36 protein-coding genes are annotated in these 44,460 nt (G+C 39.3%); 21 read left to right on the top strand and 15 right to left on the bottom strand.

All coding sequences use genetic code 11. From position 1 onward, the window contains the following. Positions 1 to 198 precede the first annotated feature (198 nt). The 5 genes from glyQ to V6C71_02420 all read left to right on the top strand — a co-directional run bounded on the left by glyQ (position 199) and on the right by V6C71_02420 (position 6,842). Positions 199 to 1,077, top strand: coding sequence for a glycine--tRNA ligase subunit alpha (glyQ, locus tag V6C71_02440; protein HEY9767350.1), 879 nt, complete (start codon positions 199 to 201; stop codon positions 1,075 to 1,077). Positions 1,078 to 1,249: 172 nt separating this feature from the next. Beyond that, a complete protein-coding gene (locus V6C71_02435; protein ID HEY9767349.1) occupies positions 1,250 to 2,320 on the top strand; it encodes a Fe(3+) ABC transporter substrate-binding protein in 1,071 nt (356 codons plus the stop codon). A 20-nt stretch (positions 2,321 to 2,340) separates the two neighbouring features. Next, the gene (locus V6C71_02430) at positions 2,341 to 4,173 is read left to right on the top strand and encodes an N-acetylmuramoyl-L-alanine amidase (protein ID HEY9767348.1); all 1,833 of its coding nucleotides are present in this window, start codon (positions 2,341 to 2,343) and stop codon (positions 4,171 to 4,173) included. A 146-nt stretch (positions 4,174 to 4,319) separates the two neighbouring features. After that, a complete protein-coding gene (locus V6C71_02425) occupies positions 4,320 to 5,906 on the top strand; it encodes a glucose-6-phosphate isomerase (GenBank protein ID HEY9767347.1) in 1,587 nt (528 codons plus the stop codon). A gap of 246 nt (positions 5,907 to 6,152) precedes the next feature. Beyond that, on the top strand, positions 6,153 to 6,842 hold the full coding sequence (locus V6C71_02420) for a DNA-binding response regulator (protein ID HEY9767346.1): 690 nt from the start codon (positions 6,153 to 6,155) through the stop codon (positions 6,840 to 6,842). A gap of 18 nt (positions 6,843 to 6,860) precedes the next feature. On the opposite strand, the gene pyk is transcribed toward V6C71_02420, so the two are convergent. The 4 genes from pyk to V6C71_02400 form a co-directional block, all read right to left on the bottom strand. Further along, positions 6,861 to 8,618 carry a pyruvate kinase gene (pyk, locus tag V6C71_02415; protein ID HEY9767345.1) on the bottom strand — a complete coding sequence of 586 codons (1,758 nt, stop codon included), beginning with the start codon at positions 8,616 to 8,618 and terminating at the stop codon, positions 6,861 to 6,863. Positions 8,619 to 9,135: 517 nt separating this feature from the next. Next, the gene (locus tag V6C71_02410) at positions 9,136 to 9,696 is read right to left on the bottom strand and encodes a biopolymer transporter (protein ID HEY9767344.1); all 561 of its coding nucleotides are present in this window, start codon (positions 9,694 to 9,696) and stop codon (positions 9,136 to 9,138) included. Further along, positions 9,680 to 9,970, bottom strand: a complete 291-nt coding sequence (locus V6C71_02405; protein ID HEY9767343.1) for a LuxR C-terminal-related transcriptional regulator — start codon at positions 9,968 to 9,970, stop codon at positions 9,680 to 9,682. Before V6C71_02405 ends, V6C71_02410 begins: the two co-directional genes overlap by 17 nt. Before the next feature lie 457 nt (positions 9,971 to 10,427). Further along, complete coding sequence (locus V6C71_02400) at positions 10,428 to 10,595, bottom strand: NblA/ycf18 family protein (GenBank protein ID HEY9767342.1); 168 nt, start codon at positions 10,593 to 10,595, stop codon at positions 10,428 to 10,430. 293 nt (positions 10,596 to 10,888) lie between these two features. Here V6C71_02400 and V6C71_02395 point away from each other — a divergent pair, with 293 nt between their 5' ends. From V6C71_02395 to V6C71_02380, 4 genes are all read left to right on the top strand, one after another. Further along, positions 10,889 to 11,488, top strand: a complete 600-nt coding sequence (locus V6C71_02395) for a phycobiliprotein lyase (GenBank protein ID HEY9767341.1) — start codon at positions 10,889 to 10,891, stop codon at positions 11,486 to 11,488. A 152-nt stretch (positions 11,489 to 11,640) separates the two neighbouring features. Next, positions 11,641 to 12,399 (top strand): phycobilisome rod-core linker polypeptide, encoded by a 759-nt coding sequence (locus V6C71_02390; protein ID HEY9767340.1) that lies wholly within the window; start codon positions 11,641 to 11,643, stop codon positions 12,397 to 12,399. Between the two features lie 769 nt (positions 12,400 to 13,168). After that, a complete protein-coding gene (locus V6C71_02385; GenBank protein HEY9767339.1) occupies positions 13,169 to 15,439 on the top strand; it encodes a response regulator in 2,271 nt (756 codons plus the stop codon). Positions 15,440 to 15,507: 68 nt separating this feature from the next. Then, positions 15,508 to 17,349 carry an EAL domain-containing protein gene (locus V6C71_02380; protein HEY9767338.1) on the top strand — a complete coding sequence of 614 codons (1,842 nt, stop codon included), beginning with the start codon at positions 15,508 to 15,510 and terminating at the stop codon, positions 17,347 to 17,349. Between the two features lie 20 nt (positions 17,350 to 17,369). Here V6C71_02380 and V6C71_02375 read toward each other — a convergent pair whose 3' ends face one another. Beyond that, positions 17,370 to 18,284 carry an RluA family pseudouridine synthase gene (locus tag V6C71_02375; GenBank protein HEY9767337.1) on the bottom strand — a complete coding sequence of 305 codons (915 nt, stop codon included), beginning with the start codon at positions 18,282 to 18,284 and terminating at the stop codon, positions 17,370 to 17,372. A 680-nt stretch (positions 18,285 to 18,964) separates the two neighbouring features. On the opposite strand from V6C71_02375, the gene V6C71_02370 reads away from it, so the two are divergent. The 3 genes from V6C71_02370 (at position 18,965) to V6C71_02360 (ending at position 21,515) form a co-directional block, all read left to right on the top strand. Further along, positions 18,965 to 19,669, top strand: coding sequence for a Mo-dependent nitrogenase C-terminal domain-containing protein (locus tag V6C71_02370; GenBank protein HEY9767336.1), 705 nt, complete (start codon positions 18,965 to 18,967; stop codon positions 19,667 to 19,669). 114 nt (positions 19,670 to 19,783) lie between these two features. Then, complete coding sequence (gene obgE, locus V6C71_02365; protein ID HEY9767335.1) at positions 19,784 to 20,794, top strand: GTPase ObgE; 1,011 nt, start codon at positions 19,784 to 19,786, stop codon at positions 20,792 to 20,794. Positions 20,795 to 20,972: 178 nt separating this feature from the next. Continuing rightward, on the top strand, positions 20,973 to 21,515 hold the full coding sequence (locus V6C71_02360) for a hypothetical protein (GenBank protein HEY9767334.1): 543 nt from the start codon (positions 20,973 to 20,975) through the stop codon (positions 21,513 to 21,515). A 186-nt stretch (positions 21,516 to 21,701) separates the two neighbouring features. On the opposite strand, the gene V6C71_02355 is transcribed toward V6C71_02360, so the two are convergent. From V6C71_02355 to V6C71_02345, 3 genes are all read right to left on the bottom strand, one after another. Then, positions 21,702 to 23,525, bottom strand: a complete 1,824-nt coding sequence (locus V6C71_02355; GenBank protein HEY9767333.1) for a ribonuclease J — start codon at positions 23,523 to 23,525, stop codon at positions 21,702 to 21,704. Between the two features lie 329 nt (positions 23,526 to 23,854). After that, complete coding sequence (dapA, locus tag V6C71_02350) at positions 23,855 to 24,745, bottom strand: 4-hydroxy-tetrahydrodipicolinate synthase (GenBank protein ID HEY9767332.1); 891 nt, start codon at positions 24,743 to 24,745, stop codon at positions 23,855 to 23,857. A gap of 48 nt (positions 24,746 to 24,793) precedes the next feature. Continuing rightward, the gene (locus V6C71_02345; protein HEY9767331.1) at positions 24,794 to 25,837 is read right to left on the bottom strand and encodes an aspartate-semialdehyde dehydrogenase; all 1,044 of its coding nucleotides are present in this window, start codon (positions 25,835 to 25,837) and stop codon (positions 24,794 to 24,796) included. A gap of 332 nt (positions 25,838 to 26,169) precedes the next feature. Here V6C71_02345 and tig point away from each other — a divergent pair, with 332 nt between their 5' ends. From tig to clpX, 3 genes are all read left to right on the top strand, one after another. Continuing rightward, entirely contained in the window at positions 26,170 to 27,612 is a 1,443-nt protein-coding gene (gene tig / locus V6C71_02340; protein ID HEY9767330.1) for a trigger factor, read from the top strand. A gap of 171 nt (positions 27,613 to 27,783) precedes the next feature. Further along, positions 27,784 to 28,488: an ATP-dependent Clp endopeptidase proteolytic subunit ClpP gene (gene clpP / locus V6C71_02335; protein HEY9767329.1), complete on the top strand. Its 705-nt coding sequence runs from the start codon at positions 27,784 to 27,786 to the stop codon at positions 28,486 to 28,488. 27 nt (positions 28,489 to 28,515) lie between these two features. Further along, positions 28,516 to 29,859: an ATP-dependent protease ATP-binding subunit ClpX gene (clpX, locus tag V6C71_02330; protein ID HEY9767328.1), complete on the top strand. Its 1,344-nt coding sequence runs from the start codon at positions 28,516 to 28,518 to the stop codon at positions 29,857 to 29,859. Positions 29,860 to 29,941: 82 nt separating this feature from the next. Here clpX and V6C71_02325 read toward each other — a convergent pair whose 3' ends face one another. Next, positions 29,942 to 30,904, bottom strand: coding sequence for an alpha/beta hydrolase (locus V6C71_02325; protein HEY9767327.1), 963 nt, complete (start codon positions 30,902 to 30,904; stop codon positions 29,942 to 29,944). 82 nt (positions 30,905 to 30,986) lie between these two features. Continuing rightward, positions 30,987 to 32,027, bottom strand: a complete 1,041-nt coding sequence (locus V6C71_02320; protein ID HEY9767326.1) for a diguanylate cyclase — start codon at positions 32,025 to 32,027, stop codon at positions 30,987 to 30,989. Positions 32,028 to 32,405: 378 nt separating this feature from the next. Here V6C71_02320 and holA point away from each other — a divergent pair, with 378 nt between their 5' ends. Together holA and V6C71_02310 are read left to right on the top strand one after the other, a co-directional pair. Further along, positions 32,406 to 33,395: a DNA polymerase III subunit delta gene (holA, locus tag V6C71_02315; GenBank protein ID HEY9767325.1), complete on the top strand. Its 990-nt coding sequence runs from the start codon at positions 32,406 to 32,408 to the stop codon at positions 33,393 to 33,395. A gap of 294 nt (positions 33,396 to 33,689) precedes the next feature. After that, positions 33,690 to 35,009 (top strand): hypothetical protein, encoded by a 1,320-nt coding sequence (locus tag V6C71_02310; GenBank protein ID HEY9767324.1) that lies wholly within the window; start codon positions 33,690 to 33,692, stop codon positions 35,007 to 35,009. 242 nt (positions 35,010 to 35,251) lie between these two features. Here the strand turns inward: V6C71_02310 and V6C71_02305 are convergent, their stop codons facing one another. From V6C71_02305 to V6C71_02290, 4 genes are all read right to left on the bottom strand, one after another. Continuing rightward, positions 35,252 to 35,527: a GlsB/YeaQ/YmgE family stress response membrane protein gene (locus V6C71_02305; GenBank protein HEY9767323.1), complete on the bottom strand. Its 276-nt coding sequence runs from the start codon at positions 35,525 to 35,527 to the stop codon at positions 35,252 to 35,254. Positions 35,528 to 35,741: 214 nt separating this feature from the next. Next, entirely contained in the window at positions 35,742 to 36,698 is a 957-nt protein-coding gene (locus V6C71_02300) for a YegS/Rv2252/BmrU family lipid kinase (protein ID HEY9767322.1), read from the bottom strand. A gap of 176 nt (positions 36,699 to 36,874) precedes the next feature. Next, entirely contained in the window at positions 36,875 to 38,731 is a 1,857-nt protein-coding gene (locus V6C71_02295; protein HEY9767321.1) for a CheR family methyltransferase, read from the bottom strand. Positions 38,732 to 38,856: 125 nt separating this feature from the next. Further along, positions 38,857 to 39,471 (bottom strand): chemotaxis protein CheB, encoded by a 615-nt coding sequence (locus V6C71_02290; protein ID HEY9767320.1) that lies wholly within the window; start codon positions 39,469 to 39,471, stop codon positions 38,857 to 38,859. Positions 39,472 to 40,086: 615 nt separating this feature from the next. Here V6C71_02290 and V6C71_02285 point away from each other — a divergent pair. The 4 genes from V6C71_02285 (at position 40,087) to arsS (ending at position 44,086) form a co-directional block, all read left to right on the top strand. Then, positions 40,087 to 41,382 (top strand): PAS domain-containing protein, encoded by a 1,296-nt coding sequence (locus tag V6C71_02285; protein HEY9767319.1) that lies wholly within the window; start codon positions 40,087 to 40,089, stop codon positions 41,380 to 41,382. Positions 41,383 to 41,508: 126 nt separating this feature from the next. Beyond that, positions 41,509 to 42,720, top strand: coding sequence for a methyltransferase domain-containing protein (locus V6C71_02280; GenBank protein HEY9767318.1), 1,212 nt, complete (start codon positions 41,509 to 41,511; stop codon positions 42,718 to 42,720). Between the two features lie 7 nt (positions 42,721 to 42,727). Further along, on the top strand, positions 42,728 to 42,955 hold the full coding sequence (locus tag V6C71_02275; GenBank protein HEY9767317.1) for an inorganic phosphate transporter: 228 nt from the start codon (positions 42,728 to 42,730) through the stop codon (positions 42,953 to 42,955). A gap of 138 nt (positions 42,956 to 43,093) precedes the next feature. Beyond that, the gene (arsS, locus tag V6C71_02270; GenBank protein HEY9767316.1) at positions 43,094 to 44,086 is read left to right on the top strand and encodes an arsenosugar biosynthesis radical SAM (seleno)protein ArsS; all 993 of its coding nucleotides are present in this window, start codon (positions 43,094 to 43,096) and stop codon (positions 44,084 to 44,086) included. A 45-nt stretch (positions 44,087 to 44,131) separates the two neighbouring features. On the opposite strand, the gene V6C71_02265 is transcribed toward arsS, so the two are convergent. Beyond that, a partial coding sequence (locus V6C71_02265; protein HEY9767315.1) for a zinc ribbon domain-containing protein occupies positions 44,132 to 44,460 on the bottom strand: 329 nt, incomplete at its 5' end.

Here is a 44,460-nt window from a genome sequence, read left to right as displayed (position 1 = left end):
CCGTCAAACTATTGTATTGTCTAGGTTCTGTCCGCTTGTTGTTCGGGGTTACCTCTCAACCGCGCATTTACCAATATAGGGAATATATTTATCCTTGTCAACCCTTTGGCCAAATTATTTGGGAATCTAGGTAGATATTTTTTCTCAAAGCTAATCATGGTATGGTGTTTGGACAGATATTTAATTTAGATGTTTTTTATGTCTTTATCCTTTCAACAAGTCATCGCTGCTTTGAATAGTTTTTGGAGCGATCGCGGTTGTTTAATTGCTCAACCTTATGATACGGAAAAAGGTGCAGCTACAATGAATCATCATACTTTTTTGCGAGCAATCGGTTCAGAACCTTGGTCAGTTGCTTATATAGAACCTTGCAGAAGACCGACTGATGGCAGATATGGAGAAAATCCCAATCGAAATCAGCACTATTTCCAATATCAGGTTGTAATTAAGCCTTCGCTCGACAATATTCAAGAGGTTTATTTGGATTCATTGAAGGTTTTGGGTATTCATCCAGAAGCTCATGATATTCGTTTTGTTGAAGATAATTGGGAGTCTCCTACATTAGGTGCTTGGGGTGTAGGGTGGGAAGTCTGGTTAGATGGAATGGAAATCTCCCAATTTACCTATTTTCAACAATGTGGGGGTATTAATTGTTGTCCTGTCCCCATTGAAATTACTTATGGTTTAGAAAGATTGACGATGTATCTTCAAGACGTGGATACGATTATGCAAATCAAATGGAACGATCGCCTCAACTATGGAGATATTTTCTTGCAGGCTGAAATTGAGCAATGTACCTACAATTTTGAAGCATCTGACCCTGATTTGTTGTTTAATTTATTTAGTTTATATGAGCAAGAAGCTAAACAGTTAATTGAGCGTGGTTTGGTAGTTCCCAGTTTAGACTATGTTCTCAAGTGCTCCCATAGTTTTAATCTGTTAGATGCCAGAGGTGTGATTGCCGTTACAGAAAGGACGCGTTATATAGGAAGAATTCGCAGCATGGCACGGCAAGTTGCACAACTTTATTTGGAACAGAGAGAAAGTTTGGGCTTTCCTTTGCAAAAAGCCAGTTAAAAAGACTTAATCATTTAATTCAGTTCTATTAATTCTTGTTTTTCACCCAGTCAAAATTATTTAATTTCGATTAACTATCAAAGCAATAAACAAGCTTATTAAGAATTAATAGCAAAAACTGTATGATGGAAATTCTTAAATATTTTTAATGGTATAGTTGCCAGAAATTTTTATGACTAATCAGATAAGTAAATTTTCCCGACGTTTTTTTCTTAGTATCAGCACCGCAGCCTTAATTGTTGCCTGTAATCAAACACCAGGAAATCAATCTCAAGAAGAGCAGCCATCCGAAGCAGCTACCCAAAGCGGACAGGTAAATATTTATTCTTCTCGCCATTACAATACTGACGAACAGCTTTATGACGGTTTTACCGAACAAACAGGGATTAAAGTCAACTTAATTGAAGGAAAGGATGATGAGTTAATCGAAAGAATTAGAAGTGAAGGTACGAATAGCCCCGCAGACATTTTGATAACCGTAGATGCAGGACGTTTATGGCGTGCTGCTCAAGCAGGAATTTTTGCTCCTGTAGAGTCGACAATATTAGAAGAAAAAATACCTACTAATTTGCAAGATCCGAATAACCTTTGGTTTGGTTACAGTAAACGAGCGCGGGTAATTGTTTATAACAAAGACAAGGTAGATCCGAGTCAGCTTTCTACTTATGAAGATTTAGCCGATCCAAAATGGAAGGGAAAGTTCATTATTCGTTCTTCGGACAATATCTACAATCAATCTTTAGTAGCAGGAATGATTGAGGAAAAAGGAGAGGAGGCAACAGCAGAGTGGATAAATGGTTTAGTAAGTAATTTTGCCCGTTCTCCTCAAGGTAACGACACTTCTCAAATTGAAGATGTTGCAGCAGGAGTAGCAGACCTTACCTTAGCCAACACTTATTATCTTGCCAGATACGAAGACAATCCTGAAGTATTTGAACAAGTTGGCATCTTTTTCCCTAACCAAGAAGATCGAGGAGCGCACGTTAACATTAGTGGCGCAGGTTTACTCAAAAATGCTCCTAACAAAGAGAATGCGATCGCATTTTTAGAATATCTTGCTAGTCCTGAAGCCCAAGAATTTTTTGCTTTAGGGAATAACGAATATCCTGTGGTCGAAGGCACTCCTTTAAACCCTGTGGTAGAAAGTTTTGGCGAATTCAAAAACGATACTACTAACGTTTCTGCTTACGGTAAAAATAATGCTGCTGCGGTTAAAATTATGGATCGCTCAGGATGGAAATAATCTGATTTTTAAGTAAACATATGAAATTTCTCGGTCTGGCAGCTTTAGCTAGTATTTTGCTAGTAGGTGGGATGATGGCAACCTCCTTATCTGCACAAACGCAGTCGCCTTTATTAATTGTTTATCCACCTTCAGAACACCAAACTGTCGCCGAGAAAATTTTTTTTATCGGTACGGCATCGCCTCAAGAGCCAGTTTTAATCAACGGCAAGCCGATCAAAAATCGCAGCACTTCAGGGCATTTTGCTCCTAGTCTTGCTTTAAAAATGGGAGAAAATATTTTTGTAATCCGTCACCAGGATCGAGTACGAAAAGTTAAGGTTACTCGGATTATTAATCAGCCAGAAGTTCCTGATAGATTGGTTTTTGCGCCAGATTCCTTAACCCCAGCCGTAGATATTGCTCGTTTACCTAACGAACCACTCTGCTTTGGCGCGGTAGCTCGCCCAAATGCTAAAGTTTCAGCGCGCATAGGTAAAAATGAGATTTTACTTTTGCCTTTAGTAAAATCTGTTGAACTACCTCCCAATTCTGCGGTGCTAACATCAGAAGCTATAGGCGATCGCCAGATAATTAAAGGTCAGTATCAAGGATGCACTACACTCGATCTTCCTCTTAACTATGGCAAGCCTATTTTTGAGCTAGAACAAGATAATCAAACCATAACTAAAGTAGGAACAGGAGAAATTGAAATTCTCTCACCTAAAGATATTCAAGTAGTGGAAGTTATTGCTGATGAAGGGGTAGCGAGGACGGGAGCAAGTACCGATCATTCTCGTTTAACTCCTCTACCCAAAGGTACAAAAGCTAGAGTTACAGGAAAAGAGGGTGACTGGTTTAGGCTTGATTACGGTGCATGGATTAAAATAGAAGAAACTAAACCGTTACTAGACAATATTCCGCCTCAGTCCATAATTCGGGGAATTGCTTCTAGACAACTAGAATCGGCTACGGAGATTATCTTTCCCCTACAGATGCCTGTGCCTGTAGAGGTAAAACAAAAAGACGATAGTATTACTTTGACTCTGCATAACACCACAGCTCAAACTGATATCATTCGTTTAGATACCGATCCCATGATTAAACGTCTTGATTGGCAACAAGTGTCATCAACCCAGATTGACTATACTTTTGAACTTCATCATCAACAACAGTGGGGCTACAATTTGCGCTATGAAAATACCAATTTAATTTTTTCTCTGCGCCATCCTCCTAATATATGGTCGCTTACTAACGCTGCGTCGGAAAATGATTTGATTGAATTTGATAATCTTAATGAAGATCGACCTTTGAGTAACGTCAAAATACTGTTAGATCCTGGACATGGGGGTGAAGAATCAGGCTCAAAAGGACCAACTGGGTATCCTGAAAAAGAGATTAATTTACTAATCTCAAAATTGGTCAAAGCAGAATTAACCGAATTAGGAGCAAAAGTCTATTTAACTAGAGAAGAAGATATAGATGTGTCTCTTGAAAAAAGAGTGACAATGATCGACAAAATTGAGCCAGATTTAGCTATTTCGATTCACTATAATGCTTTACCAGATAGTGGAGATGCTGAAAACACTCAAGGAATAAGTACTTTTTGGTACAATACTCAGGCTCATGCACCCGCAATGTTTTTACACAACTATTTAGTGTCAAAGCTAGATCGTCCTGACGCAGGTATTTTTTGGAATAATTTAGCTTTAACTCGTCCCCATACTGCACCGTCTATTTTATTAGAGTTGGGGTTTATGATTAATCCTGAAGAGTTTGAATGGATTACTAATGAACAAGAACAACAAAAGCTAGCAGAAACTTTAGCCCAAGGAATTGAAGAATGGTTTACCACCAGCAATCAAAACTTATAAGAAACTCATGGGAATTCAAGTCCAACTATTCGATCATCTCAACTCAAACTCAGATCGACTGACATAGAGAAAATCTAAAACGCGGTTTAAAGCGCAGAGGGTTCTACTACACTTACAGGTAGAATTCGCGCTGACATAAAAAACTTATGGACAATCTTACACTTTGGCAACGCTATCAAGACTGGCTTTATTACACCGAAGATTTAGGAATTTACTTAGATATTAGTCGTATCAGCTTTAGTGATGCTCAGATAGAACAGCTAAAACCAAAATTTGACAAAGCATTTAAAGATATTGAAGCTTTGGAAGCTGGAGCGATCGCCAATCCCGATGAAAATCGCATGGTAGGTCATTACTGGCTGCGCGATCCCGATCTTGCTCCAACTGCCGAACTCAGACAGGATATTATCGACACTAACAACAGCGTAATTGACTTTCAGCAAAAAATACATAGTGGCGAAATTCATCCTCCCAATGGTAGCAAGTTTACTGATATTCTCTCGATTGGGATTGGTGGATCGGCTTTGGGTCCTCAATTTGTGGCTCAGGCTTTAGCACCTAACCAACCTCCTCTCAAAATTCATTTTATTGATAATACTGACCCGGCGGGGATTGATAAAATTATTGCCAGGATTGGCGATCGCTTGGCAACAACTCTCGTCTCGGTTATTTCTAAGTCGGGTGGTACGCCAGAAACTCGTAACGGAATGCTAGAGGTCAAAAAAGTATATCAGGATCATCATCTAGATTTTGCGTCTCATGCCTTTGCCATCACAGGGAAAAGCAGTAAGTTAGAGGCGATCGCTGAACGAGAAGGCTGGCTGGCTATTTTTCCGATGCGAGATTGGGTTGGAGGACGCACTTCCGAATTATCTCCTGTAGGATTAGTGGCTGCTGCACTTCAGGGAATAGACATCAAGGCAATGCTCGAAGGCGCAAAAGCGATGGATGCCTTAACTCGCAAGCATAGTCTTAAAGAGAATCCTGCTGCACTCCTGGCAATGGCTTGGTATTGTGCAGGACATGGTAGAGGCGAAAAGGATATGGTAATTTTACCCTACAAAGATAGTCTGTTGCTGTTTAGTCGTTATCTCCAGCAGCTGATTATGGAATCTTTGGGCAAGGAAAAAGATCTCGATGGTAATGTGGTTAGTCAGGGTATTGCTGTTTATGGTAATAAAGGCTCTACGGATCAACACGCCTACGTCCAACAGTTAAGAGAAGGGGTTAATAATTTCTTTTTGACCTTTATTGAAGTACTAGAGGATCGAACAGGGGAATATGTGGAAATTGAGCCTGACACAACTTCTGGTGACTACCTCAAAGGATTTTTATTAGGCACTCGTACTGCACTAAATGATAAACAGCGAGATTCTATTACGATTACCATTCCTAAGGTTAATGAGCGTATAGTAGGTGCTTTGATTGCTCTTTATGAACGAGGAGTTAGCATTTATGCGTCTTTAGTTAATATCAACGCTTATCACCAGCCAGGGGTAGAAGCAGGGAAAAAAGCAGCAGCTTCAGTTCTAGAGATTCAAAAAAAGGTAGTGAATACTTTAAGAGAAACTTCTTATCCCATATCTCTGGCAGAATTGGCAGATCGAGCTAAGGTAAACAATGAGATAGAAACCATTTACCAAATTGTGCGACACCTCTACGCCAACGAGCGCGGTATTGTGGTTCAGGGCAATATTGGCAAGCCAGATACGATTAGGGTTTCTTGGCAGTAAATAAGCCTGAAAAACATCCATCAATGTAGGACAGGGAAATATTTAGTAGGTTTATCTAATACTTACTCCAAGAACTATCACTGTCATTGTGGTTTTTCTTTCCCTTTCCTACTGGTTTAAATAAATAATAGACTCTTGACATAAGACAAAAATTTTCCTTAGAGTCAAATCTAAAGATAATATTAATATGCAAGGAAATAAAAGATAAAATAAAAATAAATAGGCAGAAAATAACGCTTAAAGCCAATGTCTTTATTAATTTTGGTTGCTGAAGACGATCCAGCAATTCGCTTGTTTGTTAGGGATCATTTAGAATTAAATGGATATTCGGTTATTGTCGCAGAGAATGGTCAACAAGCTCTATCAATGGTAGGAAAATACCATCCTCATCTGCTAATTTCTGATATCAAAATGCCTCATAAAGATGGCTATGAATTGATTAAAAGTATTCGTAAATTGCCTCAATATCGTTTGTTGCCAGTGATTCTGTTAAGCGAGCGTAGTGCGACCACAGAGCGCATTCGTGGGTATCAGGCTGGATGCGATATGTATTTACCTAAACCTTTTGAAATGAGGGAATTGGAGGCAATTATTCGCAATTTGTTAGAGCGATCGCAAATGATCCACTCCGAACTAAGATTTTCGCAAAGCGATCGCCTTGAGCAGACCGAAACTACGCCCCACGAGTCCTTAGAATCATGGAATGCAGCAGTTGATATTAGTCAGCAAGAATTGTCTAACAAGCTGGAACTAACTCAGCGAGAACAAGAAGTCCTCGAACTATTAATGAAAGGACGTTCCAATATAGAAATTGGTCACCGGCTGCATCTGTCCCACCGTACTATCGAGAAATATGTCAGCAGCTTATTACGCAAGTCAGAGCGAAACAATCGTATTGAGCTAATTCGCTATGCGATGGAATACCATTTAGTTTAGCTTAGTTTAGCTTAAGGCTTATCTGTGACTAACTGTACCAGAATAAACTACTCCGCGTTTGGCATCTACGGTTAAAATTGCTCCTTCTCGAATTATCTCAGTCGCGTTTTTAAAGCCAACGATTACAGGAATACCGAGACGCAAACCAATAACCGCGGCATGGCTAGTCAGGTTGTCTTCTTCAGTAATAATGCCTGATGCTTGGCGAATAATATCCACAAATTGAGCATTAGTCGAAGGAGTGACTAAAATTTCCCCAGGGTTAAAGTCATGAATATCTTTAGCAGTATTGGCTACTCTTGCTCTACCGCTAATAGCTCCCTGTCCGATTCCTGAACCTTCGCCTAAAACCGCCTTGACTAATTCAACTTTAATCAGATCGGTTGAACCAGCTACACCCTGAAGTGTCCCCGCGGTCATCACAACTAGATCTCCTGCTGACAGCCAATTTTTTTCTTGTGCCACATTGATTGCTGCTTGGAAGGTTTGAGTTGCTGAAGAGAGATCCAAAACCAGCAGAGGCTTTACTCCCCAAACTAGCTGTAACCTACGGGACACATAAACGTGAGGCGTAATCGCTAAAATTGGCGTTTTAGGTCTAAATTTAGAGACGTTGCGAGCCGTCGCCCCAGTCTTAGTCAAGGTCATAATTGCTGCTGCGTCTAGCTGAGAGGCAATTTGACCCACCGCAGCAGATATTGCGTGGGTAATCGAACGTTTAGTTCGTTTGAAATTATTAGTTTGCTGTTCCTGCTCGATCCGACAGGCGATCGTCGCCATAATTTCTACTGCTTCTACAGGATAATTACCAACCGCAGTTTCATTAGATAGCATTACCGCATCTGTACCATCCAAAATAGCGTTAGCAACATCAGAGACTTCGGCGCGAGTTGGTCGAGGGTTATTAACCATACTGTCTAGCATTTGAGTTGCTGTGATAATTGGTATGCCCAATCGATTAGCCGTAGCAATTAGGCGTTTTTGTAAAATTGGTACGTCTTCGGCAGGCAGCTCTACTCCTAGATCCCCTCTCGCTACCATTACTCCATCACAAAGAGAAAGAATAGCATCCATCTGTTCGATCGCCTCATGCTTTTCAATCTTCGCGATTATGGGAATGGATTTACCAGCACTAGAAATTAAGTCTTTAATTTCTAAAATATCTTGTGGATTGCGTACAAAACTCAGAGCAATCCAGTCGACACCTTGGTCTAAACCAAACATTAGATCTTCGCGATCTTTTTGCGTTAGTGCTTTGACCGATAGACAAACACCAGGAAAGTTGACTCCTTTATTGCTAGAAAGATCTCCGCCAACCACGACTCTACAGTGAAGATCTTGATTAGCTCGATCTATTCTTTCTACCTTCATTTCTACCTTGCCATCATCTAGCAAGATCGTCGCTTTTTCTGGCACTTCTTGAGCCAGCTTGGTGTAGCTGATATAACCGATGTCTTGGTTACATTCAACTTGGCGACTAGTAAGAATATAAGGATCGCCTTTTTCCAGCCTAATTTTTCCTTCGGCAAACTTGCCCAAGCGAATTTTTGGTCCTTGCAAATCCTGCAAAATACCAACTGGCTGATCTAATTCAAAAGCAGTCTGTCTAATTAAACGAATCGCCTTTTGATGGTCTTGTTGCGTACCATGAGAAAAATTTATCCTCAAGGTAGTTGCTCCAGCCTTGATCAATTGGCGTAGAGTATCGGGTTTCAGTGTAGCTGGCCCTACTGTGGCAACAATTTTTGTCCGACGCGGGTTATTTGGCGATGGCATTACTATTTCTGCTCTTGATTATACTGGATTTGTTTCAGATAGCGGCATCTTAGCGACTCAGAAAAAAAATAATAACAGGAATTTTGGTCGCCAGCCTAGTTTACAACACAATAATTCTTAAAAGCACGTTTTTGCTTTTCTTTAGTTAACCAACTCAAATATTAAATCGACTCATCAATTCAAATAATCTTTTTGGATAGTTAATTGAGCTAATTTGTTGGTGAAAAAATTGGTTGATTAATGTTAGATACTTTGAAAACTAAATTATTTAGCAATATAAAGTTTTGATTAAAAGTTAAATATAAACTACCAAATAAACCGAATTCAACACTTATTTTAACGGATTAAATTAATAGACGATTAGTCAATAACGAATCAATGGTGTTGAATAAAAAGCAGTAAGTAATAAGTAATAAGTTTTTTTCTATTGCAACCAACTTTCTTTTTCAACCAATTGTCCGTACTTGATATCATTAGCACATTTATTTAGTTCTACTGGTTATAGTTAAAATCAAATTTATGGTTGCTGGGGATTAAGAAAATTTTGAGGTGTAGAAAGATCAATTCCTAAACCTCGATCATAAATTTCAATATCCCATTGCCCTGAGCGATTTCCTTCAAACGAAATAAAGCGTCCATTCCCGCTAATACTTGGTTGACGAACTTCTCCAATAAAATTTCTAGTCAGATTTTGGCTTTTGGCCGTCAAGCGCTCATATAAAAAAATATCAGATTTACCCAATTGCTCCGACACATAAACTATATAGCGTCCATCAGCACTTATATCTGCCTGAGACTGCATACTGCCTGGTTGATTCAATCCAGGAAGCGTAATTAAACGTCGGCGTTGCAAATCGTAGAGATATACGCTTCGCTTAGATTGGCGATCGCTAGTGTATATTAGATAACGACCATCATAAGAAAAATGCGAGTCTGCTTCGGCTGCAATAGAATTTAACGTGGCGTTAATATTTTGTGTCGGCGGAGTAATGTATCTAGAAGTTTGACAACTACCTAGACCAAAAGCGATCGCCATCAAAATTAACTTAAGGAAATGCAGTTTAGGACAGCACTTCATTGTGATTTACAGTCTGACTGCTATTTGGTAAATAACAGCAGTTAACATTATCCAAACAGGCTTTACCCCATTGCAAAGACCAGCGCACTAATTCAACGCGATTGATTGCCCCAGTTTTTTTCAAAATATTGCTGATGTGATTATCAACAGTTCTTTTACTGATCTCTAGTCGATGAGCAATTTTATGATTACTCAAGCCAGTTACTACCAGTTCAACAATTTCTAACTCTCGCGTTGACAACAGTGCTTCATGACTAAGTTGCTCAGCTTCCATCAATATCACCTAGTACAATTACTTACTACTTTACCTATTTTAAAAGGTAATGTTTCTAAATTACTGCTAGTAAACTAATAAATGAATTATTCTTTAACAATTGCTCTGGATTTTGTAAGCTATTGCTAATTATAGTTGCGAATTATCAATAATTCCTTACTAATATACATATTGAACTTTAGGAGCGAAACCTGGTTTTGGCTATCGAAATATCTATCAATTTGATAATGAAATTGCTGGTGAGCTTTCAACTCCTGGCTTTAATTTAAAGATCGTAGCTAAATCGCTGTAAGTGCGAAGCTTTGAAGTAAATTGATTCGTGACGTTCCCAAGTACTAGAATCCTTCAATCATCAACAAGTTATTCTGTTTGGATAACTTCTGTGTTTGAGCTAAATAACTTCGCACTACATATATAATTAAGCTTAATTACATTGATAACATATAGTCTGTAAGTCTTAGGCGTTTTTGAGCAGATGTTTGACTAAGTTATCTTTTACCATCATTTGGCGAAACATTTCTAATAAATATTCTTGAGCTTGTTCCTTGCTTAAGCTTTGTACTTGTTCTTGAAGTACTTTTAACTTAAATTGCTGCTCCATGCTTAATTGGCTTGATGAATTCATTGGCACCACTCCTTAATCTAATAATTACTCAGCCTCTGAAAATGCAATTTTTTGAGCTGACATAAGTGTTAATTTGCAATTAATCTAACACTGGCACTATAAAAAGTCTATAATGTCAAGGATTAATTAATTAAAGTAACAAAAAGTTATAAAATACTTATCGAAGAGTCCTAATTTTGGTGTATTTTGATGCGGAAATAAAATATAAATCGGCTATAGAGAGATAACCACAAATTACCGATATAGTAGTAATTAAGGCGATAAATAAAATTTATATGGCAATTTATATGACTATGAATTCAATCAAAGACGCAAAAGAATTTTTTCAACAGAGTGCAGGAAGATGGCGATCGCAACGCACCACGCACCACTTACCTTTTAGAAGAGCAGAAAGCGGGAGTTCAGATATCAATGTCGAATTTCTCGATGCTAATGATGAGAAAATAGCTGCAATCTGCCAAATGCACGATGTCGAGCCTCAAAAAGCGATCGGCGGCGCATTCGTTAGCTGGGATGGCTCAATGGCGTGGGATAAAGAAAATGAGGATCATAAAGGAACAACCGTATTTGCTTTAATTCCTGACTCGGAAGACCCCCGCAAAGGTAAACTACTCAGAGAAAGAGGCTATGCAGAGATTGTTCCTGTGGCCGGAGAATATCACCTGGATCGAGAAGACGGACTAGTCTTAATTACTGAATATGAAACGATGAGTATCATTGAACGCTTTTGGTTCGTTAGTCCTGATTTACGCTTACGAAGCAGCACCGTTAAAAGATTTGGCGGATTTAATACCGCTACCTTCTGTGCAGAATCTCGTGTGAGCGAAGCAACCGTACCAGATGCAACCGTCGAAAATACCGAGGCTAAATCATTTGCTATTTCAGGATGGTAATTGATAGCCAGTAACTCAAATTAAGTGAAGCAAACCGAAACTAACTAATTACTCTGTAATATTTTGTTACCGTTGTTCATTTGTATCCCCTAACTACCGTATGATTGGGACTAAGATTTTTAACATAACTCACGATAGACGGAGGTTTTGACTTGTCTATTCCCTTACTAGAATATAAGCCTAGTTCCCAAAATCCTCGTGTCGCAGGATACGATGTTGGGAGTGATGACCAACCCAGAATTTATTCAGCAGAGAGTACATTCTCTTTGACTGAAATGAATGAATTGATTGATGCAGCATATCGTCAAATCTTTTTCTATGCTTTTCGTTCCGATCGCGAAATTTACTTAGAATCTCAATTGCGTAACCGTCAAATTACCGTTCGAGATTTTATTCGTGGACTTTTGCTTTCGGAAACTTTTAGAAGTAGCTTTTACGAAAAAAATAGCAACTATCGTTTTGTCGAACAGTGCATCCAAAGAGTTTTAGGGCGCGATCCTTATAACGAAAGAGAGAAAATTGCTTGGTCAATTAAAATAGGTACTAAAGGTAGAGAAGGATTTATTGACGCGTTGCTAGACAGTGACGAATACATAGAAAACTTCGGCTACGATATTGTACCTTATCAACGCCGTCGAGTACTTGCTGGTCGCCAAACAGGAGAGCGTCCTTTTAATATCAAGTCTCCTCGCTATAACGAATATTATCGTTCCATTTTGGGCTTTCCTCAAATTATTTGGCAAACCGAAGTACGTCGTTATACTCCTCAAGAAAAGCAAGCAAAAGCAGGAAGTCCCGCTTTATATTTAAATATGGCTCGTAGTCTACCTAATAGAGCAAATACTCCTACCACAAACTCAGCAACCAATCTTGACTACCTGAGTAAAGTTCCTTATCGTAAAGTTACTTAATTTCAGGTTAAGTATTTGCAGTTAGTAGCTTAGTAAATTGACTTGACCGTATCTAAGAGGGAAAGTTATGAATTAGCTCCATAGTTTCAAAAAATTATGTTGTTAATTGGTAACCTCCCTCTTTTTAATTGCTTGTTAAAAAAGCCGACGTACTCTGCACGGAGTAATCTTTGACCTTCATTATAGGCAAACCTGCGGAAATTAATGGGAATGACGATAAATTCTCGCTTTTGTCTTTAATTTTCAAAATGATATCGAACGTACCAGTTAGACGTAATCGAGTTTTTTACATTTTTGTAGTAGATATGTAGAAAAATCAATTAGATTTAGACAGTTAAAATGGATGATTTTCTGTGTGAATCCTAATTAATTCGTATGTTACAGAATTGCTAATCTCGAGACAGCAAGGCAATTGCGCCACAAGCTCTCAGGCTCGATCCTCTTATATGCTTTTTGCCAAATCCACAAAGGCATTATTAACTAGGTATAACCGTTACAATGGAAAATCATTGCAGTTAACGAAAATTCAGCTCAAGCATTAGCATAATGATGCTATTGAATTTTCAAATCAAGATTAATTAATTACCAATAGAATCTCCTAAACTTCAGCTTTAGCGTTTAATAACCATTAATTACCAGCGTTTTATTATCTAATATTTAGTTTGTTGAAGTATTTATGAAGCTCAAAAACCGAATTAAACAGCTAATAAAGAGCATACATAAGCCACGTTTGGGAATTAATAATATATCATTGTATTTGATAATTTTAATGCCAATCATCGCCAATCCCTTAGCTACTGACTGGTTGACACAATATTTTTCGATTCAACAAAACTCAAAAAATATTAATAAAAACGTTGGTAATCATGCAGACAATATAAGCGATCGGCTGCTTTTTTATTTAAATAATTCACCACAAATAAAAGACATCAGTGCTGATAATCGTCAAAATCAACTTTTATCTCAAATACTTAACAAATACTTAACCCAGGCAGATCTAGATTTTTCAGCCAAAGTTATTGTCATCAACGAAGATGGTTTAATTATTGCTAGCAACTTTCGAGAAATAAACAACAAATCATCTTTTGCTAGTCAAGATGTTTTAATATATCTCCAACAAAAGTTCGACTCATTTTCTAAGATAAATAAGGCTCAACAATTTGATTTTAAGATTAAGCAGAATTTTCTTTTCGGACAAGTAACTCCCTGGCAAAGTAAAGCATTGGGGTTAAATGGTTTAATAGTGGCGATCATTCCTAAAACAGAATTAATGATTGACCAATCAGATGAACAAAGAAGTTTGAGATTAAGATATTTAACCTATTTGTCGTCAACTGTTTTTCTGGGAATATTGACCTGCATCTGGATAACTAGATTAATTAAATTAAATCAATCGCCGATGCCGATGGAACTTTCCCACAATCATTCTGATAATCAACAGATTGCCAAAGGCGATCGACTTAATGAGCGAGACGATACTTCATCACCCAGCCGCGAACATTACCCTGCTTTGAATCAAGAAGACTTATTTTTACAAGGGGCTGACTCTGAAGAAAACCTCAACCTTGACCCTCCGCTTAGTCAGACTGATTTACCGATCGCCCAAACGGAAAAAACAGTTCATAATGAACCATATGAATTATTAGCAGATATGAGCCATGAATTGCGATCGCCTTTGAACGCGATATTAGGGTTCGTTCAGATTATGGAGCAAGAATTATCAATAACTCCCACAAGTCGAGAAAATATTGCAATTATTAATCGTAGTGGCGAACGTTTATTAGGGATTATTAATGACGTAGTTGACCTGGCTAAAATTGAAACGAATCGACTGACTTTAGAGCATAATAACGTTGATTTTTATTCCTGGTTAGACACGATAGAACAAAGCATCAAGCTCCAAGCTTACGATCGGGGATGGGAATTTTCTTTAATTAGAGAGGAAAACTTGCCTCAATATATCTGTATTGATGAGCGCAGACTACGCCAGATTCTGCGAAATTTGATTGATTATTGTTTTAAATCCACACCTACTTCAACAATAACCCTTCGAGTTGCTTATGGTAATGCTCGCCAAAAGACGACAGTTGTGGCAAACCAGCAAAGCTCTTCTAAAAACCTTAATGTTTATTTTGAGGTAGAAAATGCTAATCTTCAAGTCACGGCTACAGAATTAGCTACCCTATTCAATCCTACGGTTAGAGTGCGACAAGAACAACAGTCTCAATCTGCTAGAGGTAGTTCTTTAAATCTGCCAATTAGCCGTCGGCTTGCTCAATTAATGGGAGGAGACATTACCGTAAGCAACAACAGCAATTTAGGACAAGGCATAATCTTTAATCTAGAGATTCAGACCGAAAGTATTGTGGCTCAAAAATTGCAGGTTCAATCTGGCTTGAGAAGAATTATCCGTCTAGAATCAGACCAGATTGAATATCGAATTTTGATTGTCGATGACTCTAAAACCAATCGTAAAATTATGTCGCTGCTATTGGAACCAGTAGGTTTTAAAATCAAAGAGGCAGTTAATGGTAAAGAAGCAGTAGATATATGGTTGCAGTGGCAACCTCATATGATCTGGATGGATTTAAGAATGCCCGTAATGAATGGTTGTGAGGCAACAGAGCGAATTAGATCTTATCCTCATCTATACACGCCGATTGTAGCACTGACTGCTAGTACCTTAGAAGAAGAAAAATTGCTATTTAAAGCAGCGGGATGTGATGATTTTGTCGGGAAACCCTTTTCAGAAAACGTTATTTTTGACAAAATTGCACAACACTTAGGAATACGCTACGTCTATGAACCAATTATTCCTGTGACCCCTAGTAATTTTAAATTGACGGCAGAGACATTAAATGTAATGTCCGACCGATGGTTAAACCAAGTAGAGCAGGCAGCGATAGTGTTAGATCGAGACTTACTGACTCAACTATTAGCAGAAATCCCCCTAGAACATACTGATTTAAAACATGCCCTGCAAAAGCAGGTTAACGATTTTGATTTCGATAACATTCTCAATTTAATAAAAAAGAGCTAGAGCGGTTAACCAGTTGACATTACGCCATCATTCATGCGGACAAGTCCATCTTCACCCAAACAAGAAAAATGACGATCTCTATTCCAGACAAGACAATTAGTATTTTAGTGGTCGATGATGTTGCTGATAATTTGCAAATTCTCGCGACTACTCTCAGCAAACAAGGATATCGGGTGCGCTGTGCCAAAAATGGATTCACAGCAATACGGGGGGCAAGTACAATTCTTCCCGATCTAATTTTATTGGATATTAAAATGCCCGATCTTGATGGTTATCAAGTTTGTCAAAAGTTAAAAGCCAATAAACAAACCCGCGATATCCCAGTCATTTTTCTCAGTGCTTTAGATGATGTTTTGGATAAAGTTAAAGCTTTTGAAGCGGGTGGAGTAGACTATATTAGTAAACCTATCCAAGTCAAAGAAGTCTTAGTTCGGGTTAAAAACCAAATTTCTCTGCAATTAGCCAATGCTAAGATTAATGAATTAAATCAGAATCTCGAAAAAAAAGTTTATCAACGTACTATTGAACTAAAAACTGCGGTTCAAAAACTGCGCCAAGAAATTAACGAACGTCAGCGAGTACAACAGCAGTTAATATATGATGCACTGCACGATAGCTTAACGGGATTAGCGAACCGAGCCTTATTGATGGAAAGAATTGAATTTACCATCGCCCATGCCAGACGAAATCCTGGTTATATGTATGCACTATTATTTATCGACCTCGATCGCTTTAAAATTATCAACGATAGTCTAGGGCATTTAATTGGCGATCGATTATTAGTTGCCGTGTCTAACTTACTCCAAGGATGCGTGAGAGAAAACGATATTGTGGGTCGGCTCGGAGGTGACGAATTTGTCATTTTGTTAGACGGCATTAAACAGCTTCAGGATGCAACTTTAATTGGCGATCGCATTCAAAAAAAATTGCGATCGCCATTTGAATTACAGGGTCAAAGTATTTTTACTAGTGCCAGTATTGGCATTGTATTTAGCTCAATAGAATATAGCAACGCGACTGATTTAATGCGCGATGCTGATATTGCGATGTATCGTGCCAAAGACAATGGAAAAGCGCGCTACACCATTTTTGACCAGACAATGTATGATGAAACTCTTCGCTTAGTTGAATTAGAAAACAATTTGCGTCTGGCTCTTGAACGTAATGAGTTTGTCATGCACTACCAACCAATTATGTCTTTGGATCACAATAGCTTGGTTGGTTTTGAAGCGCTGATTCGTTGGCAACATCCTGAAAGAGGTTTTATTTCTCCTGTCGAATTTATTCCCATTGCCGAAGATACAGGATTGATCTTGAGCATTGGTGAATGGTTACTCACAGAAGCTTGTCAACAATTACAAACCTGGAGACAACAATTTAGTTCCATATCTCAGATTGACTCTTTGAAGATGAGTATCAATTTAGCTAGTCAACAGCTACAACAGCCTGAGTTTATTGATAAGTTAGATCGAATTCTCTTAGAAACTGGGTTGAACGGTAGCTCTTTGAGATTAGAGATTACTGAAAGTGCTTTAATTGAACCCGAAGGAAATGTCCAAAACACTTTAAGGCAAATTAGAAGCAGAAACATCAAGCTAAGTATTGATGATTTTGGTACGGGTTATTCTTCTTTGAGCTATTTGCGCCGTTTTCCCATTGATAATCTGAAAATTGACCGCTCTTTTATCGAACAAATGAACTTTGATTCAGAGAATTTTGAGATTGTTCGATTGATTATTACCTTAGCAAAAACCTTGGGAATGGATACTATTTCTGAGGGAGTAGAAACACCTCAACAACTTAGTCAGTTAAAATTTTTGGGATGTGAGTTTGGTCAAGGATATTTATTTTCTAAACCGCTAACTCCTCAAGCAGTTGAGTTAATGTTAGCCGAGTATCCTCAGTTTTGAAAACAGCAGACACTTGACAACTAGTTTCGACGACGCAAAACTTGCAAGAGTTTGGTAAATTCTGCTGGTAGAGCTGCGATCGCCTGAATGGGTTCTCCTGATATTGGATGTAATAAAGATAATTGTCTGGCGTGGAGAGCTTGACCCGATAAATTGACTTTTAAAGCACGATTTGAGCCGTAGGTGGTGTCTCCAAGTAGAGGGTGTCCTTGATGAGCGCAATGAACTCTGATTTGATGAGTCCGCCCCGTTTCTAACACAAATTGCATCAAGCTATAATTACCAATTCGTTCCAAAATTTTCCAGTGGGTGACGGCTTCTCTGCCTCCTTGGGCTACAGGAATAACCGCCATCTTTTGGCGATCGCCTTTGTGACGACCAATCGGTAAGTCAATTTTTCCTGTTTCGGTGGCAAAAGAACCGTAGACTATCCCCCAGTATTCTCTTCTGGTCGTTTTAGCTTTAATTTGTGCCTGTAAGTTTTGATGAGCGCGATCGCTTTTGGCGATCACAATTGCTCCCGTAGTATCTTTATCGAGTCGATGGACAATTCCTGGTCGTTCCACCCCGCCAATTCCTGCTAAAGTGTCGCAATGATGCAGTAAAGCGTGAACTAGCGTCCCCGTATAATGTCCTGGTGCTGGATGCACCACCATACCCGCTGGTTTATTAACAATAATCAACTGTTCGTCTTCATAAAGAATATCCAGAGGAATATTTTCAGGAGTTAAATTGAGTTTTTCGGGTTCAGGAATAGTTATGTCAAGAGTATCACCAGGGCTAACTTTAACCTTTTTACTGTTGCAAACCTGATGATTTAACCTGACATTGCCGTCTTCAATCAGCTTTTGGATACGAGAACGAGAAAGATCGCTTAAATTGGTCGATAGCCAAAGATCTAGGCGATCGCTTTTTTCGGTTACCTGTAATGTAATTTCTTGAATAATAATTGCGTTTTTAAGATTACAGTCTTTAGTTTTAATTTTAAACAGTTATGATACAAATTTAGGAGAAAGACTGATGCAGCTATTAACTATCACACTTCAAAACTTGGCTGTTCTCCTCCCCAAGTAGGCAGTCAGCTTTTGTTTGTTTTAGTCGCGATCGCTTTTTGCCACAACAATTGTGCCAGAAGACGAGAAACTGAATCGTTTATTGAATCTCTGTCATACTAAGCTCTGCTTTTGGGCTTGAGTCGCTTTCAATTTTTGGTATAGCAAAGGGCTCTTTTCTTTGCAGGACTGCTGTAGCCGCTGAAATTCGGTTTCACCCTCTTGCAAATAATTATCATCAATCGATTAGCAAAATAGAAAGCGATCGCTCCATAAACTTCCAGTCAGAGCAACGGAATTGGGCAATGCTTTTAGGTGATTCTCTTAGAAATGAATATTTAATAATTCAGTTTAAAGACAGCTATAAACCTGTTTAATATTTGATTTAGTTTACAGCTAAAAGCCTACAGCTTAGCGCTAATTTAATTTTAGAAAGTTTTATAAGTAGTTTTCGCTATCATTTATATGGCATAAAATTATTATCTTTGTAGATCTTATGTGCCGCGTTGCCTCGTATATTCAAAATTACAAGTTTATTTTCAACACCTAAAACATAAATTCTGATGACTGGTATTACTAAATCTGCTTATAGCGATCGCCAGATTGTGGCTTGGCTTAGAGGTCTATACACTATTGCCCTGGTAGACGGACATTATCACCCGCAAGAACAAGAATTAATTACTCAATTGACTCAAGATTTAGCTGACATTAATGATGTTGACAATCTAGAGGCGATCGCTCCCGAAGAGCTTGCTGAAAGTTTGGGCAAAGAATCAGAAACTGCTGAAAACTTTTTGCGTACCTGCGTATTAGTAGCTGTAGCCGATGGAGTCTATTCTAAGTCTGAATATGATTTGTTATATAAATTTAGCAATGCTTTAGAAATTGAAGTTGAAGCTCTCAAGTCTTTAAAAAATACTCTATATAAGCCAGAGGAATTACCCACAGAAACTAGTGCAGGTGCTGCCTCTTCTCTAACTCCACCTGCCGAAAAAGGTAAATCTTGTGTAGATGTGCTGCATCCTGTGAAAGATTGGCTGGAAGATATGGAAGTCAAAGATCCCCGTTTGGCTAAATTTGTCTGTAAAGTAATCCCGCCACAATGTCCTTTTGAGCGGGATATTAATTTATTTGGACGCAAAATTGCTCATATTCCTCCTCTTTGCAAGTTAAATCCTTTATATGAGCAGTTTACAATGCTGCGCTTTCGTTCACTTTCATACCTAGCCGATGAATGTGGCGAAGATGTGACTAAGTACGTACAGTGATTTGATTGATGCTTTTAATTATCTGGTTTATAGCTATTAGCCTTAGTTACCAAATAGCAAAACCTCAAGTGATAAACTATACAAAGTTTTACCGAATTGTGCCGTAATTTATCTATGCAGTTTATCGATCTAGCCGAAGTAGAAGTAGTAGCGGGCAAGGGTGGTGATGGAATGGTGGCATTCCGTCGGGAAAAATATGTCCCCGCTGGGGGCCCTGCTGGGGGCAATGGTGGTTGGGGAGGGTCAGTAATATTAGTAGCGTCAAGTCGACTGCAAACTTTACTGGATTTTCGCTATGCCAGAATTTTTCAAGCCGAAGATGGCAAAAAAGGAGGACCGAATAATTGTACGGGAGCAAAGGGAAGCGATCGCCTAATTGAAATTCCCTGTGGTACTCTAATTACTGATGCCGATACGGGAGAGTATATCGGTGACTTAACTATTGATGGTGAAACTCTTTGTGTTGCCGCAGGTGGCAAAGGCGGTCTAGGTAACAAGCATTTTTTGAGTAATCGCAATCGGGCTCCAGAACACGCTTTGCCAGGGTTAGAGGGAGAAACCAGACGTTTACGCCTTGAATTAAAGCTGATCGCCGAAGTCGGAATTATTGGTTTGCCCAATGCCGGAAAATCTACGCTTATTTCTTCGTTATCTTCAGCGAAACCCAAAGTCGCTGACTACCCTTTTACGACTCTAGTTCCTAACTTAGGAGTGGTACGTAAACCGACGGGAGACGGTACGGTGTTTGCTGATATTCCTGGATTGATTTCAGGTGCTTCTGAAGGTATTGGCTTGGGTCATGACTTTTTACGCCATATTGAGCGAACCCGCATCTTACTACATCTAATTGACGCTACGGCAGATGATCCAATAGTTGACTACCAGACCATTCAACAGGAACTAGAAGCCTATGGACATGGTTTACCCGAACGTCCGCAAATTATTGCTTTTAATAAGATAGACGCAGTAGATTCAGAAATCTTAGACCAAATTACTTCTGAATTACAGGAACTTACTTCTGTGTCAATTTTTCATGTCTCCGCGGTAACTCGCCAGGGATTAGATACTTTGATGCAAAAAGTTTGGTCGATTTTGGATGCAGAAGAAGTTTCAACAGCAATTTAATTTAATCAAAGATGGATACGTAGCAAATCTACGGTTTAACAGCGATCGCCTTCTTTATTTTTCTTTTCTATAAACTATGACAGCATCAGCATTTTAGTTTGATGATGCATAAATTTATTGTTCTCAACCTACTAAATAGTAATTAGTTCACTAAATTTAAGTAAGTGAGAACCGAAAAATGAACAGCTCTATTCGTCAGTTTAACCCAGGATTAATAATAATCGCTTTAACCGCTACAATAGCTACTGTTGCTCAACCTCAACCAGCATCAGCCCAAATTTTAGAAGTAGTTTCTGGAGCATTAAATGCTTTGGTTAGAAGCAAACAACCACAACCACAGGTAATTCAGCAACCAGTACCTGTTCCAACCCCTGTAACACCGGGAAGACCTGAGTTTAATGTTGGTACAAACAACGCTAATGGCAACAGTCTTAACCTATGTCTATCCAATTGTTTGCCTGCTGGTTCTGCTCCCGCACCTGCTCCTGTTTTGGCCCCACAACCAATTGTGACTCAAATTCCTCAAGTTGTTCCACAGTCGCCTATTGCTCAACAGCAAACCTCTAGCACTGTAGTCAATCACAATGGTGTTGTAAACGGCACAGCAACAGCTCAAACAGATCAACAGTCTTCATCTCAATCTGCCACAGTTCAAAATATTCCTAATTATCCGACAACAAACATTTCTCCCGTAAACCTGCCAATTAATCTACCTCGCTAATTATTATTTACTGTAGCGAGTAGATTATCTGTAATATGGATAAGTCTTGACTCATTTTTATTGACGATTTTATTTTTTCTCTTACTGACGAACAAAGCGTTACTTGCTCTAATGTCAAGTAACGCTTTTTATTACAAGTATAATTTTTAAAAGCCTAAAGCCTAAAGCCTAAAGCTAATGGCCGATTTATGAGCGACGAGAAATAACGGGAGCGGAAGTTGAGTTTGTTGAGTTTGTTGAGTTTGTTGAGTTTGTTGAACTAGAACGTCTTCTTCTTCTGGCTGCTGTCGTTTTAGTAGGTTCTTTTTCAGGAGTCTGCATTAAAAACACCACTAAAGGACGACTACGTAGTTCTCGCTTGATTAGACGCTGTAATCCACCTTCAATTTCTAAACGTACCTCTGTCCAGTCAATTTCGGTTTCTCCGTTCTGGCTATGGCTAAAGTCGCTCCAGCGATCGCTTAAAATTCTTTCAATGGTTCTGCTGACTAACTGCTGTAGTAAGGATTGCTCGACTGAAGTGACTACTCCTCGTAAGTGCAGCGCTGGAGAGGCGACTAGTTTACCCGACCAGTCAATTGCCGCAGCTACGGTAATGACTCCATCTTCGGCAAGCTGTTGTCTTTCTTTCATGACATCATCTTGAACAATACCAGCGCGATCGACTAGTTCAATACCAGAAGGAACTTCTCCATTAATGCCAATACTATCTTGGGTAAGCTCAATAATATGACCGTTTTTAATAATCACAATATTTTCTTCGGGAACACCCATTGCTTTTGCCATTCCTGCGTGTTCGACTAACATACGATGTTCACCGTGTACAGGCACAAAGAACTTAGGTCTGGTCAAATTCAACATTAGCTTGTGGTCTTCTCTAGCACCGTGACCCGAAACATGAATTCCTTCGCGACGACCATAGATTACTTTTGCTCCCTGCATCATCAGACGGTCAATTGTGTTAACCACTCCAACAGTGTTACCAGGAATAGGGTTAGCGGAAAATACAATAGTATCTCCTTCTCTGACGCTGACTTGGCGATGTTCCCCTCGGGAAATACGAGTCATTGCTGCTAGGGTTTCTCCCTGTGAACCAGTGCTGAGAATTAAAACTTTATTATCTGGTAAACGATTGACAGAGCGCAATGGTTCAAAGATATCATCGCGACATTGAATATATCCCAGCTTACGAGCATGAGCGATGACGTTGAGCATAGAACGTCCTACTACCGCTACCTTACGACCATGCTTCTGAGCTAAATCTAAGACCATATTGACCCGATGCACCGAAGAAGAGAAGGTTGTTACCATCAAACGTCCTTGGGCTTGACCAAAGATGCGATCGAGGTTGGGATAGACCGAACGCTCCGAGGGTGTATGTCCTGGTACTTCGGCGTTAGTAGAGTCACTCAGCAAACACAATACCCCGTTTGCACCATGTTCGGCTAGTTTTTGGAGGTCGAAGTGTTCTCCATCGACTGGGGTGTGATCTATTTTAAAGTCTCCTGAGTGGATAATTACGCCAATCGGGGTATGAATCGCGACGGTAAAGCTATCGGCAATAGAATGGGTATTACGAATATATTCGGCGCGGAAATGTTTGCCAATCTGTACGATATCCCTAGGAAGAACACTTTTTAGCGTGGTGCGATCGCTAACCCCTGCCTCTTCTAGTTTGTCGCTTAACAGAGACATAGCTAGCCTAGGACCATAAATTATAGGTATATCAAACTGCTTGAGGTGATAGGCTATACCACCAATATGATCTTCATGACCATGAGTCACAATCATTCCTTTGATGCGATGAGAATTTTCTCTTAAATATGTCATGTCAGGCAAAACAATGTTAATGCCGTGCATTTGATCCGAAGGAAAGCCCAATCCCGCATCTAATAGAATAATTTCGTCTTCATATTCAAAGACGCAGGTATTTTTGCCAATTTCGTGCAATCCACCCAAGGGAATAATTTTGACGGTTGACTTATTATTTTTCTTGATTACTTTACTCATTTGGTTTTGTTGTATTTGGTTATTCGCGCTTGTTTTATTTACTCAATAAAAACTGTAAATTCGCCTTAGAATCTTTTTCGTAGAGCGTTTTCTAAGAACTGTAAAACTATCTAATTTAATTAGTTTCCCAATCCGATCCTACTAACTGTAAAAACTTTTATAGTGAATAATTATTGATATTATTTCCAAAAGTTTGCAATTTTTCATACTGATTGCCTCAAAACTGTTCTCGAAGACAATTAATTTCTTATTGTATTGCAGATATTTAAAATTGGCTTATATATTAAAAATAAAACTTTATTTTAATAATAAATAATAAAAAAACCAGACTAAATTAAGTTTAATTCTTGTAAAACTATTTTTAAATTTTCTAGTAAATCCAATTGTAGCTCACATAAAGGTGTACGCAACCTTCCTACTTTCCAGCCCTGTAAATTTAAGGCAGCTTTAACTGGAATCGGGTTAGTTGTCATGAACAGAGCCTGAAATAAAGGAAAAAGTTGCAACTGTATTTTAGTCGCTTGCTGATTATCGCCTGTGGCAAACGCCTGAATCATTGACTGCATTTGGTTTCCCACCAGGTGTGAAGCCACGCTAACTACTCCCGAGCTTCCTATCGTTAATAGGGGTAGAGTCAAGACGTCTTCCCCTGAATAAATAGCGAAGTTTGGGGGAGTCAAACACCTCATTTTGCACGCCTGCTCTATGTTTCCGCTAGCATCTTTAATTGCCACCACATTATCAATCTGCGCTAAATTAGCTATCGTTTCTGGATCTAGGCTGCAACTAGTCCTACCTGGCACATTGTATAACATCATTGGTAAATCGGGGCAGGCTTCGGCGATCGCTTTGAAATGCCGATACAGTCCCGACTGGGGTGGCTTATTGTAGTATGGAACTACCTGTAAAGAACCATCTAAATCTAGTTTAGCAGCTTTTTGCGTAGCAGCGATCGCTTCGGTAGTCGAATTTGAACCAGTACCAGCGATAATCTTGGCGCGATCTCCCACTGCTTGTTTTACTACTTTAAATAACTCATACTCTTCTGACCAACTTAAAGTGGGCGATTCTCCTGTAGTACCGCAAACCACCAAGCCATCACTACCGTTTTCTACCAGATGTACCGCCAATTTTTCTGCTACCACATAGTCGACGCTGCCATCTTCAGCAAAGGGGGTTACCATTGCCGTCACTACTCTACCAAAGGGGTTTTCACGCATCTATCTCTATTTGACTCATCATTATTTTTTACTAAATATATAAATCCCTTAGACACTAACTGCTGAATTAGGAACGGTTAATAAATTCTTTTCGAGCAACAGTTCGGCTATTTGTATGGCATTAAGGGCAGCACCTTTACGAATTTGATCGCCACAAAGCCATAATTCTAACCCGCAATTGTGAGAAATATCTTGGCGAATTCTACCTACCAATACAGGATCTTGTCCTGTTGCGTCCATAGGCATGGGAAAATAATTATTTTGCCAGTCCTCAACTAGTTTAACTCCAGGTGCAGCAGCGATTAATTCTCTGGCTTGGTTGACATCAAACGGCCGCTCAAATTCTAGATTAATCGCTTCGGAGTGGGCGCGTAGAATTGGCACACGGACGCAGGTAGCAGTAACTCTAATTTGATCGTCATTGAAAATCTTCCGCGTTTCATTGACCATTTTCATTTCTTCCTCGCAATATCCTTGGTCGTTCAAGGGAGAATTATGAGGGAATAGATTAAAAGCAATTGGATAAGGCAATACTTTTGCTTGGGGCTGCCTGCCATCTAAAATCTCTCTTGCCTGAGTTTGAGCTTCTGCCATTGCCATTGCTCCTGCACCTGATGCCGATTGATAAGTAGCAACAACAACTCGTTTAATTGGCTGTATTTTGTGTAGAGGATAAATTGCCACGCCCATTAAAATAGTGGTGCAGTTGGGATTGGCAATAATTCCCTGATGTTTAGCGGCAGCTTCAGGATTAATTTCTGGCACAACTAGAGGAACATGAGCATCCATCCGAAACGCACTAGAATTATCGATTACTACTGCCCCAGCATTGACCGCGATTTTTGCCCAAGCTTTGGAAGTAGAACCTCCAGCAGATGCTAAAACAAGATCGACATTTTCAAAAGAATTTTCCTCTACTGCTTCTACAGTTAATTCTTGCCCTTGGAAAACAATCTTGCTACCCGCAGAACGCGAAGAAGCTAAAAGCTTTAAATTTTTGAGCGGAAAATCGCGCTCGGCAAGTAGTTCTAATAGCTCTTGTCCTACTGCTCCTGTTGCGCCCAAAATAGCTACATTGACGTTTTTAGACAATTACATTAGCCTCCTTTATATTTTTTACTGTAGTAAATTGAACTGACCTGCTAAATCTAGCTAGGTCTCGCTGCTGTTGATTAAATCAAAATCTATATAAATAATTTTTCCAACTTAATTACGCCTACCTATTTAGTTCATATAGATATAGTATTATGTCTATTGACTCATAGGGAAAACTGTTAAAAATTGTTTTAGTTTATCGCAGCCGAGCGCACGCTTACTCGTCTGGTTTAAATAAATTGAGCTTTGCAAGTTTTAACTTTACTTAAGTTAATTCCTACCTAGATCTACCATAAAATTAATCAAGTAGTTTTAAGATATAAACATCGATGAAAGTAACCCAGGAGAGACTTCCTGAAAGTCAAGTTGGCTTAAATATAGAAATTGCCCCAGAAGCGTCTCGCAGTGCTTATGAAAAAATGGTGCAAAACCTTTCTCGTTCCAGCAATATTCCTGGGTTTCGCAAAGGGAAAGTACCACGCCAAATTTTATTGCAAAGAATTGGTAACGAACGGATCAAGGCTGCTGCCCTTGAAGAACTAATTCAAAAATCTTTACAAGATGCGATTGAACAAGAATCAATTGAGGCTCTCGGGCAGCCCAATTTACGTTCTAGTTTTGAAGAACTATTGGGACAATACCAGCCTGGAGATGCGATTACTTTTTCAATAGCGGTAGATGTTCCTCCTACTCTAGAATTAGCAGATTACAGTAATCTAAGTGTAAAAGCTGAAGAAATAGTCTATAAACCAGAGAAAGTAGACGAGTTTATCGAACAGCGTCGCTCGCAAAAAGCTGATTTAGTCCCCGTTGAAGAGCGAACAGCTCAAATGGGAGATGTAGCCTTTGTCGATTTTAAAGGCACTTTGACAGCCGAAGGAGAGGCAGGCAAAGAGATTGAAGGAGGAAGCGCGACTAATTTTCAGGTAGAGATAGCCGAAGGCAAGCTGATTCCTGGCATGGTTGAAGGTATTGTCGGCATGAAGCCAGAGGAAACCAAAGAAGTGGAGGTTACCTTCCCAGAGGATTATCCTCAACAGGATTTGGCGGGTAAACCAGCCGTATTCAGCATTACCTTGAACGAACTAAAAACTAAGGAACTGCCTGAATTAGATGACGACTTTGCTCAAGATATTAGCGATGATGAGTTTGAAACCTTTGCAGCCTACAAAGAGTCTGTAGAAAAGCAATTTAAAGAGCAAGCAGAGAACCAAACCAAGAATAACATCAACGCGGCGATCGCGGATGCTTTGTTGGAACAAAACACTTTAGATTTGCCAGAATCTTTAGTTCAGGAAGAAGTGACTAACGTTTTAACCAAAACCCTGATGCAGATGCAACAAATGGGGCTAGACATGAAACAGTTATTTAATTCCGATAACGTGCCGATGTTGCGGGATAACGCTCGTCCAGAAGCGGTAACTAACCTGCAAAAGTCTTTGATCGTTAAAGAGATAGCCAAAAGAGAAGGTTTAGAACCCGATGAGGCCGCAATCAATGCCAAGATAGAAGAAATAAGACCACAATTGACTGGACAAGAAGTCGATGAAGACCGTTTGTTGTCCATGGTTACCGAAGACCTGACCAGCGAAAACACCTATAGCTTTTTGCGAGAAAAAGCAACTATTGAACTTGTTCTGGAAGGCTCACTAGCAGAATCCGAAGCAGACGATTCTGAATCAGAGATAGAAACTGCCGAAGTGGAAGTAATTGCCGATTCTGAATCAGAGGTAGAAACCGCCGAAGTGGAAGTAATTGCCGATTCTGAATAAGACAGCTTGCTAGTGAGGGAAAAGAACGCCAAACTATAATTGAGTTGATGCCCATTCCGATTCTTCATTAGCAAATCTGCCCGTTATTACAGATCACTTTAGTTGAGGCATAATGAAAATAGCTAACTACAGCCAATTCTGGTTATAGGTAGCAAATTAAATAAATCAATAGTGACAAATTTTTGGCAAAAATCTATGCTGGAATCGCATTCGCCCTACGGCTTTCTCGTTAATAAAAGTCTTCCTAAAATAAACTCGGTGCTTACTGAGGGCAATGTTATACCAATGGTGGTAGAACAGTCCGGTCTTGGAGAAAGAGCCTTTGATATTTATTCACGTCTTTTACGAGAGCGCATTATTTTCTTGGGTACTCCGATTGACGATAAAGTAGCCGATTCGGTTGTGGCGCAGTTGCTTTATCTTGAAGCAGAAGATCCTGAAAAAGATATCCAAATTTATATCAATTCCCCTGGTGGTTCGGTGTATTCAGGCCTGGCCATGTATGACACCATGCAGCAAATTCAACCAGATGTCGTGACAATTTGTTATGGTATTGCTGCCAGTATGGGAGCTTTTTTGTTATCTGGTGGGACGAAAGGAAAGCGGATGGCTTTGCCCAGTTCGCGAATTATGATTCACCAGCCTTTAGGAGGCGCGCAAGGACAGGCTACTGACATTGAAATTCAGGCTAAAGAAATTCTGTATATTAAGCAAAGACTTAATGAACTAATTGCAGGACATACTGGTCAACCTTTTGATAAGATAGCTGCCGATACAGAAAGAGATTTCTATATGTCCTCGGAGGATGCGGTGGAATATGGCTTAATTGATAAAGTCATCAACAAACCAGAAGCGTTAAGCTCACTTACAACCTAAAAAATGCTTTATTAGTACGAGGTCTATATGTCTAAATACGACTCCCATCTAAAATGTTCGTTTTGCGGAAAATCTCAGGAACAGGTCAGGAAACTGATTGCTGGTCCGGGAGTTTATATTTGTGATGAATGTGTTGAACTGTGTAACGAGATTCTAGATGAGGAGTTGATCGAAGAAGGGGCGGTGGTATCTTCTCCTGCTGTATCTGGCAACTCCGAAGCCAAAGCACCGAAGAAAAGAAATAAGAAAGTAGGGGGCATTTCTTTTGGGGATATTCCCAAACCGATAGAAATTAAAAATTGCTTGGATGAACACGTAATTGGACAAGAAGAAGCCAAAAAAGTCCTTTCCGTGGGCGTATACAATCACTACAAGCGGCTGAGTTTGATTAACAAGACCAAGGATGCGGAAGACTCCGTAGAGCTGCAAAAATCTAATGTGTTATTAATTGGGCCAACAGGCTGTGGTAAAACTCTCTTGGCACAAACTCTGGCTAAAGTTTTACAAGTTCCTTTTGCCGTAGCCGATGCCACAACCCTGACAGAAGCAGGATATGTCGGGGAAGACGTAGAAAATATTTTGCTACGACTATTACAGGTAGCCGATTTAGACGTAGAAGAAGCTCAAAGAGGCATTATTTATATTGATGAAATTGATAAAATTGCCCGCAAAAGCGAAAATGCTTCGATTACCCGTGATGTTTCAGGAGAAGGGGTACAACAAGCACTATTAAAAATGCTAGAGGGGACAGTAGCTAATGTACCTCCTCAAGGCGGTCGTAAGCATCCCTATCAAGACTGTATTCAGATTGATACCAAGAACATTCTATTTATCTGTGGTGGAGCTTTTGTTGGTTTAGACAAAGTAGTAGAACGTCGCATGGGTAAAAAGTCAATTGGCTTTATTCAAAAAGGGGAAAAGTCGGCACCAAAAGGAAAACGTACTGCTGACATTTTGCAAAAGCTGGAATTAGATGATCTAGTTAAGTTTGGCATGATTCCTGAATTTGTGGGTCGGATTCCCGTGACGGCAGCTTTAGAACCATTAGATGAAGATGCCTTGGTAGAAATATTAACCCAGCCTCGTAACGCGATCGTTAAACAGTATCAAAAGCTATTGAGAATGGACAACATTGAGCTAGAATTTACCGAAGGTGCAATTAAAGCCTTAGCAAAAGAAGCTTATCGGCGTAAGACTGGAGCTCGAGCTTTAAGAGGTATTGTTGAAGAGTTGATGCTAGAAGTGATGTATGAAATTCCCTCTCGCAAAGACGTTGGTATGTGTACTATTACCGAGGAAATGGTTGAGAAGCGTTCTACTGCTGAATTGATTATCCATCCTGCTTCCTATCGCAAACCTGAATCTGCCTGATAGATTAAATTAAGCTTTAAATAATTAGCTTGAGCGATCGCGGTTCTTGAGGAAAAAGTTCTGAACTATTAGCTTTGCGGTTTTAATCTTCTACTACTGTTAAATTGTTCTGGGTAGCAGAAGAAGTTCCATTTGATTCCAATTGAGGTAAAAACTGTCGAATTAGTCCAGCCGTAACACCTGGCAACTCCAACTGGGGAGTAAAGCCAACATCGTCGAATTGATACATAATGCGAATTGCTTCTGGATTCATTTCTCGTAAACGATAACCGACCTCTGGTCCAGTATATTCTGATTTTTGACCCCAAATTAAGGCGGTGGGAGTAGTTAGCTGGGTAATATATTGAGTTAAATCAAAACAAAGATCTCCCCGTACAAAAGAAAGGGCAGCATACTCTGCGTTGTGTTGTTGTGCCGATTGCAAGTAGGCTTCGACTAATTCCGAACTAACTCGCTCTTTCCTAGCAAATTGACGCTGTTCTAAGAAGCTACGAATACCAAAGCTAGTGGCAACTCCAGTGTTATACAATAGGCGATCGATTATCGGAGTTGCAGCAAGCTGGGTAAAGAAATTTTCTTGATAGTCTCGATCAAATTCGTTTAATCCTGCGGCGGTAGTCAAGATCAAAGATTTAAATAATTCGGGACGGGCGATCGCAACTCGAATTATAAAGGCAGCAGTAAGAGCAGAAGCAATTACCGTTACAGGTTCGGTGCAGGTACTCTCGATAAATTCCTCAATAGTTTGAATATAATCTTCTGGTCGATAGTTTTTTTCTGGATGTGCCGATCGCCCCCAACCCAACATATCTGGGGCAAGAATACGGTATTCAGCAGCAAAGGAGGGATAAACTTTTGACCATTCATAAGCTGAAGAACCCCCTCCCAAGCCATGTAAAAATACTAAAGTTTCTTGAGATGCCGATGTTGAATTCCAGGGTGGGCGGTTGTTAGTGTAATAAACTAAATAACCTAAATGAGTTTGAGTGGATTGTTGACTAAAGCCTAAAGGAATAAACATATTTAAACCATATATTCTATACAAATGCTTTTTAAGCACTATTACTTTCAAGGTAAAACAGTAGTTTTTACTTTCCATCTTTCATCCGACGGACATCTTAATCAATTCAGTCGATGATTGTTAAAATAGCGCGATCGCGACCCTGCTTTTTGGCTTGATAAAGAGCTTTGTCGGCAGCAACTAATAACTGTTTTTTGCTATATTTAGCCTGCGGGACAATACAGGTGACACCTAAACTTAAAGAAATATAATTGTTTACTAATGATTCGGGATGAGACAGGTAAAGTTGCTTAACCTGGAATCGAATTGTTTCTGCCACCTGTAAAGCATTTTTGGCAGGGGTTTGAGGTAAAATTATCGCGAATTCTTCCCCACCATAGCGAGCAACTAAATCCGCAGGACGGTTAACTGTATTTAATATTGCTTGAGCTACTTTTTTGAGACACAAATCTCCCGCTTGATGACCAAAGCTATCGTTATAAAGTTTAAAATAGTCAACATCACATAAAATTAACGATAAAGTAGCTTTTTCTCTCTGTCCTCTTTGCCATTCTCTAGTCAGACATTCATCGAATACACGACGATTAGCTATTTGAGTCAAGCCATCTAAAGCTGCTAGTTTACTAAGCTGTTGATTTAAATTTAATAATTCTTTTTCGATTGATTGACGTTTTAATAATTCTTGTTCTAAACGAGCATTTTTAGCTTTTAATTCTAGTTTAAGGCGGTTAATTTGTAGCTGATTGCTGACTCTGGCAATTACTTCTTCGACTTGGAACGGTTTAGTAATGTAATCGTTGCCACCATATTCAAAGGCTTTGATTTTGTTATTAGTCTCCGTTAAGGCACTGATAAAAATAATAGGAATATCTTGTGTATCTGGCTCGGCTTTGAGTCTTTGGCAAACTTGGAAACCGTCCATTTCTGGCATACTAATATCCATCAAAATAAGGTCTGGAGATTTAACTTTTGCCGTTTCTAGTACCAGATTGCCGTGATTTGTTTGTTCAATTTCATAACCATGAATAATCAAGATCGTCGATAGCAACTCTAAATTATCTAGACAGTCATCAACAATTAATATTTTTGCGGATCTATGAAGATCTCTTTGCTGCGTCATCTCAAATTGAAGAATTCTCTCGCCCATGTTAAATTTTAGAATAAGCTTTAATCGCAACGTATCTATCTTTATCTATAGTTTATGAATTGATTTGTCATTGGATATTGATCAAGCTAAGAGGATTACATATTCAGCCAATTATAACAAATTATTACTATGAATTTATAGCCAGGATTACATATTCAGCCAATTGTCATAAATGATTATTATAAATTCATACAAATTTATGACGTAGTGAACTTTTGGGTGGTTGTGCCAATTTGTTGTGCCAATTTCAATAATTTGCTGATTAGTATTTTGTAATTGGCATTATTGGGTGAATGAACAGACAAAAAATAAACTTTAGTTTTGCACAATAACATAATTTATTGAGCCACATCAAAATTTTTAGGGAATTAACCAATTATGCCTGTGTATTTATATTGGGGAGAAGATGATTTTGCGATCGCTCAAGCCATAGAGAAATTACAAAACAAAGTACTTGACCCTAACTGGTTACAGTTTAACTATCACAAACTAGAAGGCGATCGCCCGCAAGCTATTATTGAGGGATTGAATCAGGCTATGACTCCTATATTTGGTATGGGAGAGCGTTTGGTGTGGTTAGTAGATACGAATATTTGTCAGCAAAAACCCGCTGCCGATACCTTAGTAGAATTAGAGCGTACTCTCAAAGCAATTCCCGCAACATCCCATTTATTATTAACCACCAGCAATAAACCCGACGGTAGATTAGGCTCAACTAAACTCCTGCGTAAATATGGCCAAGTCAAAGACTTTAGCTTAATTCCTCCTTGGCAAACCGAGCTGATTGCTGCACAGGTTAGAGAAGTGGCGCAAATATTAAAGCTTAAATTAACCTCGAAAGCGATCGCCTTGCTAACAGAGTCAGTAGGTAATAATACTAGACAGTTATGGAACGAATTAGAGAAGCTAAAAATTTATTGGGGCGATAATCATCAGCCACTTGATGAAAATACAGTGGCGCAACTGGTTTTATGCAATACTCAAAACAGCCTTCAGCTAGCAGCAGCAATTAAAGATGGCGAAACAGAGAGGGCTTTAGGATTAGTTACTGATTTAATCAACCGTAATGAACCAGCTTTAAAAATAGTTGCCACCCTGGTAGGGCAATTTCGCACCTGGACAATAGTTAAGCTGATGCAGTCCGAAGGTGAACGGGATAATCAGGCGATCGCTTCTGCTGCGGGAATTAATAATCCTAATCGTCTTTACTTCATCAATAAAGAAGTCCAGCAAACAACCGCCAAGCAGCTTTTGGCAACCCTACCTTTACTATTAGAACTCGAGCATAGCCTTAAATCTGGTGCAGAGACACGATCGGCTTTGCAAACTAAAATAATTGAACTATGTCTGATATTCAGAATCTCATGATTTTTAAATTAAAAACAATTTTCCCTAAATTTGTTAGTTTTAGATTGTTGACTAGGTTGTCTGAGTCTAGGGATAATTTGGGCAATGGCACAATCATGATTATTCTCTGACGTTACGCAAAATAACGAAAAGTAGATAGTTTCAGCAAGCTATGAAAACAGAACACTGAACCCTTTCCCCTTTCCCCAATCTTCACAAATCAATCAGTGTGTAACATCAGTTATTCTATTAACTTGATTAACAAGATTAGTGATTGTAACTAGCAAATTGTTTCACTTATTTTAAGATCTATTTATGCCTAATCTAGAAAGAGCCTTACAGCTAAAAGAAGATTTAATTAATTTCGTTTACGATTCTGAAGGAGCGATCGCCACTGCCCTAGAAAGCTATGCAGCGGATCGGGGGAAGAATAGCTATGGAATTAAGCAGCAGAATTTGACTGTAGATCTTTTTGTGATTCAAGGAAAAGTAGGAGAGCAAACTCCGCTTGAGCTATTTTTAGAGCAAGCTAAACTATCCCCAGAAGATAGCGCGCTAGTTAAGCTATGGCAGAAAAATTTTATTGGTTTATTCGAGATTCAGGCAATAGAAGACGATTATTATCAGTTAATGAACTGGTTGACTGCTAAAACCTATAAAGTTTATCGCCATTCCCGAATGTCGGATAAAGAGACATCAAGATGGCAGCCAGGAGAAATTATTCTCAGTATCATTGCACCGCTCAACGACTACGAATGGTTCTTCTTTAGCGATCGCATTATTAAAGGCAGATTAAGCCAGCCAAAACTCGCTGTAGCCATTGGCGAATTTAGAGATAATTATCCTGAAGCTTTGTATGCCGATGCCCCAGAACTATTATCAGAGGCTTGGTCATCTGTTGCCGTATACCATCAAGAGTTTGTCGACTACATGGGGAGCGATCGCATTACTTTACCTGGCTATAAGTTAAATCAAAAAATTGGTGAACTACAGCAAATCATGAGCCAGAAAAAACTAGCTCAGGCTGGTATTGATGAATCGAAATCATTATCTGAGTTACTCCAAGAGTCGGGTAAAACCGAGGCTGAATTTTCCGCAGCAGCTACAGATTTGGGTGCAGATGCCGAAGCTGTAGCTAAAGTAATCAAGAACAAAGACAAGCTGGCGATGGTAACTCCCAAAGTTGATTTACCTCCAGAAATAAAGCAGGCGGAATCTGTTACGGTGTTTTCCGATCCCAAATGGGGACAAATGTTTTTGCCTACCTATGAAAAATTTACTCTTTTGTTAGCCCAAGAAAATTTAGCAGAACCAGCCAACGGTAATCTTTTAGTTCGTAAATACTTAGAACAGCCTGAAGCTAATTACTTCGTTTGGCAACAGCTCAAACAACAATATCCCCAATCCTTAGAAAAGTTAGTGGGCAATTATTTAGAGCAATCTAATTTTAATCTCGAAACCGATTTAGACAAATTATTGCTAAAACACGACAAGTCATCAATTCCCGAGTTACCGGCAATAGCCAGTGTTCCCATACACCTGAATAATCTATTTGAAGCAGCCGTAGCACAGGTACAAAAAACTAAATCTAAAGCCAAAAAGAACAAGAGCAAGAAAGGGTTTTTGAAGGGATGAAGAATTAAGGATAAATGACATTGCTAAACAAAGCTGTATAGCACTCGAAGCAAAGATTCAAATAATAGCTATTAGCTATTAGCTTTTATAACTAACGTTTTATCTATAGTTCACTTGCTATAAATCCCTATTTTTTATAATCAAAAAAAAAAAGAGGCGTTACAGCTAACACCTCAAAAATTACATTTACGAAGGAAGAATATTTACTGTCAACTGTCTGTATCTGTTGGCGATCGCAACTACTATGCAGCGCGACGAGTGATTAGACCCCAGATGAAGATTAATAGCATTGCACCCAGTACTGCAAAAATGACGCCGGGAACGGTTAAAGCTCCTACGGAGGCGGCTCCTGCTGCCCCTGAACCCAGGACCGATTGACCGATAAAGCCTCCTAATAGTGCGCCTAAAATACCTAGACCGATTGTGGCAAAAATTCCGCCACCCTGATGACCAGGATAAATTAATTTTGCCAAAGCTCCTGCGATTAATCCTAATACTAACCAAGCTAAAATACCCATATCTTGCTCCTACTTTAATTATTTATGTAATGTTATGTAATTACTTATTTAGTTTTACTTTGTTTTAATTAAGATATCAGTTTGCAAATGCAAGTTCTTCTATCTAAATGATGATCTTGTTGGGCTGATTTATCTATCAAAGTAAAGAGAATAATTTGATAGTTTAACCAATTTTAAGCATGAACCAATTGCGATTAATTACGACTGGCAATAATCACTTTTCTTCTATTTGAATTCCCGCCAGGTGTTCGAGTTTTTCTTCTGCCTGAATGGTTTGTTCTATGGGGGTAAATATGGTTAGGCCACTTGGGATACACTTAACCTCAATCGGGGTTTCGCCAATAAGCTCGCCATCTAAAACTACTTTTTGGGGAGGATCGGTCGTTACCTTGACCCATTTAGTGCGTAAGTAGCCAATATCATCTCTTTCTGCTGCTTCATCGTTGTTGGTACTTTGAAGCAGATGATAGGAAATGGCGATCGCGCTAGCTCTATTTTCAGGACTAATGATAGTGACATCTAGCAAGCCATCATCGTAAATAACTCCTGCCGTACCATGAGCCAAAATAGATGTAGGAGGTGCAGCATTAGCGATCGTAATCGCATTAGCTTTAACCTTAATTACTTTGTCATCAGTTTCGAGAGTTGTCTCAAATTTCTTAAAGTCCTTGAGCTGTTTTAATCCTGAAAGTACATAAGCGAGCATTCCCAGGCGATTTTTAGTTTGGCGATCGGCATGTTCCACCGTTTCTGCCTCGAACCCAATTCCTGCCAGCAAAATCATCGGTCTACCGTTACACAGCGCAGCATCAACTTTTCGAGTTGCCCCATCAACAATTACTTTACAGGCAGCTTCGATAGTGTCGGGAATATTTAAAGCGTTAGCAAAGGCATTAGCTGTTCCTCTAGCGATCGCACCCAAAGGAATATTAGTTTCGATCAAAGCTTCTGCTACTGCCGAAACCGTGCCGTCTCCCCCAGAAGCGATCACTGCCTCAACTTTATTTTTTACCGCCTGGTGAGCTAACTCTCCTCCGTTAACTTCCTCGGTAGTGAACTGAATATCTAAATCAAATTCTGGCTCTAGAATACTTTTGATTGTGGCTAGCTCTTGCTCGGAATTACCTTGACCAGCAACAGGGTTAAATATTAGACAGGCAGAACGGGTCATGATATCAATAGTCTATTGGCGAAAAGTATTTTTCTATACTATAAACAAACTTACTTTAAACTAGTTCTGTCTAGAGAAAGAAATTACAGCCGTTGTCAGTTGAATAGACTACGTTTTCTTGAAGCAGTCCTTTAGGACTAGCTTCGGATATGGTATACCTTAACATCAGCAACACCTTATTTTTCATGCGTTTCCATCAACAAGATCACGCCCTGTTGTTGTCCTGAAATTTCTAAGGGAGTACAGATAATGCGACAGGTTATGGCTTTACCACGACGATTAACGGCTTCTACAGTAATTTCTTGATAATCATTTTTTTCGGTTTGGCACGCTAAAACAATGCTGTGTAATTGTTCTAGGGGTAAACCAATATCAAGCTCAAAGAAAAAGCGATCGCGGACTTCTGTGGTACGCAAACCCCAGGTTTCGCTCATGCGATTATTCCACACTTGAACCGTTAAACGGTAATCAAGAACGGTCATGCCAATTTTAAGACTGGTAAGGATTGATTCCATAAATACCGAGGCGTTGTTTAATTCTTCGGTACGGGCGCTCAATTCGTCGTTGCTAGTTTGCAGTTCTTCATTAAAAGACTGTAGCTCTTCATTCATCGTCTCCAATTCTTGATTAGTGCTTTGGAGTTCTTCGTTAGTGGTATCTAACTCTTCATTGGTGCTTTGAAGTTCTTCGTTAGTGGTATCTAACTCTTCATTAGATGTTTGTAATTCTTCTTGCGCTGCCTCTAATTCTCGGCTATATCGATATATCTCCTGGCGTAAGTTTTGATAGGTAGTTACATCAATAAAAGAAATATTTACTCCTAAAATCTTAGTTTTTCCTTCAATCAAAGGCGTGATTTGCACATCAAAAAAATGCTGCTGGCTTTGGGTTGTTTTTAACTCCACATTGTCGATCGCGCTACGGTATGGTTTTTCGCAGACTTGATTAATTGCCGACTGTAGCTGGGGAATTTGTTGATTGAGTTCTAATTCATTAAAGGGTTGCCCAATATGCTGGGGGTTTAAGCCAAACAAAGAGGAAGCCTGATGATTGATTAAAGCTACATTTTTGTGCTTTTCTAAAACAATTTGAGCGACGGGAGAAGTAGCGAAAGCTTCATCTCTCAGGCGTAAATTAATCGTCAGCATCCTACTCGCCTGAAGATTTCCCCCTTCCGACATGAGCACCAGGCGATCGCGCCAGCTTGCCTGAGCTAGTCTGACAAATACCCGATTTCGGCTGTTGACCGGGGCAAACAGGCTGGCCTGAGCCAGCAACATTTCAGCCTTACCCACAAACAAAAAGCCAGACTGCTTGAGGGCAAAATGAAACCGATTTAAAATCTTGGCTTGAGTTTCAGCATTAAAGTACATCAAGGTATTGCGACAGGACAACAGATCTAACCTGGAAATGGGAGCATCCTCCAGCAAATCGTGCTGGCCGAAGATAACGCAACGGCGCAAAGTACTGTTGAAAATATAATCAGAGCCTTTGGGTTCAAAATATTTACGTTGCCAATCTTCACAAATAGTCTCAAGACTTTTAGCAGGATAACAAGCTTTACGACCTTGGTTAATCGCATCTTCATCGACATCGGTAGCATAAATTTTAACTCGCTGACAAAATTGTTCGACTCCCAAGGCTTCTGACAGTAAAATTGCTAGAGAATAGGCTTCTTCTCCTGAAGCACAACCCGCACTCCACAAACGGATTGGTTCATCTTCATTTTTTTGCTCCAGAATGCGGGGAATAGTTTTTTCGCGTAAAAAATCCCAGGCAGAGTGATCGCGAAAGAAAGCCGTTACGTTGAGCATTAAGGAATTGAACAGGTTTTCGTGTTCTTGAGGATGAACCTGTAAATAATCGAGGTACTCGCTGTAACTTGCTACCTCTACTCGATGCATACGTTTGCTGGTAAGTCTCCTGAGGCTAGTACGTTTGTAGCCAGTCAAGTCTAGTCCCCGACTATATTTAAGATAATTTAATAGGTTTTCAAAATCTTGGTCTTGGGATTCATTTACGGCAGTTTTCATTCTTGATAGACTACTTTGTTGATTGACTAGTTTTTAGCTCTTAGCTCTTAGCTTTTAGCTTTTAGCCATTAGCTCTTAACCATTAACCATTAGCCATTAGCTCTTAACCAAAGTGCCATTAACCATTAGCTCTTAGCTATAACCAGGTTGACAATACCAGCGGCTATCTCCTCTATTGGTAAGATTAAATCGACGCAGCCAGTTTCAATGGCACTTTGGGGCATTGAAAATGCTTTGGAAGTGGCTTGGTCTTGGGCAATGACCTTTCCTCCCAATTCTTTGATTAGCCCTACTCCCTCTTGACCATCACTGTCATAACCCGTCAGAACTACGCCAATGGCTTTAGTTCGGTAGCTATTAGCTAAAGATTTAAAGGTATATTCGGCTGAAGGACGGACAAAATGTTCTTTCGGCGCATCGGAAAGACCGAGCGTACCATTAGGATTAATAATTAAATGATAACCAGCTGGAGCAACGTAAACACTTCCCTCCACTAATTTTGCTCCCTCTACGGCTTGCTCTATGGCTAAATTGGTATGACGCATCAGAATTTCTGGTAGACGGCTTTTGTACTTGGGCGACAAATGTTGGACGATGACGATCGCCCCAGGAAAACCTACGGATAATGCAGACACAATCTCGGTTAGAGCTTCTAGTCCTCCAACGGAACAAGCGATCGCTACTACGAAATCTGCCATTCTAGCGGTTTGATCGATTAATCGCTTTTTTGAGGCGGTCATTTTGTTTTGTAATCTCGGTATATTAGTAAATCTTTCCACACTAACTAGGAATAGTTTCGATTTTAGTCATTTCTAATCAAACGGTAATTTAATCTCAGCTTTTACTACATCAGACTAAAGACGTGGAATCGCCAAAGATATTCAGATTGTAAATTTGTTAAAACAAATTTACAATCTGAAAGTATTTTTAATAACACAATCTTCACAAAAGTCAACGACAAATTCTTAAGACTTTTGGAAATTTAACTATGATAGCTCCTATTGAATGGCACAATTTTTTTACAAGCAGTTTTTTGAACTATAACTTGCGACTAAGTACCTATACGAAACGGACGGCTTTAATTTCTGAGGCAACCTCAGAAATCGCCTCCTCATTAATTATACATTTGATTTTTCCTTACCCCTTCCCCCTTACCCTTTTTGGGGATCTCAACTAGGAAATTTATTTTACACGACTACTTAGTGGTCTATTAGTTTGTAATTGATGGGTTTAAATAGGCTCTTAGCTATTAGCTATTAGCTATTAGCTCTTTTAGTCGCTCAAGTTCGGTCGCTCCTTGCATCAAATAGAATTGTTTAATTTCGAGAAACTTAAGTATCTGTTGAGTAAATATTATGCCTGTAGAACTATTTGAATTACATATCCAACAGTCTTTACAAAAGATGGAAGATCTACGGCGACGTGCTGAAACAATTCCAGCGTTTGCCTCGGTTGTTCAAGCGTCTTCTGAGGCAAAAGATTATCTCGCGCAACAGCAACTATTGCAAGACAGCCTGATAGAACTTTCCACATCTATTGAGGAACTACGAATTGCTACCGAGACCATACAGCAGCAAAATCAAAAACTGTTTGTCAGCCGTCAGCAGATAATATTAGAGCGAAAATATTATCAAGAATTATTTGAATACTCTCCAGACATTTGTTTAGTCACTTCTAGCAATGGTTCGATTCGGGAAGCTAACCACGAAGCGCTCAAACTTCTCAATGTTCCTGCTAAATACTTAATCAACAAATCATTAGCGGTGTTTATTCCCGTTGGCCAAAGACAACAGTATTATCAACTATTAAATCAACTAAAATCTGGCAAGGTATCTACAGTAACCTGGGATACAGAGATCGTGCCACGTGAACAAGCATCTTCAAGTATGCAGTGCAAAGTTGTGGCAATTCGAGATAGTCAACAAAATATTCTCAATCTGCGTTGGCGCATTACTGCTGCTACCCAGACTAAAAACACCGCCATGCCTGAGGCGCAATTGAGTTCGATATTGGTCGATAATCTTCGCAACCCTCTACGCAATCTCGATACTCAGCTAAATGAAATTGTGACAACCGCCATAGATGGAAGACCATTCGATCCTCGCTTATGCAATCTACAATCCGACCTCAAGACTATTTTAGACAACGTTGAAGATGTCTATATTTTGAAACATTTTCGCAGGCAAGATTTAAAACGATTTTTAATTGACTATACAGTTTCTTGTAACCAACTCGCGCAATTGCAACAAGATAAAGCGATCGCTCCAAGAATTAAGTTTAGTTGCCAAGAATCTTACAACGGCATTTGTGACGCATTCTTATTCAAAAAAACTATTGCTAATCTTCTTAGCTGCATCACCAAACATAGTTCGCTCACCAGCAAGATCAAAATCAAACTGAATCAACAAGGAGATCGCATTGCGATCGCAATTTCTAGTCTTGGCGAGCGATCGGCCCCAAGAGAACTAGTTAAAATACTCGATACCTTATGTAATCAAAATAGCATAGGCGAGGTCACTACCTCGAACCTAAAATTAGCCGTAATCCGCCACTGCGTGTCCCTCCTGCAAGGAGAAATTGAGCTAGACACTACTCAGCCAGAAGTTACCGTTATCGTTACCCTTCCTGCAATAATGAACCTTGGTTCATAAAAATAGCACCATAGCTAAAAAATTAAATTATCAGGCAAGAATCTCTGATTTAAGAGAGATGTAACTTATACTTTTTGAGATTAACCTAATATATAGCCAAAGTTAAGTAAAAGGATTTAGTTATCTGTGACTGAGATTGCAACTAACCAACAGCAAACCCCATCAGCTTCCGTAGATTTAGATTATGATATTGAGTCAACGGTATTATCAAGATATCAAGAGGGTGCAAGACAAGAGCAGCCAAGTTTATGCTGTCCTACAGAATATGAGGGTAACTATACTAAAATCTTGCCTCAAGAGATTATTGCCAAAGATTATGGCTGTGGCGATCCTACCCGTTATGTTAATGAAGCAGAAACCGTTGTTGATTTAGGCTCTGGTGCAGGGAAAAACTGCTATATTTTGGCACAGAAAGTTGGCGAATTGGGCAAAATCATTGGCGTAGACTTTAATGATGAAATGCTGGCTCTAGCGCGGAAATATCAGAAAGAGATGGCAGACAAGCTAGGCTATGCCAACACTAAATTTGTCAAAGGAAAGATTCAAGATTTAAAATTACCCTTAGATCGATTACAAACATGGCTTGAGGCTAATCCGATTACTTCAGTCGATAAGATTGGTGAATATGAGGCTCAATGCGATCGCCTGAGACAACAAGAACCTTTAATCGCTGAGAATACTGTAGACGTGGTAATCTCTAACTGCGTCCTGAATTTAGTTCGTCCACAAGATAAGCAACAGCTATTTAGTGAAATCTTCCGTGTCCTTAAACGAGGAGGCAGGGCGGTAATTTCAGATATTGTTTGTGACGAAGATCCGACCCCTCAAATTATTAATGACCCTGATATGTGGAGTGGCTGTATTGCGGGGGCATTTAGAGAAGATCTGTTCTTAAAAATGTTTGAAGATGCTGGCTTTTATGGAGTAGAAATTCTCAAGCGCGAAGAGACTCCCTGGCAGATTATCGACGGTGTTGAGTTTCGTTCGATGACTGTCAGAGCCTATAAAGGCAAAGAAGGGGTTTGCCTAGAGAGAAACCAGTCAGTAGTATATAAAGGCCCTTGGAAGCAAGTAGTAGATGATGATGGTCACATCTTTTGTCGTGGAGAGAGAATGGCTGTCTGCGATAAGACTTATAACATTATGACTAGCTGCTGTAGCCCTTATTCTCAAGATGTTATTGGCATCGAACCCTACGAAAACATTCCTTTAGCAGAAGCGACAGAATTTAACTGCAAGACCAAAGCGGTGCGCCATGCGAGGGAAACCAAAGGTTCAGAATATAATCTTACCGAAACTAGTAGCAATGACTGTTGTTCTCCTGGAGAATGCTGTTAATTGAGTTATTAGTATTTATTTTTATTTAGTAACTGGCTTTTTAGTGATTTTTGCCAGCCGTCTGGGTGTACCTGTTTCTACAACTCATGTGTCTGTCGGCTCAATCTTTGGCGTGGGCGTAGTCTCTAAAACTGCTCATCTAGGAATGTTTTCTAAAGTTTTTAGTTCTTGGATATTAACCTTGCCTATTGCTGCGATCGTTAGCAGTGTTACCTATCTTTTGTTACCTAAATAAAAGATTTTAAAGCTAGATAAAATTAGGTTACTTTTACTTAATTATCCTAGTTTTTCGTAAATATATAGCTAATCTAATCTGCGTCATACTTAATTATTCAAGTCAAGTAAAAAAAATATATAACAATCAGTAATTAAAATGTCTCTTACTAAAACTTTCATTACCCCTTTTGCTCAAAAAATAAATTCACCTTTAGTTAAAAACAAAATTACGGTTTTACAAATCAATTTAGGTCGTAAATGCAATCTTGCTTGCACTCACTGCCATGTAGAAGCTAGTCCCAAACGTACCGAAGAATTATCACCTGAAGTTTGTCAACAGCTGATCGAATTAATCAATCGCTTCGAGCAGATTCAAACTGTCGATCTAACAGGTGGTGCGCCAGAGATGAACTATGGTTTTCGTCCTCTAGTTGAAGCAGCAAAAGCCAAAGGTAAAGAAGTAATTGTTCGCTCTAACTTAACCATCTTTTTTGAACCAGGCTACGAAGATTTACCCGAATATTTTGCCCAAAATTACCTAAGAGTTACCGCGTCTCTTCCCTGTTATTTAGAGGATAATGTAGATAAACAAAGAGGTGCAGGTGTATATAACAACTCAATTAAGGCGATACAAAAACTCAATCAGTTGGGTTACGGATTAGATCCCAATTTGGTAATTGATTTAGTCTATAATCCGCCACTGCCTACTAATAATAACTTTTCTCTTACTCCTAATCAACAGAAGCTAGAGCAAGACTACAAAGCATATTTAGCAGAGCATTTTCAGCTTAAGTTTAATAACCTATTTACGATTACGAATATTCCCATCGGCAGAACTAAGCAATTCCTAAAACGCAGAGAAATTCACGATAATTATCTACAATTCTTAGCAGACAACTATAACCCTGATACTCTGAACAATGTCATGTGTCGCAATGAGTTATCAGTTGATTATTTGGGTAACGTTTATGATTGCGACTTTAATCAAATGGAGCGTATTGTTGCCAGCACACCCGAAAATGAACGGTTAACCGTTGCTAAACTTTTAGAACTAAATAACTTAGATGCGATCGCCGAAATAAAAACAGCTAATTATTGCTATGGTTGCACCGCAGGTACAGGCTCTAGTTGTGGTGGCTCTTTAGTTTGAATATTTGTTGACACTCCCCAGCGATGAATCGCGGGGATTCTTCATTCATCCTAAGATAGCTAGATCCGTCAAAGACAGATCCCCGCTAGAGCTTAGTCCTGAAGCAAACACGGTCTGCCCGACCGCTAAAATGTTTTTTACTGCGTTTTCGTCCCTTAGATTAGAACTGTTGCAGCTAGGACAAGCCCACTCTCTAATATTCAGAGGTAGCTTATCCAAGACGTGACCGCATCGATTGCAGCGTTTTGATGATGGAAACCATCTATCAATTGCTCCAATTTTACGGTCATGCCATTTAGCTTTATATTCTAATTGGCGCAAAAATTCACCCCATCCGCAATCACTGATTGCTTTTGCGAGTTTATGATTCGCCA

The sequence above is a fragment of the Coleofasciculaceae cyanobacterium genome (assembly GCA_036703275.1).
Lineage (GTDB): Bacteria > Cyanobacteriota > Cyanobacteriia > Cyanobacteriales > Xenococcaceae > Waterburya.
The sequence above is the reverse complement of the archived record's forward strand: the minus strand, read 5'-3'. Positions and strand labels throughout refer to the sequence as shown.

Bases quoted from the DNA above. Each gene is read 5' to 3' on its own strand.
- glyQ (HEY9767350.1), top strand. From the start codon at position 199: ATGTCTTTATCCTTTCAACAAGTCATCGCTGCTTTGAATAGTTTTTGG.
- V6C71_02435 (HEY9767349.1), top strand. From the start codon at position 1,250: ATGACTAATCAGATAAGTAAATTTTCCCGACGTTTTTTTCTTAGTATC.
- V6C71_02430 (HEY9767348.1), top strand. From the start codon at position 2,341: ATGAAATTTCTCGGTCTGGCAGCTTTAGCTAGTATTTTGCTAGTAGGT.
- V6C71_02425 (HEY9767347.1), top strand. From the start codon at position 4,320: ATGGACAATCTTACACTTTGGCAACGCTATCAAGACTGGCTTTATTAC.
- V6C71_02420 (HEY9767346.1), top strand. From the start codon at position 6,153: ATGTCTTTATTAATTTTGGTTGCTGAAGACGATCCAGCAATTCGCTTG.
- pyk (HEY9767345.1), bottom strand. From the start codon at position 8,618: ATGCCATCGCCAAATAACCCGCGTCGGACAAAAATTGTTGCCACAGTA.
- V6C71_02410 (HEY9767344.1), bottom strand. From the start codon at position 9,696: ATGAAGTGCTGTCCTAAACTGCATTTCCTTAAGTTAATTTTGATGGCG.
- V6C71_02405 (HEY9767343.1), bottom strand. From the start codon at position 9,970: ATGGAAGCTGAGCAACTTAGTCATGAAGCACTGTTGTCAACGCGAGAG.
- V6C71_02400 (HEY9767342.1), bottom strand. From the start codon at position 10,595: ATGAATTCATCAAGCCAATTAAGCATGGAGCAGCAATTTAAGTTAAAA.
- V6C71_02395 (HEY9767341.1), top strand. From the start codon at position 10,889: ATGAATTCAATCAAAGACGCAAAAGAATTTTTTCAACAGAGTGCAGGA.
- V6C71_02385 (HEY9767339.1), top strand. From the start codon at position 13,169: ATGCCAATCATCGCCAATCCCTTAGCTACTGACTGGTTGACACAATAT.
- V6C71_02380 (HEY9767338.1), top strand. From the start codon at position 15,508: ATGACGATCTCTATTCCAGACAAGACAATTAGTATTTTAGTGGTCGAT.
- V6C71_02370 (HEY9767336.1), top strand. From the start codon at position 18,965: ATGACTGGTATTACTAAATCTGCTTATAGCGATCGCCAGATTGTGGCT.
- obgE (HEY9767335.1), top strand. From the start codon at position 19,784: ATGCAGTTTATCGATCTAGCCGAAGTAGAAGTAGTAGCGGGCAAGGGT.
- V6C71_02360 (HEY9767334.1), top strand. From the start codon at position 20,973: ATGAACAGCTCTATTCGTCAGTTTAACCCAGGATTAATAATAATCGCT.
- V6C71_02355 (HEY9767333.1), bottom strand. From the start codon at position 23,525: ATGAGTAAAGTAATCAAGAAAAATAATAAGTCAACCGTCAAAATTATT.
- dapA (HEY9767332.1), bottom strand. From the start codon at position 24,745: ATGCGTGAAAACCCCTTTGGTAGAGTAGTGACGGCAATGGTAACCCCC.
- tig (HEY9767330.1), top strand. From the start codon at position 26,170: ATGAAAGTAACCCAGGAGAGACTTCCTGAAAGTCAAGTTGGCTTAAAT.
- clpX (HEY9767328.1), top strand. From the start codon at position 28,516: ATGTCTAAATACGACTCCCATCTAAAATGTTCGTTTTGCGGAAAATCT.
- V6C71_02320 (HEY9767326.1), bottom strand. From the start codon at position 32,027: ATGGGCGAGAGAATTCTTCAATTTGAGATGACGCAGCAAAGAGATCTT.
- holA (HEY9767325.1), top strand. From the start codon at position 32,406: ATGCCTGTGTATTTATATTGGGGAGAAGATGATTTTGCGATCGCTCAA.
- V6C71_02310 (HEY9767324.1), top strand. From the start codon at position 33,690: ATGCCTAATCTAGAAAGAGCCTTACAGCTAAAAGAAGATTTAATTAAT.
- V6C71_02305 (HEY9767323.1), bottom strand. From the start codon at position 35,527: ATGGGTATTTTAGCTTGGTTAGTATTAGGATTAATCGCAGGAGCTTTG.
- V6C71_02300 (HEY9767322.1), bottom strand. From the start codon at position 36,698: ATGACCCGTTCTGCCTGTCTAATATTTAACCCTGTTGCTGGTCAAGGT.
- V6C71_02295 (HEY9767321.1), bottom strand. From the start codon at position 38,731: ATGAAAACTGCCGTAAATGAATCCCAAGACCAAGATTTTGAAAACCTA.
- V6C71_02290 (HEY9767320.1), bottom strand. From the start codon at position 39,471: ATGACCGCCTCAAAAAAGCGATTAATCGATCAAACCGCTAGAATGGCA.
- V6C71_02285 (HEY9767319.1), top strand. From the start codon at position 40,087: ATGCCTGTAGAACTATTTGAATTACATATCCAACAGTCTTTACAAAAG.
- arsS (HEY9767316.1), top strand. From the start codon at position 43,094: ATGTCTCTTACTAAAACTTTCATTACCCCTTTTGCTCAAAAAATAAAT.